Annotated in this window: 58 protein-coding genes and 1 pseudogene (2 of these 59 cut by a window edge); 30 read left to right on the top strand and 29 right to left on the bottom strand. The window is 73.5% G+C overall.

What is annotated here, in order from left to right; all coding sequences use genetic code 11:
* Positions 1–1,560, top strand: partial view of an FG-GAP-like repeat-containing protein gene (locus ACFY60_RS23085; RefSeq protein ID WP_388613086.1) — the 3' portion only. The gene continues 279 nt to the left of window position 1, outside the view; only the last 1,560 of its 1,839 coding nucleotides appear in the window; its start codon lies beyond the left edge, outside the window; the stop codon is at positions 1,558–1,560.
* Positions 1,561–2,008: 448 nt separating this feature from the next.
* Positions 2,009–2,578 (top strand): YdeI family protein, encoded by a 570-nt coding sequence (locus tag ACFY60_RS23080; protein ID WP_388613088.1) that lies wholly within the window; start codon positions 2,009–2,011, stop codon positions 2,576–2,578.
* Positions 2,579–2,794: 216 nt separating this feature from the next.
* On the opposite strand, the gene ACFY60_RS23075 is transcribed toward ACFY60_RS23080, so the two are convergent.
* From ACFY60_RS23075 to ACFY60_RS23065, 3 genes are all read right to left on the bottom strand, one after another.
* A complete protein-coding gene (locus ACFY60_RS23075; RefSeq protein WP_388613089.1) occupies positions 2,795–3,226 on the bottom strand; it encodes a cupin domain-containing protein in 432 nt (143 codons plus the stop codon).
* A gap of 238 nt (positions 3,227–3,464) precedes the next feature.
* Complete coding sequence (locus ACFY60_RS23070) at positions 3,465–3,608, bottom strand: hypothetical protein (protein WP_388613091.1); 144 nt, start codon at positions 3,606–3,608, stop codon at positions 3,465–3,467.
* A 302-nt stretch (positions 3,609–3,910) separates the two neighbouring features.
* Positions 3,911–4,207 (bottom strand): hypothetical protein, encoded by a 297-nt coding sequence (locus ACFY60_RS23065; RefSeq protein ID WP_388613093.1) that lies wholly within the window; start codon positions 4,205–4,207, stop codon positions 3,911–3,913.
* Positions 4,208–4,287: 80 nt separating this feature from the next.
* Here ACFY60_RS23065 and ACFY60_RS23060 point away from each other — a divergent pair, with 80 nt between their 5' ends.
* The 8 genes from ACFY60_RS23060 to ACFY60_RS23025 all read left to right on the top strand — a co-directional run bounded on the left by ACFY60_RS23060 (position 4,288) and on the right by ACFY60_RS23025 (position 15,079).
* Positions 4,288–5,283: a helix-turn-helix transcriptional regulator gene (locus tag ACFY60_RS23060; RefSeq protein WP_388613095.1), complete on the top strand. Its 996-nt coding sequence runs from the start codon at positions 4,288–4,290 to the stop codon at positions 5,281–5,283.
* A 671-nt stretch (positions 5,284–5,954) separates the two neighbouring features.
* Entirely contained in the window at positions 5,955–9,476 is a 3,522-nt protein-coding gene (locus ACFY60_RS23055) for an ALF repeat-containing protein (protein ID WP_388613097.1), read from the top strand.
* Positions 9,476–9,880, top strand: coding sequence for a hypothetical protein (locus ACFY60_RS23050; RefSeq protein WP_388613495.1), 405 nt, complete (start codon positions 9,476–9,478; stop codon positions 9,878–9,880). The genes ACFY60_RS23055 and ACFY60_RS23050 overlap by 1 nt, the downstream gene beginning before the upstream one ends.
* Before the next feature lie 134 nt (positions 9,881–10,014).
* Entirely contained in the window at positions 10,015–10,515 is a 501-nt protein-coding gene (locus ACFY60_RS23045; protein WP_388613099.1) for a hypothetical protein, read from the top strand.
* A 96-nt stretch (positions 10,516–10,611) separates the two neighbouring features.
* The gene (locus tag ACFY60_RS23040; protein ID WP_388613101.1) at positions 10,612–12,246 is read left to right on the top strand and encodes a trypsin-like serine protease; all 1,635 of its coding nucleotides are present in this window, start codon (positions 10,612–10,614) and stop codon (positions 12,244–12,246) included.
* Positions 12,247–12,510: 264 nt separating this feature from the next.
* The gene (locus ACFY60_RS23035; RefSeq protein WP_388613102.1) at positions 12,511–13,260 is read left to right on the top strand and encodes a DUF998 domain-containing protein; all 750 of its coding nucleotides are present in this window, start codon (positions 12,511–12,513) and stop codon (positions 13,258–13,260) included.
* Positions 13,260–14,096 (top strand): hypothetical protein, encoded by an 837-nt coding sequence (locus tag ACFY60_RS23030; protein WP_388613104.1) that lies wholly within the window; start codon positions 13,260–13,262, stop codon positions 14,094–14,096. Before ACFY60_RS23035 ends, ACFY60_RS23030 begins: the two co-directional genes overlap by 1 nt.
* A gap of 134 nt (positions 14,097–14,230) precedes the next feature.
* Positions 14,231–15,079 carry a DUF1206 domain-containing protein gene (locus ACFY60_RS23025; RefSeq protein WP_388613106.1) on the top strand — a complete coding sequence of 283 codons (849 nt, stop codon included), beginning with the start codon at positions 14,231–14,233 and terminating at the stop codon, positions 15,077–15,079.
* Positions 15,080–15,187: 108 nt separating this feature from the next.
* Here ACFY60_RS23025 and ACFY60_RS23020 read toward each other — a convergent pair whose 3' ends face one another.
* A complete protein-coding gene (locus ACFY60_RS23020; RefSeq protein WP_388613108.1) occupies positions 15,188–15,784 on the bottom strand; it encodes a DUF2165 domain-containing protein in 597 nt (198 codons plus the stop codon).
* 214 nt (positions 15,785–15,998) lie between these two features.
* Complete coding sequence (locus ACFY60_RS23015) at positions 15,999–16,931, bottom strand: NADP-dependent oxidoreductase (protein ID WP_388613497.1); 933 nt, start codon at positions 16,929–16,931, stop codon at positions 15,999–16,001.
* A gap of 89 nt (positions 16,932–17,020) precedes the next feature.
* On the opposite strand from ACFY60_RS23015, the gene ACFY60_RS23010 reads away from it, so the two are divergent.
* From ACFY60_RS23010 to ACFY60_RS23000, 3 genes are all read left to right on the top strand, one after another.
* Positions 17,021–17,974, top strand: coding sequence for a GlxA family transcriptional regulator (locus ACFY60_RS23010; RefSeq protein ID WP_388613110.1), 954 nt, complete (start codon positions 17,021–17,023; stop codon positions 17,972–17,974).
* A gap of 257 nt (positions 17,975–18,231) precedes the next feature.
* Positions 18,232–18,441 (top strand): hypothetical protein, encoded by a 210-nt coding sequence (locus tag ACFY60_RS23005; protein ID WP_388613112.1) that lies wholly within the window; start codon positions 18,232–18,234, stop codon positions 18,439–18,441.
* A 110-nt stretch (positions 18,442–18,551) separates the two neighbouring features.
* Positions 18,552–19,202 (top strand): restriction endonuclease, encoded by a 651-nt coding sequence (locus tag ACFY60_RS23000; RefSeq protein ID WP_388613114.1) that lies wholly within the window; start codon positions 18,552–18,554, stop codon positions 19,200–19,202.
* 74 nt (positions 19,203–19,276) lie between these two features.
* Here ACFY60_RS23000 and ACFY60_RS22995 read toward each other — a convergent pair whose 3' ends face one another.
* Both ACFY60_RS22995 and ACFY60_RS22990 read right to left on the bottom strand, forming a co-directional pair.
* Positions 19,277–20,332 (bottom strand): RICIN domain-containing protein, encoded by a 1,056-nt coding sequence (locus tag ACFY60_RS22995; protein ID WP_388613116.1) that lies wholly within the window; start codon positions 20,330–20,332, stop codon positions 19,277–19,279.
* Positions 20,333–20,485: 153 nt separating this feature from the next.
* Positions 20,486–21,457: a pyridoxal-phosphate dependent enzyme gene (locus ACFY60_RS22990; protein WP_388613118.1), complete on the bottom strand. Its 972-nt coding sequence runs from the start codon at positions 21,455–21,457 to the stop codon at positions 20,486–20,488.
* A gap of 206 nt (positions 21,458–21,663) precedes the next feature.
* Between ACFY60_RS22990 and ACFY60_RS22985 the strand changes: the two genes are divergently transcribed.
* Complete coding sequence (locus ACFY60_RS22985; RefSeq protein ID WP_388613119.1) at positions 21,664–22,566, top strand: DMT family transporter; 903 nt, start codon at positions 21,664–21,666, stop codon at positions 22,564–22,566.
* Positions 22,567–22,581: 15 nt separating this feature from the next.
* Here ACFY60_RS22985 and ACFY60_RS22980 read toward each other — a convergent pair whose 3' ends face one another.
* Entirely contained in the window at positions 22,582–23,967 is a 1,386-nt protein-coding gene (locus ACFY60_RS22980; RefSeq protein WP_388613499.1) for an STM4012 family radical SAM protein, read from the bottom strand.
* A 264-nt stretch (positions 23,968–24,231) separates the two neighbouring features.
* Between ACFY60_RS22980 and ACFY60_RS22975 the strand changes: the two genes are divergently transcribed.
* The 4 genes from ACFY60_RS22975 to ACFY60_RS22960 all read left to right on the top strand — a co-directional run bounded on the left by ACFY60_RS22975 (position 24,232) and on the right by ACFY60_RS22960 (position 27,450).
* Positions 24,232–25,329, top strand: coding sequence for a DUF1152 domain-containing protein (locus tag ACFY60_RS22975; protein ID WP_388613121.1), 1,098 nt, complete (start codon positions 24,232–24,234; stop codon positions 25,327–25,329).
* Between the two features lie 181 nt (positions 25,330–25,510).
* The gene (locus ACFY60_RS22970; protein ID WP_388613123.1) at positions 25,511–26,365 is read left to right on the top strand and encodes an alpha/beta fold hydrolase; all 855 of its coding nucleotides are present in this window, start codon (positions 25,511–25,513) and stop codon (positions 26,363–26,365) included.
* A complete protein-coding gene (locus ACFY60_RS22965; protein ID WP_388613125.1) occupies positions 26,362–26,856 on the top strand; it encodes a hypothetical protein in 495 nt (164 codons plus the stop codon). Before ACFY60_RS22970 ends, ACFY60_RS22965 begins: the two co-directional genes overlap by 4 nt.
* 369 nt (positions 26,857–27,225) lie before the next feature.
* Positions 27,226–27,450, top strand: coding sequence for a hypothetical protein (locus ACFY60_RS22960; protein WP_388613126.1), 225 nt, complete (start codon positions 27,226–27,228; stop codon positions 27,448–27,450).
* A 249-nt stretch (positions 27,451–27,699) separates the two neighbouring features.
* On the opposite strand, the gene ACFY60_RS22955 is transcribed toward ACFY60_RS22960, so the two are convergent.
* Complete coding sequence (locus tag ACFY60_RS22955) at positions 27,700–27,903, bottom strand: cold-shock protein (RefSeq protein ID WP_309053003.1); 204 nt, start codon at positions 27,901–27,903, stop codon at positions 27,700–27,702.
* A 145-nt stretch (positions 27,904–28,048) separates the two neighbouring features.
* Positions 28,049–28,546, bottom strand: coding sequence for a DUF5994 family protein (locus tag ACFY60_RS22950; RefSeq protein ID WP_388613128.1), 498 nt, complete (start codon positions 28,544–28,546; stop codon positions 28,049–28,051).
* Between the two features lie 249 nt (positions 28,547–28,795).
* Between ACFY60_RS22950 and ACFY60_RS22945 the strand changes: the two genes are divergently transcribed.
* Positions 28,796–29,062, top strand: a complete 267-nt coding sequence (locus ACFY60_RS22945; RefSeq protein WP_388613130.1) for a hypothetical protein — start codon at positions 28,796–28,798, stop codon at positions 29,060–29,062.
* A gap of 214 nt (positions 29,063–29,276) precedes the next feature.
* Positions 29,277–29,804, top strand: a complete 528-nt coding sequence (locus ACFY60_RS22940; protein ID WP_388613132.1) for a DUF5994 family protein — start codon at positions 29,277–29,279, stop codon at positions 29,802–29,804.
* 160 nt (positions 29,805–29,964) lie between these two features.
* Here the strand turns inward: ACFY60_RS22940 and ACFY60_RS22935 are convergent, their stop codons facing one another.
* Both ACFY60_RS22935 and ACFY60_RS22930 read right to left on the bottom strand, forming a co-directional pair.
* Positions 29,965–30,765 (bottom strand): inositol monophosphatase family protein, encoded by an 801-nt coding sequence (locus ACFY60_RS22935; RefSeq protein WP_388613134.1) that lies wholly within the window; start codon positions 30,763–30,765, stop codon positions 29,965–29,967.
* An 85-nt stretch (positions 30,766–30,850) separates the two neighbouring features.
* Positions 30,851–31,879, bottom strand: coding sequence for an NADP-dependent oxidoreductase (locus ACFY60_RS22930; RefSeq protein ID WP_388613136.1), 1,029 nt, complete (start codon positions 31,877–31,879; stop codon positions 30,851–30,853).
* 100 nt (positions 31,880–31,979) lie between these two features.
* Between ACFY60_RS22930 and ACFY60_RS22925 the strand changes: the two genes are divergently transcribed.
* Positions 31,980–32,918 carry a LysR family transcriptional regulator gene (locus ACFY60_RS22925; protein ID WP_388613138.1) on the top strand — a complete coding sequence of 313 codons (939 nt, stop codon included), beginning with the start codon at positions 31,980–31,982 and terminating at the stop codon, positions 32,916–32,918.
* Here the strand turns inward: ACFY60_RS22925 and ACFY60_RS22920 are convergent.
* The 6 genes from ACFY60_RS22920 to ACFY60_RS22895 all read right to left on the bottom strand — a co-directional run bounded on the left by ACFY60_RS22920 (position 32,915) and on the right by ACFY60_RS22895 (position 38,371).
* On the bottom strand, positions 32,915–34,666 hold the full coding sequence (locus tag ACFY60_RS22920; RefSeq protein ID WP_388613139.1) for an Imm49 family immunity protein: 1,752 nt from the start codon (positions 34,664–34,666) through the stop codon (positions 32,915–32,917). The genes ACFY60_RS22925 and ACFY60_RS22920 overlap by 4 nt on opposite strands.
* Before the next feature lie 133 nt (positions 34,667–34,799).
* Positions 34,800–35,006, bottom strand: a complete 207-nt coding sequence (locus ACFY60_RS22915) for a hypothetical protein (protein WP_388613141.1) — start codon at positions 35,004–35,006, stop codon at positions 34,800–34,802.
* A 103-nt stretch (positions 35,007–35,109) separates the two neighbouring features.
* A complete protein-coding gene (locus ACFY60_RS22910; RefSeq protein WP_388613143.1) occupies positions 35,110–35,448 on the bottom strand; it encodes an STAS domain-containing protein in 339 nt (112 codons plus the stop codon).
* Positions 35,445–36,749 (bottom strand): PP2C family protein-serine/threonine phosphatase, encoded by a 1,305-nt coding sequence (locus ACFY60_RS22905; RefSeq protein WP_388613145.1) that lies wholly within the window; start codon positions 36,747–36,749, stop codon positions 35,445–35,447. Before ACFY60_RS22905 ends, ACFY60_RS22910 begins: the two co-directional genes overlap by 4 nt.
* The gene (locus ACFY60_RS22900; protein ID WP_388613147.1) at positions 36,749–37,552 is read right to left on the bottom strand and encodes an alpha/beta fold hydrolase; all 804 of its coding nucleotides are present in this window, start codon (positions 37,550–37,552) and stop codon (positions 36,749–36,751) included. The genes ACFY60_RS22905 and ACFY60_RS22900 overlap by 1 nt, the downstream gene beginning before the upstream one ends.
* Before the next feature lie 414 nt (positions 37,553–37,966).
* On the bottom strand, positions 37,967–38,371 hold the full coding sequence (locus ACFY60_RS22895; protein WP_388613149.1) for a winged helix-turn-helix transcriptional regulator: 405 nt from the start codon (positions 38,369–38,371) through the stop codon (positions 37,967–37,969).
* A gap of 90 nt (positions 38,372–38,461) precedes the next feature.
* Here ACFY60_RS22895 and ACFY60_RS22890 point away from each other — a divergent pair, with 90 nt between their 5' ends.
* Complete coding sequence (locus tag ACFY60_RS22890; RefSeq protein WP_388613151.1) at positions 38,462–39,289, top strand: NAD(P)H-binding protein; 828 nt, start codon at positions 38,462–38,464, stop codon at positions 39,287–39,289.
* Positions 39,290–39,500: 211 nt separating this feature from the next.
* Here the strand turns inward: ACFY60_RS22890 and ACFY60_RS22885 are convergent, their stop codons facing one another.
* The 3 genes from ACFY60_RS22885 to ACFY60_RS22875 all read right to left on the bottom strand — a co-directional run bounded on the left by ACFY60_RS22885 (position 39,501) and on the right by ACFY60_RS22875 (position 41,626).
* Positions 39,501–39,797, bottom strand: a complete 297-nt coding sequence (locus ACFY60_RS22885) for a hypothetical protein (protein ID WP_388613153.1) — start codon at positions 39,795–39,797, stop codon at positions 39,501–39,503.
* Between the two features lie 327 nt (positions 39,798–40,124).
* The gene (locus ACFY60_RS22880; protein WP_388613154.1) at positions 40,125–41,060 is read right to left on the bottom strand and encodes a PaaX family transcriptional regulator C-terminal domain-containing protein; all 936 of its coding nucleotides are present in this window, start codon (positions 41,058–41,060) and stop codon (positions 40,125–40,127) included.
* Positions 41,057–41,626 (bottom strand): GNAT family N-acetyltransferase, encoded by a 570-nt coding sequence (locus tag ACFY60_RS22875; RefSeq protein ID WP_388613156.1) that lies wholly within the window; start codon positions 41,624–41,626, stop codon positions 41,057–41,059. Before ACFY60_RS22875 ends, ACFY60_RS22880 begins: the two co-directional genes overlap by 4 nt.
* 255 nt (positions 41,627–41,881) lie before the next feature.
* On the opposite strand from ACFY60_RS22875, the gene ACFY60_RS22870 reads away from it, so the two are divergent.
* Entirely contained in the window at positions 41,882–42,913 is a 1,032-nt protein-coding gene (locus ACFY60_RS22870; RefSeq protein ID WP_388613158.1) for an alpha/beta hydrolase family protein, read from the top strand.
* A gap of 58 nt (positions 42,914–42,971) precedes the next feature.
* On the opposite strand, the gene ACFY60_RS22865 is transcribed toward ACFY60_RS22870, so the two are convergent.
* The 3 genes from ACFY60_RS22865 to ACFY60_RS22855 all read right to left on the bottom strand — a co-directional run bounded on the left by ACFY60_RS22865 (position 42,972) and on the right by ACFY60_RS22855 (position 44,160).
* The gene (locus ACFY60_RS22865; RefSeq protein WP_388613159.1) at positions 42,972–43,466 is read right to left on the bottom strand and encodes a MarR family winged helix-turn-helix transcriptional regulator; all 495 of its coding nucleotides are present in this window, start codon (positions 43,464–43,466) and stop codon (positions 42,972–42,974) included.
* Between the two features lie 107 nt (positions 43,467–43,573).
* Complete coding sequence (locus ACFY60_RS22860; protein WP_388613161.1) at positions 43,574–43,981, bottom strand: DUF3662 domain-containing protein; 408 nt, start codon at positions 43,979–43,981, stop codon at positions 43,574–43,576.
* A 32-nt stretch (positions 43,982–44,013) separates the two neighbouring features.
* Positions 44,014–44,160: a hypothetical protein gene (locus ACFY60_RS22855; protein WP_388613163.1), complete on the bottom strand. Its 147-nt coding sequence runs from the start codon at positions 44,158–44,160 to the stop codon at positions 44,014–44,016.
* A gap of 239 nt (positions 44,161–44,399) precedes the next feature.
* Here ACFY60_RS22855 and ACFY60_RS22850 point away from each other — a divergent pair, with 239 nt between their 5' ends.
* Entirely contained in the window at positions 44,400–44,933 is a 534-nt protein-coding gene (locus ACFY60_RS22850; protein ID WP_388613164.1) for a hypothetical protein, read from the top strand.
* Positions 44,934–45,069: 136 nt separating this feature from the next.
* Here the strand turns inward: ACFY60_RS22850 and ACFY60_RS22845 are convergent, their stop codons facing one another.
* Complete coding sequence (locus ACFY60_RS22845) at positions 45,070–45,471, bottom strand: hypothetical protein (protein WP_388613165.1); 402 nt, start codon at positions 45,469–45,471, stop codon at positions 45,070–45,072.
* Positions 45,472–45,673: 202 nt separating this feature from the next.
* Between ACFY60_RS22845 and ACFY60_RS22840 the strand changes: the two genes are divergently transcribed.
* From ACFY60_RS22840 to ACFY60_RS22820, 5 genes are all read left to right on the top strand, one after another.
* Positions 45,674–46,678 (top strand): helix-turn-helix domain-containing protein, encoded by a 1,005-nt coding sequence (locus ACFY60_RS22840; RefSeq protein ID WP_388613167.1) that lies wholly within the window; start codon positions 45,674–45,676, stop codon positions 46,676–46,678.
* 112 nt (positions 46,679–46,790) lie between these two features.
* The gene (locus ACFY60_RS22835) at positions 46,791–47,465 is read left to right on the top strand and encodes an adenosylcobinamide amidohydrolase (RefSeq protein WP_388613169.1); all 675 of its coding nucleotides are present in this window, start codon (positions 46,791–46,793) and stop codon (positions 47,463–47,465) included.
* 285 nt (positions 47,466–47,750) lie between these two features.
* A complete protein-coding gene (locus ACFY60_RS22830; protein ID WP_388613170.1) occupies positions 47,751–47,993 on the top strand; it encodes a DUF3072 domain-containing protein in 243 nt (80 codons plus the stop codon).
* 133 nt (positions 47,994–48,126) lie between these two features.
* Positions 48,127–49,731 carry a RecQ family ATP-dependent DNA helicase gene (locus ACFY60_RS22825; protein ID WP_388613500.1) on the top strand — a complete coding sequence of 535 codons (1,605 nt, stop codon included), beginning with the start codon at positions 48,127–48,129 and terminating at the stop codon, positions 49,729–49,731.
* A gap of 95 nt (positions 49,732–49,826) precedes the next feature.
* On the top strand, positions 49,827–50,519 hold the full coding sequence (locus tag ACFY60_RS22820) for an ankyrin repeat domain-containing protein (protein ID WP_388613172.1): 693 nt from the start codon (positions 49,827–49,829) through the stop codon (positions 50,517–50,519).
* Between the two features lie 196 nt (positions 50,520–50,715).
* Here the strand turns inward: ACFY60_RS22820 and ACFY60_RS22815 are convergent, their stop codons facing one another.
* Both ACFY60_RS22815 and ACFY60_RS22810 read right to left on the bottom strand, forming a co-directional pair.
* Positions 50,716–52,173 carry a protein kinase gene (locus tag ACFY60_RS22815; RefSeq protein ID WP_388613502.1) on the bottom strand — a complete coding sequence of 486 codons (1,458 nt, stop codon included), beginning with the start codon at positions 52,171–52,173 and terminating at the stop codon, positions 50,716–50,718.
* Positions 52,174–52,209: 36 nt separating this feature from the next.
* Positions 52,210–52,529: pseudogene (locus ACFY60_RS22810) on the bottom strand (LacI family DNA-binding transcriptional regulator); the annotation flags it as partial.
* A gap of 146 nt (positions 52,530–52,675) precedes the next feature.
* On the opposite strand from ACFY60_RS22810, the gene ACFY60_RS22805 reads away from it, so the two are divergent.
* Positions 52,676–53,245 carry an SDR family NAD(P)-dependent oxidoreductase gene (locus ACFY60_RS22805; RefSeq protein ID WP_388613174.1) on the top strand — a complete coding sequence of 190 codons (570 nt, stop codon included), beginning with the start codon at positions 52,676–52,678 and terminating at the stop codon, positions 53,243–53,245.
* 321 nt (positions 53,246–53,566) lie between these two features.
* Here ACFY60_RS22805 and ACFY60_RS22800 read toward each other — a convergent pair whose 3' ends face one another.
* Positions 53,567–54,091 carry a GNAT family N-acetyltransferase gene (locus tag ACFY60_RS22800; RefSeq protein WP_388613178.1) on the bottom strand — a complete coding sequence of 175 codons (525 nt, stop codon included), beginning with the start codon at positions 54,089–54,091 and terminating at the stop codon, positions 53,567–53,569.
* Between the two features lie 154 nt (positions 54,092–54,245).
* Positions 54,246–54,294 carry the final stretch of a GNAT family N-acetyltransferase gene (locus ACFY60_RS22795; RefSeq protein WP_388613180.1) on the bottom strand. It continues 458 nt past the right edge of the window, so the window shows 49 of its 507 coding nt (coding positions 459–507); the start codon falls outside the window, past its right edge; the stop codon is at positions 54,246–54,248.

The following is a 54,294-nucleotide window of genomic DNA, read 5'->3' as shown; positions in this document are numbered from 1 at the left end:
AGCCAGCAGTGGCGCCTCGTTCCCGTCGTCGGCGAAGCCGGCCTCTACTTCGTCGAGAGCGCGGCCGACGACACCGTCCTCGACCTCGACGCCGAGGCGACCGCCGAGAGCGGCATCCCTGTCGTCCTGCGCCCGTACGACGAGGACGCGGAAAGTCAGCGGTGGCGTCTCGTCCCGGCCGAGCCCGAGCGCGTCAGCGACCCCGTACTGCGCTGGGCACGGCTGGGGCACTGGAACGGCAGGCAGTCCTGGCGGCTGGCTCCCTCGCCGGCGCTGCGCCCCGCGCCCGACGCGACACCCTCGTTCAGCGATCTGCTGCGGGTCCTCGAGAAGTTCGGAACCGACCGGGACACCGGCGGCTGGAAGAGCGAAGGAGCCGCGCCCCGCCCCGGCGGACAAGCGGGCTCCTGGGCGGGGCTCGGCGCGCGGTTCCTCGCCGAGACCGCCGGGAAGGCGCCGGCGGACATCGTCGCGCTCAAGCCGGCCAAGGGGGTGGTGACGGCGGCTGCCAGGGGTGACGGCACGTTCGAGGACGAGGAGCGCGTCCTGCTCCCGCCCGCGCCCTCCTCGAACCCCGCGGACCTGTGGACCATGGCCGACGTCACGGGTGAAGGCAAGCCCGGCATCGTGGTGCTGGCAGCCGATGGTGTGCGGGTGTCCCTCCAGGAGGAGGACGGCACGTTCCCGCCCACCGGCGGCGAGCCGGCCCTCCGGGCGTTCGGCCATGGCGATCAGGCGGGGGGATGGTCGGCCGACCGGCATCCCCGTTTCCTCGCCGACACCACCGGCAACGGCCGGCTCGACATCGTCGGCTGCCACGACGACGGCGTCTGGATCTCCCTCCAGGACGAGGAGGGGACGTTCGCGCCACTGTCCGACGAGCCCGCTCTGCGGGCGTTCGGCCACGGCGAGAAGGCCGGCGGATGGTCGGCCGACCGGCATCCCCGCTTCCTCGCCGACACCACCGGCAACGGCCGGCTCGACATCGTCGGCTGCCACGACGACGGCGTCTGGATCTCCCTCCAGGACGAGGACGGCGTCTTCGCCGAACCCCTGTACGTCGTCGACGACTTCGGGACCGACCAGGGATGGGCCTCGGCGGAGGAGCATCCGCGGTTCCTGCTGAGCACCACCGGCGACGGTGCGACGGACATCATCGGCTTCGGCCCCCACGGAGTCGTCGTCGCGCGCGGCCTCGCGGACGGCACCTGCGAGACCCCGAAGCTCGTCCTGAACGACTTCGGCACCGCCCAGGGATGGACGGCCACGAAACACCTGCGCTTCCTCGCCGACGTCACCGGTGACGGCACCCCCGACATCGTCGGTTTCGGCGACGAAGGGGTCTGGGTGGCGCACAACCGCGGCGACGGCACGTTCGAACAGGCGCAACTGGTCTGCCGGGGCTTCGGGTACAACGACGACGCCGGTGCCTGGCGTGTCGGCCACCACCCCCGCTTCCTCGCCGACATCACCGGCGACGGACGCGTCGACATCATCGGCTTCGGAGGGCCGGGCGTGTACGTGGCCCGCAGCCTCTACCGCCGCTTCCGAACCCGCTGACCCCGCGCCCCCTTGATGCCGCCCGCTGCGAGCGCGACCTGCGCCGGCTCGCGGAGTGGACCGCGCCGCCCCGGCGCCGTGTGGACGCGGCGGGAAAAGTCACGGGGCGCCGGCGTCTCACCGCCTGCGGAGGGCGCCCCGCCCTCCGCAGGCTTCCGGTCCGGCGACCGGGTCCACCTCGCGTACGGCATGCCGTCCTCCAGCCGAACAGGCGGGGAGGCCGGGCGCCGGAGCGCGTGAGGAGTCCGGACGACCAGGCGGCCGGCGGTGAAGGGCGGTGGCACAGGGCGGGGGTACGCGTCCTGGGCCGGTGCGGGGCGCCGGGCATGCTGTAGGCATCGGCGATCAGCTCGGTGGAACGCAGCCGGCCGCGTGGGAGTGGGGCGACCGTGAGAGCGGATCTCCGGGAAGAGGTCCGGGGACCACCGCCTTCTGGTTGGATCGACGTATGAGCGAACCGACCATCTCTTTCCGGGATCAGGCCGAGTGGGAACGGTGGCTGGAGGAGCATCACGAAAGTGAACCCGGGGTGTGGGTGAAGATCGCGAAGAAGGCCAGTGGCCTTCCCAGCATCTCCTACAGCGAAGCGCTCGATGTGGCCCTCTGCTTCGGCTGGATCGACAGTCGGCGCGACAGAGTCGACGACCTGTACTGGCGGCAGCGTTTCACGCCACGGACCAAGAGGAGCCCTTGGTCCCAGGTGAACCGGGGGCGGGCCGAACGACTGGCCGCGGACGGCCGGATCCGGCCGGCGGGCCAACGGGAGATCGACGCCTCCAAGGCCGACGGACGCTGGGAGGCGGCCTACGCCTCGCAGAGCAAGAGCACCGTCCCGGACGACCTCCAGGAAGCTCTGCTGGAAATTCCCGAGGCGGCGGAATTCTTCGCCACTTTGGACAGTAGGAACAGGTACGCGATCCTGTATCGCGTACAGAGCGCCAAGAAACCCGAGACACGCGCCAAGCGGATCGAGAAGTTCGTCACCATGATGGCGAATCGCGAGTTGATTTATCCGTGACGATCCGTGGGCGGCGCCCGGCACGTCAGGGCCCCGCCTGTCCCTGCCGGGCCGGTTGCGGTCGGGGGGCGCCTCAGCCCGCGTCCGTCCTGCGGGGACGGTCAGGACATGGACAGCAGCCGTCGTAGGGCCCTTCCCCGGTGGTCCGGGTGGTCGCCACGTCGTACGCGGGCCCGGGCGTCACTCCCCTCCTCCTCGACCTGGCTGCGTGTGGTGTCACAGCATCTCGAAATCCTCGTAGTCGAAGCCAGGGGCGACGACACACGAGACCAGGACCGGTTCGTCGCCTGCTGGTTGTGCGGTCTGCCAGACGCCGGCGGGGACGCGGAACTGGGGCTTCTGCCCGCCTTCGATGTCGGGGCCCACCACGACGACGCCCGCCTCGTCGGGAGCGGCCGCGCTGCCGCCGAGCCGCAGGGTCAGCGGGCTGCCCCGGTGCCACAGCCACATTTCGTCCGAACGCAGCCGGTGCCAGCGGGAGACCTCACCGGGGTGGAGGAGGAAGTAGATGCCCGTCGCGAAAGGGCGCGGCCCCGCGAGCCCGTCCGGAACGGCTGTCGAGCCGGTCTCCCAGGTGCGCCGGAACCATCCGCCCTCGGGGTGCGGCTCCAGGCCGAGGCGCGTCACCAGCTCACAGATGTCGTTCATGAGCGAGCATTCTGGCGCATCTCGCTGATGTGGAACGCCGCCTTCGGCCCATCCGCGCCGACTGCGCCGGCGCCACCGCCCACCGGCAACCCGCAGGGCGTACGGCCTGACGGGGAGAAGAAGGAGCACCTCGGGGCGGTGCGGCGCGGTGGCGGCGCCTGGACGAGGTCCCTCATGGAGGCCGTGCGGGCGGGGCGGCCGGCCGCGGCGGGGGCTGCGGCCACCGTCCGTCACGCGCCTACTGCCAGCCCATGTTGCCCTGAGCCGTGGTGGTGGGGACGGACGGGGCCGGTTCGGCAGCTGCTGTCGAGGCGGCGAACAGCGGGGCGACGAGGGCGAGCGTGAGGACCGCGGCGGCCTGGGCGATGCGCATGCGGGACATGGGGTTCTTCCGTTCCTGGGTGGTGACGACACGTCGGGCACGTGTTCGGGATCGGTGGCGCCCCGCGGTGGCGCTTCCCGGTCCGAGTGCCTCGGGCGGGTGGTGTCCGTTCGGACGAGAACTACTGTCGCCGCACGCCGGCGGAGGTGAAAGGGCCGGCGCGTGGACGGAAACGGCAGCGGCCGTTTGTGTCCACCTGCGGTGGGGGCTGCCCCTGTCGATCGTCGGGCGGCCTGCGCGACGCCGGGCGTGCGGTGTTCCGCCGGACCGGCCCGGATCGGAGCTCCGGACGGTGCCTGGCCTCACTGCCCGTCGATGACGATGAGGGGGGCTTCCGCGCGCAGGAGAGTCCAGCCCGACAACTCGGGGCGGCTCGCCAGGAGCCGGGCGCAGACGGCCGCCGCGCTCGCTTCCGCCCGGGCCAGCGACTCGGCCAGGAGGAAGAGGCCCAGCACCGGCGCCGAGGGCATGTCACCGTGCACGCTGACGTGCTCCAGGCCCTCCCCGGGGCGGGCGCACCCGTAGACGAGTGCGCGTACGTCGGGTGGCAGTTCGCCGCCCTGGGCCGGCGGTCGCAAGTGCGCGTGTACGAGGTACATAACTCGTTCCTTCTGCCATCCCGCTGCGGGCATATGATGATCTTTGTGTGTGGGGGATGAGCACTTCCGGGGGGAATGACATGCTGTCTGCGCTGGGTCTCGACACGATGGCGGAGGCCGTCTACCGCGCCATGCTGGCCGCTCCGGGAGGCGGGGTCGCGGCCCTGGCCGCCCGCATCGGCGCGACGGAACAGCAGGTGCGTGACGGTCTCGACGTCCTCAGTGAGCTCGCGCTGGTCCGGCCGTCGGCCGGGAGCGGGGGTCTGCGCGCGGTGTCGCCCGACCTCGGGATGGAAGTCCTGATGGCCCGCCAGCAGGCCCGGATCGCGGCCCAGCAGCAGCGGTTGGAGGCCTCCCGCGCGGCGGCCGCCCAGTTGATCTCCGAGTACGCCGACCTGCGTCCCGCGGGCGCCAGCCCGGGGGTCGAGCAGTTGATCGGTCTCGACCAGATCCGGGACCGCCTCGCGCGGCTGACCCGTGAAGTGCGCCACGAGGTCATGACGTTCGCTCCCGGAGGCCCCCAGACGGAGGAGAACATCGCCGCGTCCCGGCCGCTGGACGCCGAGCTGCTGGGGCGCGGGGTGCGGACCAGGGTGGTGTACCTGGACAGTGTCCGCCACCACCGGCCGACCGTGGAGTACGCGCGCTGGACGGCCTCGTCGGGCGGGCAGGTCCGCACCGCGGCTTCCCTGCCCACCCGTCTGATCATCGTGGACCGGTCGACCGCCGTGATACCCGTGAGCAGTGAGGACACCGCCGGCGGCGCCGTCGTGCTGACCGGGCAGGGAACGCTGACCGCGCTGTGCGCCCTGTACGAGAGCGTCTGGGCCGCGGCGCAGCCGCTCGGGGAGGCGCCCGTCCGTGACGTCCACGGTCTGAGTGCGCAGGAGGCGGCCCTCATCTCCCTGCTCTCCGAGGGGCACACGGACGAGACGATCGGCAAGCGGCTGGGGGTGTCCACGCGGACGGCCCGGCGGATCGCGAACGATCTCATGGACCGGCTGGGCGCGCGCAGCCGGTTCGAGGCAGGTGTCCGGGCGGTGCAGCACGGATGGCTGCCCGCGCAGCCGGACTGAGTGCGCCCGGCCCGAGGGGCCGCCGTGGTCGGCGGGCGAGAACGGCGTGCGGGCCGCTGAGGGGTGTGCAGGCATCCTGATCCCGGATCGGGGTGGTGGCGGAGGGGTACGGGCCGGTGGTGCCGTCCCGTCGGCACCGCCCGGCGACCCCAGTCTTCACACGTCCCGCCGCCCGCGGAAGCCGGTCCCGCTGTCCTGAAGGGGCCTTGACCGCAAGCGTCCAGGCCGGCGGGCGTCTCCCGGACGCGCCGCGGCCCCCGACTCCTCGGTACGGCGCGGCGGCGGGAGACGTCCTGGCGCGTCGTGCTCTCCCGCCGACCGTCGGCACCTTCCGCCCGGCGCTCCCGACCGCGCGCGTTCATCCGCCCCCGACGCGGACGCGTCAGGCCGAGCCGGCGTGGGAGTACGCCGGGAAGTCCACCCGGCCAGAACGGGCCAGGGACGCTTCCGGCCATCCGAACCCCCTTCCCCTCGTGTTCCCGGCGCGCCGAGAGTGGTGATCGCCGCCAGGGAGCGCGGCGTGACCCGGCCGGCGTGCCGCAGGACACGTCACCGCGGGACTCACGTCCGAGTCCGACGCGACGCACCGGGGCGCGGCCACCGACCACGAGGGTCCGTGGGGCCGGGAGCACGTCCTGGCAGGGATCACACCGCAGGGGAAGGGAGTCGTGATGTCTCAACGCTCACGACAGTTCAGCAGACGTCAGATACTCGCCGCTTTCACGGGGGTGGCGGCAGCCTGTGTGCTGCCGGAGTGCACCGTGCTCTCCCGCCCGGCGTACGCGGCGGGCGGGGCCGCCTCCCTGCCGGCCGGATCCGGTCTGCCGGACACCGAGCGGGGCCGGGTCGTCTGGGCGTACCGGACGGGTGGTCGCGCCGTCCGCGCCGCGGCCGCCGCGGCTCTGGTCGGGACCGCGGCGGACGTCAGGGCGTTCCTCGACGAGAGGCTGCCTTCCGCCCGGGCCGAGGACAACCGGTTCACGCTCACCAGGTCGCTGGTGACGGCGGGCAGGGCGACCCGCGAGAGCATCGGCGCGGCACTGTCCGGCGGCACGGCGGCGGTGGAGGCGTACCTCATGGGCGGGTTCCAGGCCCCGGTGCGCGAGGACCTCAGGGTGGCCGTGACCACGGTCATGGCGCACGGTGGCCGTGCCGTGAAGCGTGAGGGTGCCGCCGCCCTGAACGCCGGGTCGGACTTCACGCTCCGCGCCTTCCTGAGCGGCAGGCAGTTCACCGCGCAGGAGGAGGACGAGCGGGTGCGGGTGACGTCGATCCTCGTGACGGCGTCGCCGCAGGTGCGGGAGTACGCGAAGCGGGCGCTGGACGACGGCACGCCGCGGGCGATCCGGTGGTTCCTGGAGACGGGCCAGTACATCGCCCGCGCCCGTGACGAGGAAGCGGCGACGATCCAGCAGCTGGTCAAGGTCGTCGAGGCGGAGGGGCAGCGCGCCGGCCGCAAGACCGACGAGGCCGTCGAGCTGTCGCAGCAGGCGGTCAAGGCCGCCGAGAACGCGAAGAAGGCGGCGCTGGAGGCGAAGGCCGAGGCCGAGGCCGCGGAGAACGACGTCCAGCGCTCCGCCAGGGCCGCGAACAAGGCGGCTCAGGCCGCCCGGGGCGCTGCGGCTGCCGCGGCGACCGCGGTGTCGGCCTCGCGGACGGCGCAGGCCGCCTCGCAGCGCTGCGTGTCCGCCGCGCAGGCGGCTGCCGCGGCAGCGGCGGCGGCGGGACGCGCCGCTGCTCAGGCCTACCATGCGGCGATCGGGGCCTCGAGGGACGCTTCGATGGCGGAGGCGGCCCGGACGGCGGCGCGGGCCGCGACGGCCATGGTCCAGTACGTCCGCACGGTGGCCCAGAAGGCGGGCCTCGCGGCCGTCGCCGCCGAAGCGGCCGAGGCCGCGGGCGCGGCCGCCGCCGGATCGGCGCTCAACGCGGCCTCGGCGGCCAGGGCGTCGGCCGACGCCGCCCTGGCCTCCGGCGCCGCGCGGTCCGAGGCTGCCACCGCGCAGCGGGAGGCCGCCGTGGCGGAGGCCGCCGCCGCCAGGGCGACGCAGGCCGCTGCCAAGTCCCGCTCCCTGGCCGGGCAGGCGGCGGCAGCCGCGCACGTGGCGCGCGAAGCGGCCGAGAGTGCCGCCGATCACGCCGAGAAGGCCGCCGCGCGGGCTCTGGACGCGGCGAACCACGCCGGCCAGGCGGTCGATTACGCCAACCGGTCGACCGAGGCCGCCAACGCGGCCGTCGATGCGGCGACCAAGGCCGCCGCGGCGGTCGAGAAGGCGCGCGAGGTGGAGCAGGCGGCACGTGCGGCCGAGACCGAAAGGCTGGCCGAGGAGACCGCCGAGGCGGTCGAGCGGGCGCGGCTGGAGGCGGACGCGGAGACGGGCCGGCTCGAACGGTACAACCGGGAGCGGACGCAGGAAGCGCGCCTGTCCGCGGAGTTGCTCGCGCTCATCGCCTCCGCGGAGGCCGCGCTGAAGGACGGCAGGACCGCCGAGGCCGTGGCAGCGGGGCGCAAGGCCGCGATCCAGCTCGTCGACCGGTCGGGCACGTGGACCCGGCAGGCCGCGGAGTTCGCTCTGGCCGGCTCGGACGAGGACGTCGTCCACTGGATCGACGCCGACCGCCTCATCGCCCTGCGGCAGGACAACATCGAGAACGTCGTGGCCATGGCCGCGATCTCCACGAGGAACGTGGCGCTGGCCGCGGTGGACGTGCTCAGGACCGAGGACCACGCCAAGGTCAGGACGTTCCTGGAGAGCGGCGCGATCGAGGCGGCCAAGGAGGACAACCGGGTCGAGGTGACGACGGTCCTGGCCGACGGGACCACCGGTTCGGCGGTGCGGCGTGCGGCCGTGGCGGCGCTGGAGGCCGGCACCGCCCGGGCTCTGCACGACTTCCTGCACGTCGAGCGCGCCAAGGCCGTCCACGAGGACGACCGCGTGGCGGCCACCACGCTGCTGCGGAACGGGGGCCCCTACGTCAGGGCGGCGGCCACGATCGCCCTCGAGGGCGACACGCACATACTGCACCAGTTCGTCGGCACCACGCAGTACGAGTTCGCGCGGATCGACCACGACCACGCCACGCACATCAGCGCGGTCCGGGCGATGATCGCGGGCGCCGCCAGGACGGCCCAGGAGGCGCAGGAGAACGCGGCACGGGCTTCCGAGGCCGCCGCCCTCGCACGCGACGCCGCCGCGAAGGCGACCGAGTGGGCGGAGCTCGCCAAGGGGTACGCCGCGGCCGCGAAGCTGTCCGCCGAGGAGGCGCGCAAGAACGCCGAGGCCGCCGAGGGATCCGCGGCCGAGGCCGCCCGCTCCGCCGAGACCGCGCGTCGGGCGGCCGCCGCGGCTCGTCAGGCGAGCAGCGTGGCCCGCAGCGCGGCGACGCGCGCCGTGCGGTCCGCCACCGAGGCCGCCGCCCACGCCGCGAACGCCGCCGCTTCGGCCGCGGCGGCCCGCCAGGCGTCGCTCGCGGCGGGCGCGAGCGCCGACGCGGCCGCGCAGTCGGCGCTGCGGGCCAAGCACCTCGTCGTCGAGGCCGCGCGGCAGGAGGCGATCCAGAAGGCGCTGGACAACGCGACGACCCCCATCAAGCCGGGCACGAACGGTCTGCCCGCGGGTGCCGAGAGCTGTCTGACGCCGTTCGGCAGGCCCGTCGAGTCCGGAAACGGCAACAACCCGTGGGAGCTGGGCTGGAGCTGGCTCACCGGCAAGGGCCCCACGTCGCAGTGCTTCGGCCCGAACGACGACTTCACCCGCGTCTACCGCGAGCACGAGCACACCCAGGAGGCGCTCGCCTTCTTCGCGAACCGTACGCGCACGGGTGAGTACGAGCTCGGCCACACGCTCAAGTACGACTACTCCCTCGGCGGGTTCGACGGTGCGTGGAAGTACCTCCAGGACTACGGGACGCTCTCCACGGCCGGTCTCACGGGCAACCTCGCGTACACGTTCCTGGGTTCCCACCAGGTCCGGATGACGCCCATCCGCAAGAACGCGGACGGCTCCGTCGTGTGGCGGTACACCGCCTACAACGAATCGGACATCGAATCCGCGACCCATCCTCCGGTCATCGGCTACACGGACTGGTGGAGCGACAGCGTCGGTTCGCTCGTCGACAAGATCGTCGGCGACACCGGTCCGATGTCGCCCAAGACCCAGGTGATCGAGTTCGACGTCACGCTGGGCCCGTGATGCCCGTGGCACGCGGGAGGGCGGGTGCCGGGTGGCTCGTCGCCCTCCTGACCACTGCCGCGTCGCTCGTCTCGGGGTGCACGGGCCCCGTCGACCCCGCCGGGCTTCCCGGCGTGTACCGCGACGACGGGACGGGTGCCGAGCTGCGGCTCGCATCCGACGGGACCTTCTCCGCCGTCGGCGTGGTGACGGACGGGACCTCCGGACCCGCGGACTTCACCGGCCGGTGGGAGTGGTTCGGTGACCGGGCGGGCAGCGACTTCGTCTACCTGTCGGTCGACAGCGGCGAGCTCGGCACGGTCGCCGGCATCCAGCTCTACCCGAGCGGGGGAAGCGCTGTGGAGTTCCGTCCGGACCCGGACGGACCGCCCTCCCTGAAGCTCACCAGAGCGGCAGCGCCGTAGCGGCTGTCCACCACCCCCTCCCCCGGACTTCGACTTTCCGGCCCACTTCTTTCCGCCCTCAACTTCGACCAAGGGGGTGCGGAGAACCCTCCCCACCCCCATCGACACCTACTTCGAGGAGATCCAGGACTGTGATGAACGCACGCAAGGCATGGACGCGCACTCTGGGAACCGCGACCGCGGCCGGCGCGCTGGCGTGGGCCGTGGTGGCCGCGGGCCAGCCCTCCGCCGCTCCCGCCAGCGAGCCCGTGGCCGAGACGGGGCCCGGGTACGCCATCGAGGACTACAACTACCCCGGCGCCGACAGGATTCTGGCCGAGCAGGGGATCGACCTGAAGCGGGGCGACGGCCACATCGTGCTCGCCGACTGCCTCAGCGAGGAGAACCTCCTCAGGTTCCTCGCCCGCGGCCGGGCCGACGTCTGCTTCAAGGTCACCGCCGACGAGGGCTTCCTGACGCTGCGGATCCCGTCGGTGCACGGCGTGCGGACCGACGATTCCGTCAACACCCACCTGGCGATGACCGCCGAGGACGACCGCGTCGAGTACGACATCCCCGCGAAGACGTGGGAAGGGGTCGGCGAGTCCGTGGACGGCCGGGAGCACGTCCTGGTCGAGATCCGGGTCACCAAGTAGACCGCCGCGACCGCGGGGCCGCCGGCCGGTCCCGTACCCGTACGACCGCACTTCTGCGCATTCGCCCACCGCATCCCGTTCTTGAAGGAAACCCCCATGTCTGCACTCCGTCCGCGCACGGCCCGCATCCCGGGTCTGCTCGTCACCACGACCGCCGTCGCCGCCGGCCTCGTTCCCGCCGGCGCCGCCCAGGCGGTCACCGGCCCTGAGGCGGCGACCGACCGGCACACCTCCGTCGTCAAGCTGAACATCGGCGACGAGGCGACCGGCCGAGGGTGCACCGGCTCCCTCGTCGACGCCTCGTGGGTCCTCACCGCCTCCAGCTGCTTCGCCGCGACGCCCGGTACCACGCTGCCGGCCGGTGCCCCCGCGCTGAAGTCCACCGTGACCCTGGCAGACGGCAAGCGGATCGAGGTCGCCGAGCTGGTCCCGCGCACCGACCGGGACGTCGTCATGGCCCGCCTGAAGACCCCTGCTGCGGGCCCCGCGGGCATCACGACGGCGAGCACCGCCCCGGGGGCGGACGCCGAGCTGACCGCCGTGGGTTTCGGACGGACCAGGACCGAGTGGGCGCCGGGCAAGCCCCACACCGGCGCGTTCACCCTGAACGGCTCCGACGCCACCACCCTGGCCATCACGGGGAAGGGTACGGACGCCGTCTGCAAGGGTGACACCGGCGGGCCGCTCCTGAACGCCGCGGGCGAGCTCGTCGGCATCAACAGCCGTTCCTGGCAGGGCGGCTGTCTGGCCACCGACCCGGCGGAAACCCGTACCGGCGCCGTCGCGGCCCGCACCGACGGGCTGCGCGAGTGGATCGACGGGGTGCGGGCCACGACGCCGGGCTGGCAGACGAAGGCACTCGTGCAGGCCGGAACCGGCCTCTACCAGGCCGTCCGGCTGTCCGACGGCTCCTGGACCGGATACACCGACCTCCAGGCCAAGGTCGGCAACCTGGGCGGGGTCCGCAGCACCGCCGCCGCCGGCGTCAACGGTGACACCCACGTACTGGCGATCAGCACCAGCGGCGGGCTGTTCCACACCGTCCGCAAGCAGGACGGCACGTGGACCGCCTTCGGGGACGTGTTCGGCGCGGCCAACGCCCTCGGCAACCTCACCCAGGTCTCCGCCGTCTCCATCGGCCACGACCTCCACGTCGTCGCCGTCGCCGACGGCAAGGCCTTCCACACCGTCCGCAACGGCGCGGGCAGCTGGACGCCCTTCCGCCAGATCAACGGCTCCCTCACGGGGGTGACCGCGTCGGCGGCCGCCAGTGTCCGGGGCGAGCTCCACGTAGGCCTCGTCAGCGCCGGCAAGCCGTACCACACCATCCGCCAGACCAGCGGGACGTGGCTCGGCTGGGGCAACGTGGCCCAGGCCGTCGGCCCCACCGGACCGGTGACCTCCCTCGGCATGGCCGGCACCGGCGACGAGACCCACCTCGTCATCGCCACCGACAACGGCACCCGCCAGTACCACACCATCCGCAACTTCAACGGGACGTGGGCACCGTGGGGTGATCTCAAGGGCGTCCTGGGCGTGGTGACCGCCAAGTCCGTCTCCGCGGCCGCCGTCAACGGCGAGGTCCAGGTCGCCGTCAGCACCACCGACGGCAAGCTGCTCCACACCGTCCGCCACACCGACCGCACCTGGGACGCACCGGTGACGGCGCCCCTCGTGGGGGTTCCCGCAGCCCCCGGCAACCTCGCCATGACCGCCACCTACACCGGCTGATCCTGAAGCGGGCGGCGCGCGGCTCCGGGCCGCGCGCCGGCACCGTGAGACGGGGGCGCCCCCGGCACCGTGCGTGCCGGGGGCGCCCCGTGGGCGTACCCCCACGCCTCTCCGCCGCGGCACCGAGGCGGTCCCCGTCCACGCCGCGGTCGTGCGACGCGAGGGGAGGCACGCCGCACGACGCGCCGCCGCTCTGGCACGCCCCCGCGGCGACACCATCATCGTCACTTACTGTCATGCCATGTCACCCTCTGCCTACGGCGGGTGAAGCTGATCAAGGAGACGCAGATGGAGTCGGCGGGAGACAGCACCTCTCCTCACGTCCACGCACCACGCCCGAGGGCGGACACCGCGCTGCCGGCAGCGGGGGTGGCCGCCGCGACGGCGCTGGCCGTGGCGGGTGTGCTCTACAACAGCTGGGTGCTGGAGGCCGTCCTGCCCACGGGCCTCGACCCACGGCACGCCTACGTCAGCGAGCTCTACGCGACGGGTCAGCCGTTCCGGCGGATCTTCGGCACGGCCGAGGTCATCTGCGCCGTGCTGCTGGGCTGGGGGGCCTGGCGATCACGTGCCGCGTGGGCGAGTTCGAGGGCCGAGGCCGGCGGCTGGTGGGCGCTGGTGGGTTTCGCGGTCTGGTCGTTGGCCGACGTGGCGGTGCCGATGGAGTGCGCTCCGTCGGCAGAGGACGGCTGCCGGGCCGTTCACCCCTGGCACACGCTGACCAGTGCCCTGGTCCACCTGTGTCTGTTCGTGTCCATGGCGCTGCTCGTCACCGCCGCCAGGAGAGGGCGTCGAGGGCTGGAGCCGGTGGGGCGGTGGGGGCCGTGGCTGCTGAGGGGCGCCCTCGTGAGCGCGCTGGCGACGGTCGGGGCGCTGCTCGGTCTGGCCGGTTGGCACGGGGTGGCACAGCGCGTGCATCTCCTGCTGGTCGGCCTGTGGTTCCTGCTGCTGGCCGGGGCGGTGGCACGAGACGGACGCCGGTGGGTGTCCCGAACCGGGACGCCGTCCGGCTGATGGAGAGTGTTCTGGGCGGACTCGCCGCCGCGTCGGCGGCCACCGTCTGTTTCGGCCTGGCCTCGGCCGTCCAGGCGCGTGCGGCCCGAGCCGAACACCATGACGCGCACGGCGGTGGTCTGGGGCTGGCGGCCAGGCTGATGAGGTCGGGGCCGTTCCTCATCGGAACGGCGCTGGACATGGGCGGGTTCGCGTTCAGTGTGATCGCCCTGCGCAGTCTGCCGCTGTTCGTCGTGCAGTCGGTCACCAACGCCAGCCTCGCGGTGACGGCCGTGGCCGCCGTCCGGCTGCTCAAGGTTCCCCTGCACGCCCGGGACGGTGCCGCCGTCGCCGTCGTGGTCGCCGGCCTCGTTCTCCTCGCCCTGGGATCGGGCCCGCAGGGCGCGACCTCCGCCGGCACGGCCTTCGACCTGATGCTGCTGGGCGTTCCTGTGGCCGCGCTCGCCCTCACCTCTCTCGCCACACGTCTGCGCGGGGGGAGAGCGGCCGTCGTCCTCGGGGCCCTGTCCGGTGTCGGATTCGGTGTCACCAGCCTGGCGGTGCGGGTGATGGACACCTCCAGCACGGCTGCCGTGCTCACCGACCCGGCGGCCTACGCCGTGGTCCTGGGCGGACTGGGCGGATACCTCAGCTACGTGCTGGCCCTGCGTCACGGGACGGTGTCCACGGCCACGGCCTCCGGCACGCTGGTGGAGGTGTGCGTTCCCGGGCTGGTCGGGATCCTGCTGCTGCACGACCAGACCCGGCCGGGATACGGCTGGCTGGCCCTGGCCGGTTTCCTCGTCGCGACCGCCGGAACCATCGCCCTGTCGCGTTTCGGTGAGGGCCACGCCTGAACCGGCCGGGGCCGGGCGCGAGTGCCCGGAGTGCCGGTCGGCTCCGCCGGACACGGCGCGTACAGAACTCGCCGGCGGCTCGCCGTTCACCGCCGACCGGGTGTCGGACGCCGAGGCCGGGGCATCGGGGGTGTATGGATGCGAAGTCAGTGGCCCTGCGGGGCCGGGGTCAGGCTCGGCGTGCGGCCGACAGCACGGCGATGGCGGTCGCGGCCCGAGCGGGTTTCACCGCCCGCGGGCTGATCTACGTACTCGTCGGGTTGATCGCCCTGCAGATCGCCTTCGGGACCGGTGGCAGCAGTGGGCGTCAGGCCGACCGGGGTGGCGCCCTGAGCGAGCTGGCCGGCCGGCCTTTCGGTGCGGCGCTGCTGTGGGGCGTCGGTGTCGCGTTCGCCGGCATGGCGGTGTGGCGCCTGTCCGAGGCGCTGTTCGGCGGGGCGGGCGAGGACGGCACCAAGGCGTCCAAGCGGGCGGCGGCAGCGGCCCGCTTCGTCTTCTACGCCTTCGTGTCCGTCACCGTGCTGGCCTACGCGGTGGGGAACACCGGCAGTGGCAGCGGGTCCTCCGACCAGCGCACCGACGACGTCACCGCCCGGGTGCTGATGTGGCCGGGCGGACAGTGGATCGTCGGCGCCGCCGGTGTGGCGGTGGTGGGTGCCGGACTGTGGATCTCGGTGCGGGCCCTGATGAGGAAGTTCCGTAAGCATCTGCGGACCGAGGCCATGTCGCCCAGGGCCCGCAAGATCACCGACTTCCTCGGGATGGTGGGCGGCGCGGCCCGGGGCGTCGTCTTCGCCGCCGCGGGTGTGTTCGCGCTCGTCGCGGCCGTCCAGCATCAGCCCGGAAAGGCCAAGGGCCTGGACGACACGCTGCGCTCGTTCGCGGACACGCCGGCCGGGCCCTGGCTGCTCACCCTGATCGCGCTCGGTCTCGTCGCGTTCGGCGCCTTCTCCTGGTGCAACGCACGCTGGCGCAAGGTCTGACCCCTTCCCCGCGTGCGGAGGTGGGCGCGGTGGCGCCGGGCTGATCCGCCGATCCGGCCGCCGCCCCGCGACCCTGGGGGTACCGGCGCCTGCCATGCGCGGTCCGCGTCAGGTCTGGTCGGCACCTGCCCGGCGTACACCGGGCAGGTGCGCCACGAGGAGGGTGAAGGCGGCCAGCGCGACGTTGCGGGCCGCGGCGTCCAGACCGTTCCAGTCGGAGGACTGCCACATGGCGAACCACTCGCCGCCGATCGCGATGAATCCCGCCCCGAAGAGCAGCAGCACCATCACCAGGCCCACCGTGCTCGCCGCGCGGGCGCGGTCGTACGTGCCGCGGCGCAGGCCCTGGAGCCAGAACCAGGTGGCGGCGAGGAGGACCGCCGCGGCGAGTGTCTCCCAGACGATGACGGCGATGTAGGCGGTGTTCTGGAGGGCGGGGGAGGTGACCGCCCGCCACATCAGGTCGGGGTCCTTGAACGTGGTGTCCATGCTCAGGACGTGCTGGACGAACTGCTGGTTGGTGCCGAAGTCCGTGATGTTCCCGAAGGCGACCAGGGTCATGTAGAGCGCGACGGTCGCGGTCAGCGCGGTCGCCGCGACGGGCGGCGCGCCCAGCCGGAGGAGCCGGTTCCGCGGGGTGCTCGGGGCGGTCGCCGGGGGGCGGGTGCCGGAGTTCGTGCCGGTCGGCCGGTGATCCTGTGCCATGGGTGTGTCCTCCCTCGGTCCCGCGGGCGGTGGGGCCGCGGGTCGTACCGTCCCCTTCCCCACTCGGGCGGCCTTCCAGCCGTCGAGGGGGCCCTTGCGGCGGAGTAGCACGGGTCACCGGAACCGCCCGCGGGTCGCCGCCCGCCCCCGCCGGCCTCCGGCAGCACCCGCCGGAGGCCTTGAGCCACGCCGGGCGGGGCAGCGACGGCACGGCTCAGGAGACGGTGAGGACGATCTTGCCGGTGGTGCGGTCGGTCTCGCCGAGCGCGTGGGCCTCCGCCGCTCGCGCGAGCGGGAAGACCGCCTCCACGTGGGCGCGCAGGGCGCCGGAGGCGACCAGGTCGGCGATGGCGTTCATGCCGGTGTGGTCGGCTTCGACGAGGAGGGTGGCGACGCGGACCCCTCGGGCCGCGGCCTTCGCGGCTTCGTCGGGGTCGGTGCCCGGCAGGATCGACACGAGGATGCCGCCCGGACGCAGGACGTCGAGCGAGCGGGTGCGGGTGTCTCCGGAGAGGGGGTCGAGCACCACGTCGATGTCCTGGACGGCGTCCCGGAAGTCGGTGGTGCGGTAGTCGACGACCTCGTCCGCGCCGAGGGAGCGGACGAGGTCGTGCTTGGGGGCGCTGGCGGTGCCGATGACGTACGCGCCACGGGCCTTGGCGATCTGGACGGCGAGGTGGCCGACTCCGCCGGCGGCCGCGTGGATCAGGACGCGCTGCCCGGCTCGTACCCCCGCGGTGTCGACGAGTGCCTGGTACGCGGTCAGAGCGGCGAGCGGCAGGGCGCCGGCCTGGACGTGGTCGATGCCGGCCGGCTTGTGCGCGAAGGCGCGCGCGGGGCCCGTCACGTACTCGGCGTGGGAGCCGACACCGTGCGGGTAGGGCAGCATGCCGAAGACCTCGTCGCCCGGCTTGAACAGGGTGACGCCGAAGCCGACGGCCTCGACGACACCGGACACGTCCCAGCCGAGGACGAGCGGCAGGCGGTCGAGGAAGAGGCCGGCGGCGCGGTGCTTCCAGTCGGTCGGGTTCACCCCGGCGGCGCGGACGGCGACGAGGATCTGGCTCGGGCCGGGGGCGGGCCTCGGCACGAGGACCTCCTTCAGCACGTCGGGGGTGCCGTGGGTGTCCTGGCTGATGGCGCGCATGGTGGCGTGGTTCGTCATGCGGTACAGCCTCGCCCGGGACCCGTGGGACGTACCATGGCATGAATGCCAACTTACAACGGGATCGTGCCATGAGTGCTCACCGAGTCGTCGTCCTCGCCCTGGACGGGGTGTATCCCTTCGAACTCGGCATCCCCAGCCGGGTCTTCGGCGCGCTTCCGGACCACTACGAGGTTCTGACCTGCTCCGTCGACGGCGGGCCCGTCGTCACCAACGCCGACTTCTCGATCACGGTGGAACACGGCCCCGGAGTGCTCGCGACGGCGGACACGGTGCTGCTGCCGCCCTTCGACACGTCCCGGCTCTCACGCGAGCTGCCGCCGCGGGTGGCCGAGGCGCTCGCCGCCGTACGCCCCGGGGCGCGGATCGTCTCGATCTGCACGGGTGCCTTCGTGCTGGCGGCCGCGGGGCTGCTCGACGGCCGGCCCGCCACCACCCACTGGGCCGTCGCCGACGTCTTCCGGTCCTGGTACCCGGAGGTGGCGCTGGACCCCGAGGTGTTGTTCGTGGACGACGGAGACGTGCTGACCTCGGCCGGCGCCGCCTCCGGTGTCGACGTCTGCCTGCATCTCGTGCGGCGGGACCACGGCACCGCCGTCGCCAACCACGTCGCCAGGGCCTGCGTCGTGCCGCCGTGGCGGGACGGCGGGCAGGCCCAGTACATCGAGTACCCGGTGCCCCCGGACCCGGCCAGCAGCACGTCAGCCACCCGCCAGTGGGCGCTGGAGAACCTGCGCGAGCCCCTGACGCTCGCGGAACTCGCCGGGCACGCCCGCATGAGCCTGCGGACCTTCGCGCGCCGGTTCAACGAGGAGGTGGGTACGAGTCCCGGCCGCTGGCTGATCCAGCAGCGCGTCGCCCGGGCCCGGCATCTGCTGGAGACCACCGATCTCGCCGTGGACGACATCGCGGGACAGGTCGGCTTCGCCACCGGGACCTCGCTGCGCGAACACCTGCACGCCGCGATCGGCGTCTCGCCGATCGCGTACCGGCGTACCTTCCGTGGCGCCGCCCCGACGAGCTGAGCCCCCTGGGGGCGGCGCCTCATCCGGCTCGCGCAGCCGCCCGAAGAAGGCCGGCGGACCGGTGCTCCCGCCCTCCTGACCTCGAAGAACGGGTGTCCGATCGGTTATCGGACAGCGTCCGCCGGGGTTCTCGCCAACGTTCACCGAGCGGGGTGCGCCCCGGGCGCCCCGTCGGCTGCACTGGTCCGGGCGGCCGCCTCCCGGCGCGGCCGGGAGACGGCGAGCGGGGCACGAGGGCGGGCGGGAGTGGAGGTCGCATGATGACGATCAACGTGGGAGTGCTGCTCGCGGTCGTCGTGGTGATGCGGTTACGTCGCAGGACGCAGGCCAGGAGCCGCGTCGAGGAGCGCAACACCGCTCTCTTCGTCCTTGCCCTGGGCATCGTGATCGCGCCGACCCCGCTGGGCCAGGGCATCTTCGACGTCATCGAGCAGGTGGTGAACGGCCTCTCCCAGGCGGGCACGTGAGTCCGCGCCCGCGGCGGAGTGTGCGCCGCTCCCCTGTCCCCCGCCGGCCGCGTACGTCCCCGGCCTCCCGGCGCCGGCCCGCGCCGAGGCGTCGCACGGCTCCCCGCCGGATGCGGGCCACCGGCGGGGAGCGGGCCGGTCTCCTGCTCCTGGTGCTCGCCGTGGCGGGGAGCCTGGTCGCCGGCGCGCTGCGGTGGCTGGCCGCCCGCCCCTGGGTGCCGGTCGTGCTGCTGCTGTGCGCCGCGGCGGCCGGCGGAGTGTGGCTGCACCGGCGCCGGGAGACCGCACGCCGCAACCGGCTGCGGGAGCAGGGGCTGCGCTACGTGCTGCCGCAGATCGACGCCCTGCACCCTCGTCAGTTCGAGGAGGCCATACGGGATCTGATGCGCCGTGACGGCTGCTCCGGGGCGATCCGGGTCGGCGGGGCCGGTGACAACGGCGCCGATGTGAAGGCCACGGACCCCTTCGGCCGCCTGTGGGTGATCCAGTGCAAGCACCGCAGGGCCGGCCTGGCGGGCTCCGCGGTGGGAACCCCCGACCTGCACGTCCTCAACGGCACCGGCAGGCCCGTCCACCACGGCGATGTCGTCGTGCTGGTCACCAACGGCCGCTTCACGGACAGAGCCGTCGCCTTCGCCCGCTCCCAGCGACTCCACCTGGTCGACCGTCACCTGCTCGCCCGGTGGGCAGCCGGGTCCGCTCCGCTGTGGGAACTGCTGAGCGCGCTTCCCGCACCCCGCCGGCGTGGGTCCGGTTCCTGATGCGCGGTGCCGGGCACCGCGAGCCCGGCAAGATCGGCGAGACACCCCCTGGCGGCCCAGGCCGGACGGGACCGTCAGCGTGTGATGGTCCACCGCTGGCCTTCGGAGCCGTCGCAGGTCCACACGCCGAGCTTCTTGTAGTCCTCGTGGTAGGTCAGGCAGTCCTGGTCACTGATCCTGATCTGGTGCGCCCCGCCGCCGACGGGGATGACCTCCCACTTCTGCGTCGAGCTTCCCTTCCACGTGTTGATCTGGGCGTAGTAGGTGCTCATGTTCGCGGTGAGGACCGGGCCGTGGCCGTTCGCGATCTCGTAGCGCCCGTCGCCCGCGTCCTTGAACGTCCACGTGCCGTTGGTGGTACCCAGCTTGCCCGCGACCACGGACGAACCGGAGGAGGTGTTCGTCGCGACGGCCCCGAGGCTGTTGACGGTCCTCAACTGCACGGGGACGCCGACCGGCGGGCGTTCGGCTTCGGTGACGGGTGCCTCGGGTCCGCTGAAGGAGCGGAGGACCGGGCGGGCCGGTACGCCCGGGGTGGGGAGGGTGTCGCCCGGGCCGGGCGTCTCGCCCTTGGGGACGCCGGGGACCGCGGGCGGAATCGTGGGCTGGAACTCGATGGTGGAGCCGTTGCGGTCCCACAGGCCGTAGAAGCCCCAGTTGATCCAGCCGCCGTCCCCGTGGTTGGTGAAGCTGCCGCCGCCGGAGAAGATCCAGATGCGGTAGGTCTGGTCCTCCCGCGAGGTCTCGTCGTGGTATTCGACGTCCCCCTGGAAGGCCACGTCCTGAAGGCTCTCCGTGTAGTGGTTGACGAACCACGGGTCCCCGAAGGCGTTCTTGCCCTTGATGTCGAAGATCATGATGTTGTAGTTGCCGCCGGTGTGGTTCGTCAGCATCTCGAGCAGGCCCTTGACGAAGTTCTCCCGGGCGGTCTTCTTCGTCTCGGCGCTCTCCTTGGCGGCCAGGATGCACCACGTCAGCGTGCCGGTCCCGAACGAACCGGGAGCGACCGTGTCCGCCGCGTTGCAGTTGTCCGCGGCACCGTCCGCCTGAGCGGGCTGTGCCGGTCCCGCGACCAGCAGCGCGCTCACGCACGCGGTGGCCGCGACAACGGTGGCCTTGTACTTCTTCACTTGCGGACTCCTCGGGGCAGGACGCGAAAGTTCGTCGGTCCCCACCCTGGGCCCCGCCCCTAACGTCCCGCTGATGATCCACTCACGCCCCGGGGCAGGGGGCGCCGGAAGAGAGGCGCGTCGCTCGTCGCGGCGACGCGCGAAGGCCGGATGTCACGGGTACGTGTCCAGGGCCCGGCCGATGCGGTGTGCTGCTTCGGCGTGCCCGAACAGTCCCGGCAGGCCTCCGGTGTGGAGCAGGACCGTACGCTCGCCCGGCCGGATGTCCCCGTCGCGGACCGCCGCCAGCAGTCCGGCCGCGGCGCGCCCGGTGTAGACCGGGTCGAGGATGACGCCCTCCGTGCGTGCGACGCCGGTGAGGGCGTCGAGGACGGGTTCGTGCAGGATGCCGTACCCCTCGCCCACCTGGTCGCCGCGCACGCGCAGCCGGCCCGCCGTCAGGTGGCCGCCGGTGAGTTCCGACGCGAGGGCGGCGGCCACGGACGCGGGGTCGGGCAGCGCGCCGACGTCGACGCCGAGGACCCGGTCGACGCCCAGGGCGGCGATGAGACCGGCCATCGTGCCGCCGGAGCCCAGAGCGGTCACGACGTGCCGGACACCGGGCTGCTGGGCGAGGATCTCCTCACCCGCCTCGCGGTATCCGCGGGCCCCCAGCACGCCGGAACCGCCGAACGGCACCAGATACGGTACGGCGCCGCCTTCGCGCAGTGCGGCGCAGGTCCTCTCGGCCTGTCCGGCCAGCTCCGCGGGCGCGGCGTCCCCGGCCCACACGACACGGGCGCCGAGGGCGGCGTCCAGGAGGAGGTTGCCGCCGGGCCGGTCGGGGCGGCCGGCCCCGGGGACGACCACCACCACGTCCAGGCCGGCCCGGGCGCCCGCGGCGGCGGTGAGCCGCGCGTGGTTGCTCTGCGGGCCGCCCGTCGTGACCAGGGTGTCGGCACCGCACCGCAGAGCGTCGGCGACCAGCCACTCCAGTTTGCGGACCTTGTTGCCACCGCCGCCGAGGCCGGTCAGGTCGTCCCGCTTGATCCACAGGTCGTCCGGGGCCAGCCCGATCGCCCGGGCCAGCCGGGGCGCCGCCTCCATCGGCGTCGGCCACGCCGACAACGTCACCTTCTCCACCACGAACCCTTCCCTCCGCGTCACCACGGCGCGCCGTACGGAACCGGCGCGCCGGGCGCTCACCGTCTCACACCGGTCCGAAGGGCGGGGGTGTGGTGCAAAGGCACGGGATCGGGCGCGCGCGGGGCGCGGATCTCATGGTTTTCGCCAGGGGCTCCCGCCGGGCGGGTCCCGGTACGTTCACGCCGTCCATGCGTGGTGGGAGGGAAATGCACGTGAAAGCTGTGGCGTCCGTACTGGTGGCGGCGGTCCTGTGGGGCACCGTGGGACCGGCGCAGATCCGGGCCGACACCGGGGCCCACCCGGTGTCGCTCGGTGCCGCCCGGATGCTGCTGGGCGGGTTCGTGCTCATGGCCCTCATGGCGCGGCCGGCCGGGCTGCGCACGTTACGGCTGCCCGGGACGCGCCGGTGGCTGCTCGTCAGCGTGCTCGTCACGGCCGCCTTCCAGGTGTGCTTCCTGCAGGCGGTGGAGCGCTCCGGGGCGGCGCTGGCGACGGCGGTCACCTTCGGGACCGTACCCGTGGCCGGCGGGGTGTGCGGGCGCCTGTTCTCCGGGGAGCGGCCTTCTCCACGCTGGGCGGTGGGCACCCTCTGCGCCGTCGCGGGCATCGGCCTGCTGCTCCTTCCGGACGGCGGGGGGCGCGCGGACGTGCTGGGCGTCGTGTACGGGACGGCGGCCGGAGCGAGTTTCGGCGTCTACATCGCCGCCACCAAGGAACTGGGCGCGCGGGGGGCCGACCTGGACACGGCGGCCCCGGTCGGCGTCCTGTGCGCCGGGCTGCTCGTCTCGCCGTATCTGCTGGTCGCCCCGGAGGGCCTCGTCACGGCGCCCGGCATCGCCCTGGTGGGCTGGCTGGGCCTCGGCACGACCGCACTCGGCTATCTGCTCTTCACCCGTGGGGTCGGCGGGCTCAGCGCCGCCACGGTGGGGACGCTGAGCCTGACGGAGCCGCTGGTGGCCACGGTGCTCGCCGTGGTGCTGCTCGGCGAACGGCCGGGGCCCCTCGCCGCCGCGGGCGCCGCGCTCCTCCTCGGCGGTCTGGTCGCCGTGTCCGTACCGGGACGCCGCCGGACCGCGCAGGACGGTCCGGCGGAGCCGGTCAGGGGGTGAGCGCGGCGGGGGGTGTCACCGGTCCCGGTAGGTGCTCATGTTCTCCCGTACGGTCGTGGAGAAGAACATCGGCCCGATCCCGTCGGCGCGGGCCATCCCTTCCGGGGTCAGCAGGAGGACACCGCCGTCGTCCCGGAGCCAGTTGCGTTCCAGGAGGGTGTCGGTCTGCGGGGCGAAGTCGTCCTCGAAGCGGCTGCCGAACCGCCGCTCGTAGCGGACGGCGTCGAGTCCCGACGATTCGAGCAGGTGCTGGAGGACGTACATCCGGCGCCGTTCGTCCTCGTCCATGCGGAAGGCCCACTGCGCCCGCCGGAACCGGTCGCTCGGGGTCGCGATGTAGTCGTCGATGATGCGCCGCACCTCGGGGACGGCGACGGCGTAGTCGGTCGTGTAGTGCAGGTCGGTGGTGAAGGAGCGCGCGCCGACGCCGAGGCCCACCATGCCGGCCTGCTGGTTGTACTCGCTGATGCTGCTGCCGTCGGTGTCCTCGACGGCGGCGGTTCCGGTCCGGCGGAAGACCCGCATCGAGGTCTGCTCGTAGCCGGCCGAGAGGAGGTGGTCGCGGCCGAAGCGGTACAGGCGCAGCCGCTGGTCGTCCCACTCGGCGGGGGTGGCCGCGTGACGGGTGCTCAGCCCGGTCAGTGGGCGGACGTACAGCGGGTAGAGGTAGATCTCCTCGGGTTCCCAGGCGAGGGCGGCGTCGAGCGAGATCTTGAAGGTGCGTTCGGTCTGGCCGTCGATGCCGTAGATGAGGTCGATGTTGAGCACGGGGAACCGCGCGTCCTTGAGCCGGGCCAGGGCGGCCTCGGCCTCCTCGCGCTTCTGGGGGCGGACGGCCGCGCGCGCCTCCTCGTCGACGAAGCTCTGCACGCCGATGCTCAAGCGGGTCGCACCCCGCTCCGCGAGCACGGCGAGACGGTCGGCTGTCGCGGTGGCCGGCGAGGTCTCCACCGACCAGGACACCGCCCGGAGGTCGACGCCCATCACGTGCTCGGAGATGTCGCAGAGCCGGGTGAGTTCATCGGCCGTCAGATAGGTCGGGGTGCCGCCGCCGAAGGCGGCGAGGGTGAACTTTAACGGCTCGCCCTGGGCGTCGAGGGCCTCTCTGGTGACCTGGGCCTGTCTCTCCAGGGTGTCCAGGAACGCACGCGTCACCTCCTCGGGGGCGCCGGTGCGGGTGAAGAGGTTGCAGAAGCCGCACCGCATCTCGCAGAACGGTATGTGGGCGTAGAAGGAGAGGGCGTCGAGGCGTTCGTTCGCCCACAGGTCGCTCAGGAGCGGACCGTGCTCGAGGAGGCGGTAGGCCTTCTGGTGCGGGTAGGCGTACACGTACTGCTGGTAGGGGCTCTCCGCGTCGGTGTCGGCGGGGAGGGAGGGGCGGGATGCCGGCAGGGGCAGCATGACGGGCTTGCTCATGACGCGAGGTGACTCTCTTTCGGACGAGGGCGTCACATTCGGTGACAGGTCGCGACCCTAGGGCGACCGCCGCGTCGGCATCTGTAGTGCGATCGCGAAAGAATCGGTCGCACCGCATGGAGTTTCGTATGCACTTTTCGCAAGGACAGCGCTTATCCCCCAATTGCACTGTTCTGTACGGTGGTTGAGTCGACGGAACCGTACGGTCCGGGTGGCGGGGGAGGCAGCCCGTGGAGTTGGGTGTCCGCCATGAAGCGACTTCTCATCGCCGCGGGTGGCGGCGGGGACGCCATCACGGCGGCCATGGTGCACGCGGCGCTGCACGGGCCGGACACCCCCGCTCTGGTGCTCACCTACGCCTGGGAGAGGCTGGTCGTCGACCCCGTGCCCGGCCCGCGCGGCGCCGCGGACTTCACCGGCACCCTCACGCCCGCGCCGGATCTGACGCTGATCACCCCGCGGGCCGCGCCGAAGGCCCCGGCGGGCTCCCTGCTTCCCCGTCTGTCCGCGCAGCTGCGCCCCGCCCTGGGGCTGCTCGACCCCTACGGTGGCACGCGCGGCCTCGCCCGTCAGATCCACGCGGCGGCCCGCTGGTGCGGAGCCGACCGGATCGACCTCGTGGACGTGGGCGGGGACATCGTCGCGCGGGGGGACGAACCGACCCTGCGCAGTCCGCTCGGCGACGCGCTGGCCCTGGCGGCCTGCGCCGCGACGGGCATCCCCACGACCGTGTACGTCGCCGGGCCCGGCCTGGACAACGAAGTGCCCCTGCCCCTCCTGATGCCCCGCCTGGGCGAGCCGGCCCTCGCCCTCACCCCCGAGGACACCGAGGGCGTCCTCGCCGTCTTCGACTGGCACCCCTCCGAGGCCGGTGCCGTCCTCATCGCTGCCGCCCGCGGCGTACGCGGCGTCTGCGGCACCCGCGACGCCCCCCGCCCGCTGGTCCTCGACGACTCCGCGCGCCAGGTGCACCGGCTCACCGGCGAGGCGGCGCTCCGGCTCAACCCGCTGGCCGGGGCGCTCGCCGACTGCCGCAGCCTGAAGGCCGCCGAGGAGGTGTCGCGCGAGGTGTGCGGCTTCTCCGAGATCGCGCGGGAACGGCGACGGGCCGAGGCCGCGCCCCCCGTACCGCTCCCGCGCCCTCCGGCGGACCCCGAAACGCTCCTCGCCACGTTCAGGGAATGGGAACGGGCCCGGCGTACCGAGGGCCTCGACTACGTCACCACCCGCAGGATCACCGAAGAACTCGCCCTCACGACCGTGGAGGCCATCAGGCTCCAGGAGTCCCTGCGGGCGGAAGCGCCGCCGCGCCGCGTACCCCCTCTGTGGCGCCTGGTGGGCGCGTGAGGGGCGGGTCCCGGTACGGCGTCCCCGAAACCTGAGGCGAAGCCGGTACCCGGCCGTGACACCGGCGTCCGGCTCGGTGCCGCCGACCGTCGCCCCGGGCGCGTGCCTCGCGCACGTCGTTTCCCCGCAATTCCTTCGGGGCAGCAGCGCCCGTGTGCCGTACAGCCGAAAGGGATCCGACGTGACCGAGCAGACACCCGACACCCTCCAGCACGGCGTCCTGCGGTGGTCCGACGGGGCGGAGCGGGGGGAACAGGGGGTGCGCGCCGGTCTCTTCACCCGCTCCTTCGGCCCGCGGCCCCGGGCGGACGGGACGGCCGTGATTCTGGTGCACGGGCTCGGCCTCTCGGGCCGGTACTTCGTTCCCCTGGCCCGCCGCTTGGCCGCGAACGGGGCCACCGTGCTCGTCCCCGACCTGCCCGGCAACGCGTGGTCACGGGCCGCCGCGCGCCGGATGCCCGACGTCGAAGAGGCCGCCGACGCCCTGGCCCGCTGGCACCGGCGCCTCTCCCCCACGCCGAGCCTGCTGGTGGCGAACTCGGTCGGCTGCCAGGTGGCCGCGGCCCTCGCCGTCCGCCATCCACGGCTGGTCCGGCGGCTCGTCCTGCTCGGCCCGGCTCTCGAACCGCGCGTGTCCGGCCCCCGCCACTGCGGCCGGCTCCTCGCGGACGCGCCCCGGGAACCGCTCTCCCTGCTCGCCACCGCCGCCACGGACTACCTGCTCACCGGACCCCTCCGCTTCGCCGCGTCCCTGCGTCACGCCCTACGGGACGCGGGCGGGGCATTCGAGGGGCACCTGGCCCGGGTCGACGTGCCGACGCTCGTCGCGCGCGGCGCCGGTGACACCATCGCCTCCCACGCCTGGATCCGGCGCGTGGCCCGGCTGCTCCCCGACGGACGCGCTGCCGACATCCCCGGCGCCGCGCACGCGGCGCACTACAGCGCGCCGGAGACCGTGGCCCGGCTGATCGAGGAATTCGCGCGCGAAGAAGCGCGAGAGGCCGTAGTGGCAGAGGAGACAGGAGAGACCGCATGACCCCGTCGCACACCCCACGGACGACCGGCCGACCGCCGTCGACGCGTACGGAACACCGGTCACCGTGGCTGCGGCTCCTCCCGGGCATCTCCTCCGAGCGCCGTGGCTTCGTCCTGGCCTGGTGGGGCTTCGCCCTCACCTTCGGCGGCATGCGACTGCTCACCTGGCTGATCCACATCGACGTGGCCGGCATCGGCGACGTACAGGCCGGCGGGGTGCACATCCACCATTACGTGTGGGGGATCCTGCTGCTCGCCGGGGTGGGGGCGGCGGGCCTCGTGGAACGCTCGGCACGCGCGCGTGCCTGGATGGGGCTCGCCTACGGCGTCGGTCTGGCCCTGGTCCTCGACGAGGCGGCGCTGCTGATCAGCCTGGAGGACGTCTACTGGGACACCGAGGGCTGGGTGAGCATCGCCCTGGCCCCGGCGGTGATCGCCGTGGTGGGAGGGGTGCTCGCGGCGACCCGGGGGCGGGGCCGGGACCGCGACTGAAGCGGCCCGGCGGTGGCTCGTCCTGGGGACGCCGTCCGCCGCAGACGGGAATGTCGTGCGGCCCGCACCCTGCCCGGTACGAGCCGCACGACCGGTGCGGCGGGTTCGCGGAACGGGGGATACCGCGGACCCGCCGGTGAGAGCGGTCCCATGCGCTCCGGGTCCGTGTGCCCCCGAACGGGGCGGGTATGCACGCCTCTTGCCCCCGCTGTCCACGCGCGCACCCCCGAGCCGTCCCGGCCTGGGGCGCGCGCGTGATCCCCTGCGGCCCGGGGCACCGGCCGACGGGGCGTGAAGCGCACGACACCGGGTACCGGAACGCGTACAAAAGATGTCGTAGGACCACGAAACGTAAGGAAGAGGGAACCCATGTCGCAGCACCGCGCCACCGAGGGGAACGCCGACCACCCGAGGACCGCCACCGAGGAGGTCCTGAAGGAGTTCGAGGAGGCCGAGACGGACGTACGCGAGGACGCGCACCCCGACGAGGACGGCGAGGCCGCCGACGCCCTCACGCCGAGCCGGAGCGCCCAGGAGGACGCCCGGCGACGCGCGGGCGGGGACCGCGAGGACGCGGCGGGAGACGACGCCTAGCCCTCCCCCGGGCGGCCTGTGCCCCGGCGGCACGGCGGGCCCCTGAGGACGGGGCTGCCGTAGGCCGCCGGGGAACGTCGCGCGATTCACCCCGGAAAGCGCCCCCGCCCCGCCCTGACCGGCCGGTCACCCGGCACAACCGGGCGGCGTGCGGCGCGGGTGGGAACCCGTCGCCGCGCCGCACGCCGCCTTGGGAGAGGTCTCGACACTCATGTCAGGGAGCGTCGGCCTGCCGAACCGTGGCAGAGGTCAGGCCGGTGTGACGTTCTCGGCCTGCGGGCCCTTCGGTCCCTGGGTGATGTCGAACTGCACCTTCTGGCCCTCGTTCAGCTCCCGGTAGCCGGTGCTGGCGATGGCCGAGTAGTGCACGAACACGTCCGGGCCGCCGCCGTCCTGCTCGATGAAACCGAACCCCTTCTCCGCGTTGAACCACTTCACCGTGCCGGTCGCCATGCCGTACTCCCTCATTCCATGAACAAGCCGCGCGGCACCGCGCCACGCGACCGTAGATCCGCATCATCGCCCCCCTGCCCCGCGCGGAGAAGGCAAAACGCTCATGGACCGGCGTGTCGCTCGTCCGGCCCCGGCCCTTTCCCGGTCAGGCTCGGTCCCCCGGCGCCTCGGCGGGATCGGGGAGCGCGGCGTGGAGGATCTCGGCGGCCGGCGTGACGTTGTCGGCGTCGACGGCGCGGGCCATGGCGGCGCGGGCGGCCTCCGGCGCCGTGTCGGGCGGGACGACCATGAGGGCGAAATGATCGTTGTCGCCGCGGGTGATCAGGACGGTGTCGTCGCCGATCGCGAAGGAGTCGAGGTGCACGACCCGGCCCTCGATGACGAGACGGGGCGGGATGCCGTTCCAGGCGGAGGTGTCCAGACCGACCCGGGTGACGGGGCCGAGATACGCGGTCAGGGTGGTGACCAGCGGCGGGATCTCCCGTTCGACGTCACGCGTACGCGGCCACCACGCGCCGTCGAGGAGGGTCTGCCGGGAATGGGTCGTCTCGAGCCGGAGCAGCGCCGAACCGGGCTCGACGGCCTCGTGGACCGCGTCGGGCAGGAGTCTCGACGGCGTAGCGGGAACGCCAGGATCGGTCATGATCGGTCTCACCTGTCCACGAGGCACCTGCGCCGCCGCCCCTCCGGTGGCGCGGCGGGTGCCGGGCCGGCGGGCGGGGCACGGCCCCGTCCCTTCACGGTACTCCGGAAGGCCTCACCTGCGCGTCGCTCCGCCGCCCGGGAGCGTTCGGGACCCGGCTCGGCGGACGTACGGTGGACGTACCGGGGCGTGACCGCCCCGCGGGTCGCACCCGCCGGCGCGTCCCCGGTGCGAAAGGACGGTGCCGCCTTGGACCACAACGAGCCGGAAGCACTGCCGCCCCCTGGGTACGCCGAAGTCCGCGTCATCGCCGCCACACCGGACGCCGCGCGCCTGGTGGCCGACGTCCTCCGCCACTGCTTCGCCGGCGGGGAGCAGCGCAGCTACCCCGCCCCGGGCGGAGGCACCCGCCTCCACCTGACCGTCGACACCGCTCACGCCTCCGAACCTGCCCTGTCCTGGCTGGCCGCCAGCAGACCGCCGAGCGGCGCCGGCCCCCACGCCGAGGAGCCCTGAGCGGCCGCAGGACGCCGCGCACGCTTGGTGGAAGGGGTGCGTCCTTCGCCGGACGGCGGCAAGGGGAGGGGCGGGTGGAGCCGAACGCCCCGGCGCGGAGTACGTTGGAGATACCGGGAACACCCCGTACGCCCGCCCCGGCGCGGGCGTCCTTCCCGGCGCTCAATACGCCGGGCCGCCGCTCCACGGTGCCCCGGGGACAGGACTCGGTCTCATGACCAGCACCACCTCTCCGACGCGCCTGAGGCTGACGCCGCGCACCTCTCTGGCCGGGCTGCTGGACGGCGCCTGGTGGCCCTACTCGCGCGATCTCGGCACCGAGCTGCCGCCCCTGGTGGAGGCGCTGGAGCAACAGTGGGGGCGCATCACCCGGATCACGGCGAACCCCGGTCCCTGGCCGGTCGCCTCCTCCTCGGTCTCCGTCGGCGGATACGTCGTGGACGTCGACTGGCTCACCGACCAGGACCGCGACACGATGATCCTGATCTCGAACACCCTCGGCCGCTGCGACCTCCTGGTGGTCCCGCCCGAGGCCGAACCCGCCTCGGCCGCACGGCTGATGGCCCTCGCCTCCGCCCCCGGCAACGTCCACACCGCCGGCAGCCTCATGTCCGGCGAGAGCGCGACCGGCCCGCGCGAGGCCGGAGGCGGTGAGGACGCCGGGAGGACGGAAGCCGAAACCCCCACCCACCCCGTGGTCGGAGCCCGGATGATCTCCCTGCCGCGGAACATGCGAAGGTGACGGCTGCGCGTGCGTCAGCGGGTGCACGACGGCATCGGCACGACCGGCTTCGTGGCCACCGTCATCGTCCCGCGTGGCACGGTCGCCTCGCCGGGCGGTGACGGCCGCCTGCCCGGCTGACGGGCGTCGCGGTTTCCGTGCCGTCACAGCCGTCACGGCACTAGCTTCGGCCGGGCATCATCGACATCAGCAACCCGTGCGTCTCGGCGTCGGCGGCGGCCACGAGCCCACGGCCCGACTCGCCGAGCGGGGCACCGTCGATCCCCGTGACGGTGCAGCCCGCTGCCCGGCACAGGGCGATACCGGCCGCGAAGTGGACGCTTCCGGAGAGGTCGCCGCCGTCGGTCACGTACGCGGCGCGCCTGCCGGCGGCCACCCAGGCCAGTGCGAGGGTCGTCGACACGACGCGTGGCCGGAAACGCTCCACGAACTCGGGGCGTGCCAGCAGATCGACGGCGCGGAAGCCGGGCGCGCCGGGGAAGGGCGGGTCCAGGTTGACGTCCACCAGGCGGGTGGCGGCCGTGGGCGTCAGGAGCGCGTCCTCGGCCCCGTCGCTCCGCACCCAGGCACGCTCCCCGTCGGTGAAGAACACCTCCCCGCTGAACGGGTCGGCCACGGCCGCGGCCCCGCCTCGCAGCGCCACGTTGACGGCCACCAGCATGTTGCCGACGGCGTAGTTCAAGGTGCCGCACAGGGGGTCCACCAGCCATTGCCGCACCGCTCCGGCGGCGCCCTGCCGGCCGCCTTCCTCGCCGAGCACCGCGTCATCAGGGCGCGCGGCGCGGATGACTCCGAGGATCGCCTTCTCGGCCTCCACATCGGCGGTGGTGGCGAAGTCACCGCCCCCCTTGTCGATGCGGTCCAGTCGGCGTCCGTACATGCCCCGGACCACGTCCGCACCGGCCCGCGCGCCGGCTGTCGCGACCGCGGCGTCGTCGGAACTCGCGTATGAGTTGATCACGTCCGCAGCCTACCTATACACCGGCCACCGCCCCGGTCGAGCCGTCAAGTTCCGGGGGCCGGGGCGACGGTGGCGGGCCGTCGGGTCAGGCCCGCGAGGGCGCGGGGGTCCGCGCGTGGTCGCGCACGATGATCTTGCCGGTGTTCCGGCCGCGCAGCATTCCCAGGAAGGCGTCCACGATGTGCTCGAACCCGTCGACCACCGTCTCGTCGAGGGAGAGCCGGCCGCTCTGCAGATGCGGTACGGCGAACTCGTACAACTCCTCCTGCACGTCGCTGTAGTTGCTGACGAGGAAGCCCTCCATCCGGAGGCTTTTCTCCACGATGTCCGCGTAGTTGAAGCGCGGAGGCGGTGCGTCGGGGGTGTTGTACTGGCTGATCGTGCCGACGCGGACGACGCGTCCGAACTCGCGCAGTACGCTCATCGCCGCGGCGAGCTGCTCGCCGCCGACGTTGTCGACGAACACGTCGATGCCGTCGGGCGCGGCCTCGCGGAGCAGCGTGGCGGCGGGCCCGTCGTGGTAGTCGAAGACGGCGTCGTAGCCGACCTCCCGTACGAGATGGTCGGTCTTCGCCGCCGAGCCCGCGCTCCCCACGAGTCGTCCCGCGCCGAGCAGCCGGGCGAACCGCCCGGTGGCCGTGCCGACCCCTCCCGCCGCCGCCGACACGAACAGGTCCTCGCCCTCCTGGAGCCGTGCGATCCGGGTCAGCCCCACGTACGCGGTCAGGCCGGTGCCACCCAGAACACTCAGGTGGGCGCTGAGGGGGACCCCGTCGAAGTGGGGCAGCCGCCGGATCTCCTCCGGCGTGACGACCGCGTGGGTGCGCCAGCCCTGGCGGTGGAGAACGAGGTCGCCCTCGGTCAGCCGGGGAGTCCGCGAGGCGACGACCCGCCCGATGGTGCGGCCCTCCAGCGGCGTGCGCAGAGTGAAGCCGCCGGGCACGTCGTCCATCATCTCGCGGTGGTAGGGGTCGACGGACCAGTACAGGTTCTCCACCAGCGCGCTGCCGGCCGCCGGGGTGGGAAGGGCGGACTCGACGAAGGTGAAGTGCTCGGCGGTGGGGAAGCCGTCGGGGCGGGTGGTCTGATGCACGGTGAGCGCGGTGCTGTTCATGACGGGACCGTAGGGCGGGAATGTGCCGGGTGGGCAGCCGGTTGGGGTCATGCGACATCCCGTTCCATGAGCAGTTCTCATATGGTGAGGTGAGCGCCCTGTGGCCCGCACGACCGATTCCGATATCGCCCCGCAGGAACTGCGCGTCCTGGTGGCGGTGGCGGACACCGGCGGTTTCTCGGCCGCGGCCCGGGTGCTGGGACTGACCCAGTCCGCCGTCTCGCACTCGGTACGGGGCAGCGAGCGCAAGATCGGTGCCGTCCTCTTCGACCGGGGGCGCGGCGGGGCCCGTCCGACCGGCGCCGGGGAGAAGGCCGTGGCCCATGCCCGTCGCATCCTGCGTCTGCTGGAGGTCCTGACCGCCGAGGCGCGCGCCGGGTCCCGGTCCGCGGACGCGGAGGGGGTGCTGCGGATCGCGGCCTTCCGCAGTGCGGCTCTCCACCTGCTGCCGCCCGTCCTCGACCGGCTGCGCGCCCGGCACCCCGGGATCGAGCCGCGGGTGCGGATCGTCCGCGAGGTGGGGCGGGGCACCGCGGGTGAAGTGGCCGACGGGCGGGCCGACATCGCGCTCGCGACGCTGGGTGGCTCGGTGGCGCTTCCGCCGGGTCTGGTATCGGGCGAACTCTTCGAGGAGCCGTACGCCCTGGTCCACGCGCGGGGGCACGCCGCCCCGCGTTCGCTTCCGCTGGTCGACTGGGCCGAGAACTGCGGTTCGTACACCCGTGACTGGTGGGCCGCACAGGACTGGATCCCGGCGGCGACCGTCGAGGCCGAGGACGACGGAGCCGTGCTCTCCCTGGTGAGCGGGGGTCACGGGATGGCGATCATGCCGGCCCTCTCACTGGTCGGCGCACCGGAGTCGGTCGGCATCGCGGACCTCGGCCCCCGCCGCCCGACGCGCCGGGTGGGTTACGTCACCACCTCCGAACTGGCCGGTTCCGCTGTCGTACGCGCCGTGGTGAGGGAACTGCGGGCCTCCGTGCACCAGATGAGGAACCCGAGCGGTGAGCGGGGACCTGTGGCACGGACAGGGCCCTAGAACGGTTCGGCGGCGTCCAGGAGGCCCGGCGGGAGGTAGGGGGAGTCGACGCGGACGGCCCAGCCGCGTCGGCGGGCGTGGCAGGCCAGGGCGAGGATGTCGAGATTCACGGACGCGTCCGGGTCGTCGGCGCGGTCCGCGACCTCGTAGTAGGCGCGGTGGGTCTCGAGCGCGTCGGCCAGGGCCAGATTGAAACTCTCCTCGTCCCCGTCCACGAGCTGCGACAGCAGCACGGCCGGCGGCATGGCGTAGCCCCAGTCCTTGGCCTTCTCGCCCCGCTCCAGTGCCCGTTGCGCCGCCTGTTCGGGGTCGGTGCCCTTCAGGTAGGCGTGGAGGGCCTCGCGGTACGCGCCGAAGGCGGAGCCGTCCGGGCGGGCGAAGGCGGGGCCGGTGAGGACCAAGGGGGCGAGGTCCTCCCGTACTCCGGTGATGAGCGCGAAGGCGGTGGCCTTCTGCCAGACCCCGGCGGCGGCATGCTCCCCCCGCTCGGCCGGGTAGCGCAGGTCGCGGCCGCCGATGGACACCTCGACCTCGGTGCCCGGCTCGGCCAGCGCGATCCGGAAGAGCGCCGCCCCCGTCCGGGAGGCCAGCCGAAGGGTCGCGAGCTGGGCCTCCGTGACCGGCTCCGGGCTTCCCGCGCGCCACTTGAAGAGGCGCTCCTGGTCGTCCAGGACACCGGCGAGCCGCCGGACGGAAGGGGAATCCTCCGGCGCGAACGCCTCCCGGACGCGCTCCTTGTACCTGGCCTCGAGCTGCGGACTCACCGTCCGGTCGAGACCCGGCCGCTGCACCACCAGCGGACCCGCGGCGAGCGCGCCGACCGCGTCCGGCTTCCGGTCCCGGCCGAACCCCGCGACCCGCGGACCCCGCGTCTCGAAGCCGGTGACCAGCGCGTGCGGGAGATAGCCGGAGCTGACCGCGGGCGTCCACCCCAGCGTCCGGTACGCCAGCGCGGCGAGGGCGAGCGGAACGAGCGGCAGAAGGGTGCTCGGGGAGGCCGACGGCCCGTGGAGGGCGCTGTGCCGGGCCAGAAGTGCCGTCAGCTCCGTGTCGAAGGCCTCACGGTCCTCGGCGGCCAGGGCGCGCAGGGTGCGCAGCGCCGCGCTGTACGGCCGGTCGAGGAGTTCTTCGCCGGTCTCCTCGGCACGGACGCGGAGGCGGTCCAGGGCCGCGTCGACGGCGGAGAGCTTGGCCCGCGCGCTCGGCGGGTACTCCTCGTCGTCGCCCGTGTCGCCCAGGGCCACGGCCGTCAGGCCGGTGGCGAGTTCACCGGCCGGCGTGCCCGTGACCTGCTCGGCGAACTTCTGCCGGGCGAAGTGGAACGCCTCGCCGTGCCACGTGGCCTTGTCCCTGAGGACCGCGAGGCAGAGCGCGTCGATCCATTCCCCGGGAGCGACGCTCTCCGCCGGGGCGTCCGCGCCCCGGTCGTAGCTCATGCCGAAGTTCACGTAGTCCAGGAAGACGTGGAAGCCGCAGTGCGGGTGGTAGGCGGCGTAGGCGACGGCGCCGGCCGCGGCCTCGGAGGCGTCCTTGAGGACGGCCTCGGCCTCCGCGGTGTCGAGGTCGGGTGTCTCGACGGACAGGGCGCCCAGGTAGTCGAGGAACTCGTCGGCGATCGCCCGCCACTCGTAGGTGGCCATCCGCCCGGCCCTCGACATGGACCGCACCTGGCCCCCGATGCGGTTCGTGAAGTCCTCGCGTGCCGCGCGCACGACTGCTTCGCCCACCTGGTGACGCTCTATCCGCACTGCTCTGCTCCTTGATCGAATCGGTGCACAGCCTAGGGGGTGGGTCCGACAGGCCGACGGCTGCCGTGCACCGGGCCCGAGCCCGCGCGCGCCGCCGCCGGCACAGCTCGCGGATCCCGGGACGGCCGGAGCATCACTGCTTGCGCGTCCTCAGTCCGGCGACGACGAGCGCCGCCCCCAGGGCGACGAGGGTGAGGTAGGCGGTGGACGGGAGGTCGACGAGCTGGTGCAGCCAGCCCCACTCCGTACCGAAGAAGGTCTGCGAGGCGAAGCTGAGCAGCCCCTGGGCTCCTACGACGTAACCGATGCTTTCGAGGGTGTATCCGATGGTTGTCCGCACGGATCAAGCCTCCCCCGGGGGCGCCGCGAGATCATCCTCCGCAGGTTCGAGAGCGCCCTGGGCCGAAGGATGCAGTCGCCCTCGCCGACGCCCGGGGCACGGGTCACACCGAAGCGGCGGTGTCGCTGTCCGGGTAGAGGGCGAAGACCTGGTCGAGACCGACGATGCGCAGGACGCGCAGAGTGGCGTCGGGGACCGAGGCCAGGGCGATGTCCGCCTGGGCCGCGTGGGCGTGGGCGCGTGCCGCGATCAGGGCGGTCAGGCCGCTGGAGTCGCAGAAGGTCATGCCGGCCAGGTCGAGTATCAGCCGCTGGCCCGGGCGCAGCGTGAGGGTGGTGAGCCGCTCGCGCAGCTGGGGTGCGAGGGCGTAGTCGAGATCGCCGATGATGTCCAGGACGGGGCCGGTCGGGGCGTCTCGGGTGGTGATCTTCAGCGGGCTCATGGGGTTCTCGTCGGAGTGCGGTCGGAGGGCGGGGCGGGGGATCCGAGGGCGAGGAGGGCGGTGTCGTCGTCCAGGCCGTCGCCGAAACCGTCCAGGAGGCCGGACAGGGCCTGGATCAGGTCGTGGGGCGATTTTCCGGCGTGCCGTGCGGCGAACGCAAGGAGGGCTTCGTCCCCGAACAGGCTGGTGCGGTCCTCTCCGGTCCGTGCCTCGGTGAGGCCGTCGGTGTACAGGAGGAGGGTGTCGCCGGGGGCGAGGGTGGTCGTGGCGGTGGTGAACCGGGCGGAGGGCAGGACACCGACGAGGAGGCCGCCCGGCGTGGGCAGGTAGTGGGCGGTGCCGTCCGCGCGCAGGACGAGGACCGGCGGGTGGCCGCCCGAGGCGATCCGCACGGCGACCTCCCCGGTGTCGGGGTCGGGGTCGACGGTGCCGAAGACGGTGGTGCAGTAGCGGGGGTCGCCGCCCGCGGCGTAGCGCTCGTGGAGGACCTGGTTGAGGGTGGTCAGGGCGGAGACGGGGTCCGGGTCGTGCAGGGCGGCGGCGCGCAGGGTGTAGCGGGTCAGTGAGGTGAGGGCCGCGGCCTCGGGGCCCTTGCCGCACACGTCGCCGAGGAAGAAGGCGAAGCGTTTGCCGTCGACGGGGAAGACGTCGTAGAAGTCGCCGCCGAGGCGGTCGGGGGAGGCGGTGTGGTAGTAGGCCGCCGTCTCCATTCCCGGGACGGGCGGCAGGCTGTCGGGCACCAGTGACCGCTGGAGCACCGCGAGCGCGTCCTGGAGGCGGGCCCGGTCGGCCTCCGCCTGCCGGCGCGCTTCCTCGGCCGCCTTCCGGCCCCGCAGCAGCTCCTCCTCGTAGGCGCGGCGGTCGCGGGCGTCGAACAAGGTGGTGCGGATCAGCAGCGGGTCACCGGAGCTGCCGTACTTGAGCACCGCGGAGACGAGGACCGGTATCCGTTCCCCGTCGGCCCGCTTGATCTCCAGGGCGATTCCGTTGATCTCCCCCCGCATCCGCAGCAGCGGCGCGAAGTGGGTCTCGTGGTAGAGCTTGCCGCCGACGGTGAGCAGATCGGTGAACCGCATGCGGCCGACGACCGCCTCACGTTCCAGGCCCAGCCAGTTCAGCAGCGTGGCGTTGATCTTCGCGACGGTGCCGTCCATGAGCGTGGACAGGTAGCCGCACGGTGCGGCCTCGTACAGATCCTCGGCGCTGTCCTCCAGGAGCGCGGCGAAGGCCGCGTCCGCCGCGGTCGCGTCGTCGGAGCCGTGCGAGTCGCCGGAGTCGTGTCCCTGGCCCGCGCGGCACATCATCGCAGGCTCGCGAGGAAGTCCAGGACGGCCTCGTTGGTCGCCTCGGGCGCGGACAGCTGCGGGCAGTGGCCGGTCGCCCGCAGGGTGATCAGCGTGGAGCCGGGAATCGCGCGGTGGACGAACGCGCCGACCTCGCGGGGGGCGATCACGTCCTCGGTGCACTCGAGCACCAGCGTCGGCACCCGTACCGTACGCAGATCGTCCCGCGAATCGGACAGGAAGGTGGTCCGGGCGAAAACGCGTGCGATGTCGGGGTCGGTCGCGCAGAAACTGTTCGTGAGCTCCGCGCCCAGTTCGGGCCGCTCCGGGTTCCCCATGATGACCGGGGCCATCGTCGCCGACCACCCGAGGTAGTTCGCCTCCAGCGACGCCAGAAGCTCGTCGATGTCCTCGGCGCTGAAGCCGCCGCGATAGCCCTCGTCGTCGATGTACCGCGGCGAGGGGGCGACCATCACCAGCGCGCCGATCCGCTCGGGAGCGGCGTCGGCGGCCAGCACGCCGACCATGGCGCTGACCGAATGCCCGACGAGGACGGCGTCGCGGAGATCGAGTTCCTCGCAGACCTCCACGACGTCGCGTGCGTAGCCGTCGAGGGAGGCGTAACGATCCTCCGTGAAGGCGGACGGCTCCGAGCGGCCGCAGCCGACGTAGTCGAACAGGACGACCCGGTGATCCCGGGCCAGGGCGGGCACCGTGAGGCGCCACATGTTCTGGTCGCAGCCGAAGCCGTGAGCCAGAACCACCGTCCGACCTCGGGGGTTGCCGGTGACCGTGACGTTGTTCCTGCGAGCGATGTCCATCAGGACAGTCTCGCAGGTCGCCGGCGGAACCCTACCGGGCGGTACGCCGCGCGGGCCCGCGGCGGAGGCGAGGGCTCCGGAGGCGCCGCGCGTCGCTCGCCACGACCACGGCCGCCGGGACCGGCCGTGCGCAGGGCACCGTCCCCCGACGCGCACCGTCCGTACGTCAGGGCGTGGCGGACCCTGCGCCGCGACGCCGCGGCGTGACCACCGGCCCCTCGGCGCCCGGCCCGCTCCTCGGCCGTCGGGCTGTGCGGGCAGCCGGACGTCGGGGCCCTTACGGGCGCGGACCAGAATCTCGTGCTGTTCGTCCGGCAGCTACCGGAAGAGGATCTCCATCACGGGGGACGGTAGGCCGCTTCGAGGCCGCCGCCCATCGCATTCCGACGGCGCCGGGGCTCCGGCCCGCGCCGGTCATGCCGGGTGCTTCGCGTCCCAGGCCTCGCGGGAGCGGGCGATCGCGGAGCGGTGGTCGAGGGACCAGTCGACGAGCTGCCTGATCAGGTACGTCATGCTGTGCCCGGTCTCGGTGAGGGAGTACTGGACCTGGGGCGGAGTCGTCGGGAACACCTGCCGCGACACCAGCCCGTCCCGCTCCAGGCGGCGCAGCGTGAAGGTCAGCATGCGCTGCGAGACACCGTCGACCAGGCGCTGGAGCTCCTTGAACCGGCGCGGGCCCGCGGCCAGTTCGACGACCACGTGCACGGTCCATCTGTCGCCGAGCCGGTCCTGGACGTCCCGTACGCCGCACTCCTCGGCGCAGCTGACCACCGGTTCGCCAGGCGCGGGGGTGGTGACATCCGTGTGCCCCTCCGACATCGATGTGCCTCCTTCCAAGATCACGACCATCGCGCAAGGATGGTCCCAGGCACCTCGCCCGTACCGCCAGTCTCGACCCCAGGGGGAAACATGCTGCTCGTCACCGGCGTCTCCGGCGCCCTCGGCTCGCTCGTCGCGGAGCGCCTCGCCGGCCGCGAGGACGTCGTCCTCGGCACCCGCGCCGGCCTTCCCGGCACCCGGCTCGTGGACTTCGACGACCCGTCGACCCTCCCGGACGCCTTCGCCGGGATCGACACGCTGCTGCTGATATCGGCGGGGTACGGGGAGGACGACGTCGTGGTCGCCCGCCACGAGGCCGCCCTTTCCGCGGCCGAGCGCGCCGGAGTCGGCCACGTCGTGTACACCAGCCTCTCGGGTGACGGCGACCACCTGACGTACGCGCTCGCGCACCGCTGGACCGAGCGCCGGCTCCAGCGGTCCACGCTGAACTGGACGATCCTGCGCAACGGCCTGTACGCCGAGTTCCTGACCTGGATCGCCACCCCCGACGCCGACAACCGCATCACCGGTCCGCTCGGTGACGGCGGGCTCGCGGCCGTCGCCCGGGCCGACCTGGCCGACATCGCGGTGACGGTGGCCACCGACCCGGCGCCGCACGCGGGCCGCGTCTACGAGCTCGTCGGAGACCGCCCGCTGGGCGGCGCCGAGCTGGCGGAGGCGCTGGGTGCCACGTACGCGCCGGTGACGCTGGCGGAGGCCCGTACCGCCATCGCCGCCTCCGGCGCGCAGGCCTTCCAGGTACCGATGCTGACCGGTACGTACTCGGCGATCGCCCACGGCTTCCTGGACGGCTCGGGCGTCAGGAGCGACCTGCGGGCGCTGCTCGGCGGCCGGGAACCGCTGGACGCCCTGGAGGTGTTCGTGGCGGCGGTACGCGACGGTGCCGCGGCGGCCTGAACGAGCCTGCGGGGGGCGGTTCCTGACCGGCCGTCGCCGCGGGCGGCGCACGGGGTGACGTCACGCGTGGCCTCCACGGACGCCGGACACCTTGGCGGGTACGGGCGTCGGGGCGGGGCGGACCGGAAGGAGCGGTCGGTGCGGGCACGCACCACGGCCTTTCCGGTCCGCCCCTCCCGGCCGAGCGGAGAGCACGGCCGGGGGACGCGGGTCAGGGCGTGTCGCCGGTGTGGTGGAAGCGGCAGCTGACGCCGGGGCCCGGCCTCCGTGGCTCGCCCGGGCGCGGGTCGTAGAGGGCGCGTCCGCCCGGCCACCGGCCGAGTTCGGTGGTCAGGGCGGCTCCGTCGTCGACCTCCTCGGGGCGCCAGCCGTGGATGTCCAGCAGGAGCCCGTCCAGCGGGCCGCCGACGAGTTCGGCGTAGGTCCGGCCGGGGTCGGGGCCCGGGTCGGGGTCGTCGTGGTCGCGGCCGTAGACCCGGCCGCGCAGCAGCTGCTCGTCACCGTTCATCCGACCAGCCTTTCAGCCACCACCGACAACAGGGCCGTCACCGGCAGGGGCGGCGGGGCCGCCACCGGGATCCACGGAGGCGTGCGTGCCCGTCCGGCGACGCGTTCGTGGGCGGCCCGCTCGTCGTGCCGCGAGCCGCGTGGCCCCGGCGGCTGCCCCCCGGCCGGGTCACCGTCGGCGTGGACGGCCGCTCGTCGGTGCTCCTGTCCCCCGGGTCCGTGCGCGTGCCCGCCTTCGGCGCCTCGGCGGGCGTGACGGCCGCCCGAGCGGCGGGCAGGGGGCGGCCGCTGTTCCCGGTCTTCCCGTGCCGTCCGGGCCGGTGGCCTGTCAGGTACCGCGCTCGGCGGTCGGGGCCAGGAGGTCCTTGTACCGGACGAACAGGCGGGGGGCGGGGGTGTCGGCGGGGGCATGGGCGTCGGCCTCGGCGAGCGCGGTCCAGCAGGCGGCGGTCAGCCGGCGGGCGTGGGTGCCGGGCCATGGCTGCGGGAGGAGTTCGGGAGGCAGGAGGGGGTCCGGCTCCATGGCCTCGGTGAACACGGCGGCGAGCTGGACGGCCATGGTCAACCGCTCGGGGCCGGTCAGGCCGTCCGGCCGGGAGAGCCGTTCCAGGCAGCCGCGGGCGAAGTCGGCGAGGCGGTCGTGGCGGGCGGCGATGTCGCCCAGGGGCCACAGGGCGGCGGCCAGGGCGGAGGGGTCGTCGATGCCCCCGACGCGCAGGTCGGTGGTGGTGAAGGTGGTGAGCGCGTCAGCGACGCCGAGGTGCCGGGCCCGGGCCTCGACGAGGTCCTCGACGGGGTTGGCACTGACGTAGAGCCCGCTCTGGACGGGAGCGGCGCCGAGGTGGCGCAAGGTGTCGCGCAGAGCGTCGCGGGAGGTCCTGTTCGACTCGGGGACGGCGAAGGCGAAGAGGTGCCACACCCGGTCCCAGGCGGCGCGTCCCTGGTCCTGGCGGTAGGCGTGGCGGACGTACGCGACGTCAGGGGTGATCGAGCCGGTGACATCGGCGACCGCTCTCAGCACGGCCCTGCGTCCGCGGCCCTCGTGGGTGAAGCGGCCTTCGGCGACGAGCCGTTTGACGCAGAGGCGGACCTGCTGGTCGGTCATGCCGAGGAGACCGGCCACGGCGTAGAGCTCGCCGGCGTCGACCGTGCCGTCCTCGCGGACGAGGGCGTGGACGAGCAGCCGGGTGGGGACGGTCACGGGGACCGTGCCGTCGTGCGCGTCGGGTCGCGTGCCCGGGGCGGCTTTCCGGGGGGTGCTCATCGTGCCTCCGGGCGGTGCGTGCAATCGGCCGGTGCGACGGGCCGGTGCATGGTGGTGACGGCTCCGAAGCCCATCAGCTCGCGCAGGTAGGGGGTTTTCTCGGTGCGTACGGCGGCGAAGCCGTGGCGTTCGTACAGGGCGCGGGCGCGCGGGTTGGTGTCGATGACGTCGAGGCGGACACGCCGGCAGGAATGGTCGGCCGCCACGCCCGCCATCTCGCGCAGCAGGCGACCGCCGATGCCCCGGCCCCGGTGCTCGGGGGCGACGGCTATGCCGTCCATCACGAGTTCGCCCGCGGCGGGTCGCCGTTCCAGGAGGGCGAGAAGGGCGAGGCGGGGCAGTCCGCGCAGGATGCCGTACGAGGACAGGACGTCTCCCGCGCGGCCGCCCGTCAGGCCGTGCCCGCCGAGTCGGTAGCCGGCCACCCCTGCCACCTCCCCGTCGACGAGGGCGATCACACCGCGGTCGTGGCGGAGATGTGCCGCGAGGAAGGCGCGGGCCTTGTCCGGCGGATCGAGGGCGGCGCCGAGCTTCCGGCCGAACGCCTCCCAGTACAGCGCGGCCACACGTGACTCGCTGCCCGCGGGTACGCCTCTTCGCACCGTCACGGCGTCCGCGCCCCCCGGTCGGCACCCTTTCGCGCGGGTGTCCTCCGGCTTTCCCGGTGTCCCGGGGAGCGGCGCGTCGTAGCACTCTCCGCTTGCGCTATCTCTTTCCATGCGTTCATTCTATCCACGATCGTTTCACATTCGATAGTTTTGGGGGCAAGAGAAATGAGACGACGGTGGGCGGTCCCTTCGCGGCGTCGACGGCGCGTCCTCGTGTGGACGCTGGTCGCCGTGCTGGTGGCCGGTCTGGGGCTCGGAGGGGTCGTGATCGTGCAGCACACCTACGCCCTGCGCGAGGAATCCGTCACGGTGCGGCACGGCGGGCGGCTGCTGGACGGCGTCCTCGCACGGCCGCGGAGCGGCGAAGGGCCGTACGGCCTGGTCGTGTTCGTCCACGGCGACGGGCCCGTCGACGCCACGCACGACACCTTCTACCGCCCCCTGTGGGAGGCCTTCGCCGAGGCGGGTTACGCCTCGCTCTCCCTGAGCAAACCGGGTGTCGGCGGCTCGGAAGGTGACTGGCTGGATCAGAGCATGGACGACCGGGCGGACGAGACCCTCGCCGCGATCGCCTGGGCCCGGGCCCGCCCCGACATCGACGGACGGCGCATCGGCCTGTGGGGAGCGAGCCAGGCCGGGTGGGTGCTGCCCAAGGTCGCGGCCCGTGACCGTACCGTGCGGTTCGTCATGGCCGTCTCCCCCGCCGTGGACTGGCAGCAACAGGGCCGCTTCAACCTCCTCGCCGAACTGCGCAGGGACGGCGCGACGCAGGACGAGACCCGAGCCGCGCTGCGACGGCGGGAGACGACGCTGCGACTGCTGCGGCAGGGCGCCACCTTCGAGCGGTACCGCGACACCGTCGGCCGCACCGACGGCATGACGTCCGAGCGCTGGCGGTTCATCGCGAAGAACTTCCGCTCCGACGCGACCGGGGATCTCCGGGCCATGCGCGGCACGCCCACGCTCCTGGTGCTGGCCGGACACGACCTCAACGTCGACGTCGCCGACACCGAGGCCACGTATCGCCGCATCCTCCCGCCCACCGGCCTGACGGTGCGGCACTACCCGGAGGCCACCCACTCACTGCTCGACCACGCCGTCGAGACCTCCGAGCCGCGCCTCACCCTGACCGCAGTCCTCGCCCCACGGCAGCTGTACGCCGACGGATTCCTCGCCGACCAGCGCGCGTTCCTGCGGCGGATCACCGCCCGCGAGGGGGACGGCCTCCCCTCGGGGCACTCCTGATCAGGCGGCGGCCGTAGGACGTGCTCGTGCCGGCGTCCCACGGCCGCCCGCCTGCGGCTCAGGGATTTCCGATCCTTTCGGCGTTGGCGATCATCGCGCGCAGCACTTTGAGCGCGGCCACGTACTCCTCGTCGCTGATTCCCCGGTGGATCTCCGCCCGGAGCTGCGTGGCCAGTTCGCGCAGCCGGACCCTGGCGGCCTCTCCCGCATCGGTGAGACGCAGGACCTGTCCGGCGTCGTCGAGCCGCAGCCAGCCCCGGTGGAGCAACTGGTCGATCACCCGGGGGATTTCGTGCGGCCCGCCCGCCAGAGGGGTCAGTTGCTCGGCCACCTCGTCCCGGCCGGGGGGCGTGGGTCCCGCGGACACCCGGTTGAGGACCCAGTACTGCGGCTGGGTGACGTCGATGCGGGCCATGGCATCCCGCAGGCGCCGGGTGACGGCCTCGTGGACGGCGCCGCTCCAATAGCCGATGGGCTGACCGGCCAGCACGTCGTCCGTGGCGGCCGGATCGGCCGGCGCCTGGTCGGTGATGTTCCCGCTCGACGGTTTCATGATCAGGACGCTACCCGCGCGTGTCCCGTACGGGGAGGGGGTGCCCGGCCAAGGCGTTCCGGTCAGGCCGGGCTCCGGTCCGGGGTGGTCCTCCCGTGGGCGCCGTCTCAGCCCTCCCCCGGGAAGGCGTCGGCGCGCACGTGGGGCATGGGGCCGCTGGACACCCGGTACGGTTCACCGTCGGGCAGGTCCGTGGGGGTGATGCGGACGGTCAGCGGCCCCGCCCATTCGTAGTCCTTGCGCCGGCCGTGACGGGCCAGGGCGTCCGTCAGCTTCTCGCCCACGTCGTCGCAGCCCGCCCGTACGAGCTCGGCGTGCACGTCCGTCGCCAGCTCCACCTCGTAGGCGTTCGGGACGACCACGCGGTTCTCGCTGCACACCACGGCCTCTCGGTCGCACGCCTGTTGCAGTGCGTCGATCAACTCCACGGATCCATGGTCCTGGCCCCCCGGGAAAAGAGCGCTCTGCCACCGCTCCAAGGTCCGTTCCCAACGGGTCAGCTCCGTCCAGGTCATGTGTCCGCCCGTCCCTTCGCGGCCGCCCGCCGTTACCGGCGTCCCCGCAGCCGGCCCAGCAGCCCGCGCGCCTTGGCGCGCGTACGCGGGTCGGCGGCGGCGCGCCGGGCCGACGCGACCGCCCGCTGCCCCTGCGGCGTGCGGGTGAACTCCTTGAGACGCCTGATCAGTCCGGACACGTCGTCCTCCCTCGGGTCGTGTGTACGGACCGCGTACCCGGTCCTGCCGCAACGATGCGCGCGGGCGCACGGGGAGGGAGTTTCGCCGAGCCGCCGGGGCGAGGCCCGCCGTGCCGGATGGTGAGCGCGGTGCGACAGAGGCGGGCGCGAGACGGTGGCGCGGGGGTGCGGCCGGGCGCCCCCTCGGGAGGAGAGCGACGGCACCGGCGTTGTCGGTCCCCGGTGCTAGCTTCGCCACCATGGCAAACCGTTCGTATCTCTACTCCGCCGACTCGATTCCGACCGAGGCGGAGATCCCCCGGCGGATCCGCTGCATATCGGAGCACAACTGGGACGTTCCACTCGCGCACAAGCTCATGGCCGGGCGCGGAACGACGGTCGTCCCGTCCATGATCTGGAACCCCCCGATCGGCATCGCCGCGGACTACGCGGGCGGGGCGGCCCTGCTGCTCGACCTTCTGCGCGTGGTCGGCAAGGGTCTGGAGGACGACGCCGAGTTCGCCGAATGCGTCGCGAGGACCACGGCCCACCTGGACAAGCAGCGGGCGGCGTACTTCGTCCTCGAGACCGGGGAGATCGTCTCGATGACGGACGACGACCCGGCGGCGAGCGTACGGCGTCTGGCGTCCGAGGACATCCCCGACGCCGTCGCCAGGGCCGAGGCGGCCATCGCCGGGCGGGACGAGGACTGGCTGGCCTCGGTCCGGGCCGACTGGCAGAGGCACTTCGCGTCCTTCTACAGCGAAGCGCTCTACTTCTCCTTCCCCGCCTGACGGGTCCCGCGGACCGGTGCGGGGCGCTCCCGGTCCGGTCCTGGCCGTCCTGGACATCCGTCCGCCGTGGGCGGGACCGGGAGCCGGTCCCGCCCACGGCGGCATCGGTCGGGACCGCCGGGGCGCGGCCCGCGGTTCAGCAGGCGCGGATGTAGCGGATGCCGGTCCAGTCACCGTTCGGGTCGCCGTAGGGGGCGCCGGGGGTCGTGAACACGTGCCGCTTGTTCGCGTCGTACATCTTCGCCCGGGTGTCGGCGGACTGGTTGTTGTACCAGGAGCCGCCGGTCCTGGCCGCGATCTGCTGCAGGTAGCAGTCCTTGAACTTGAAGGCCAGGTGCGTGTAGTTCCTGCCCGCGTAGCCGCAGAAGTAGTACTTAGGGCAGTCGCCGGGCGCTGCCATGACGCGGGCTTCCGAACCCTGCCGGCCGGTGGCCGTCCCGGAGGCCTGGACGGTACCGGCCGACGCGGCCATGGCGAGCAGGGCTCCCGTCAGAACGGCGGTGCGACGGAACCGGGCACGGTGGGTGGTGCGCCTCATCGTTTCTCCCTCTGTCCACAGGTCCGTCCGGTGCGATCCCTTCGCCGCACCGGAACGTCGCCCAGGTTTCCCGAAACACCCGCGGACGTCCTTACCGCTCCGCGCCATGTTGTTGGCTCACAGCGCCCTTTCGACCGGCGGTCGCCGGGCGGAATCATCCGCGGAGGGAGTTCTGTGGATCCGACACGAGGCTGGTACGCAGATGGACACGGTCTTCGACAGCGACGCACACCCGCACGGCGAACGGACCCAGGCCTGGGTGGAGGCCACGGCGGCATCGGTGATCCCCACCCGGCTCACGTTTCCCGACGAGAGCACGTTCGGCGCCCGATTACAGACCATGGACCTGGGATCGGCCCGCCTCACCGCACTGTCGTACGCGGCTTTGGGTGCGCGCCGTACTCCCGCGCTGATCAGGCGGTCCGATCCCGAGTTCTACCAGGTGACCCTCATCCGGGCGGGGCGGCACGGCTTCGACCAGGCCGGCCGGCGCAGCCTGGTCACAGCCGGGAATCTCGTCCTGCACGACACCTCGCACCCCTTCGAGGGGATGGTGCCCGCGTCGTCGCCGCGGAGCGAGTCCCTGATGCTGCAGTTTCCCAGGAAGCTCCTGCCCCTGCCCGAGCGGCAGGCCGCACGGCTGCTCGCCGTGCCGCTTCAGGGACGGCAGGGCATGGGGCGGTTGCTCGCCCAGTTCCTGCGGACAGCGGCGGACGAGGAAGCGCCGTACAGCGCCCCCGACCTGGTCCGGCTGGCGGGCACCGCGATCGACCTGGTGGCGGCGGTGCTGGCCCACCACCTCGAACGCGACCGTGATCTGCCGCCGGACTCCCGCCGACGCGCCCTGTTCCTGCGGGTGAGCGAGGACGTCCGACAGCACCTGGGAGAGCCGGACCTCGGACCGGCCCGGCTCGCGGCAACCCACCACATCTCCACCCGGCACCTGCACCGCGTCTTTCAGCAACACGGGACCAGTGTGGCCGCGTTCATCCGGCGGCTTCGGCTGGACCGCTGCCGCCGGGACCTCGCCGATCCCGCCCTGCGGGCCGTGCCCGTCCACGGCATCGCCGCCCGATGGGGCTTTCCCCAGCCCGGCGCCTTCACCCGCCTCTTCCGCAGCGTCACCGGTCTCACCCCCACCGAATACCGTGCCGCCCATCTCCCCCGCGTCACCACCGGCGAGGCGCGGCACGACGCGAGCGGGTGAGCGACCGGCCCGAGGAGGGCCTTCACCGAGGCCGACACCCCGGGAGGCGACCCTCGCCGGCACCCTGGTGACCAGCTCGGATCGCCCGGAGGGGAACACGTACGATCAGGCGGTGAGCACCGTTCCACCGCCCCGTTCCCCCGCCGCCCTCCTGCCCGTGCGGCACCTCACCCGCGTCGAGGACGGCGAGCGGCTGCACAGCCTGCTCTGGCGGGCCGGTGACGGCTGGCGGATGATCAGCAGCGCGGTGCTCGGCGGGGGTCTCGGGGAACGCTTCTGGGTTCTCAACGCGCAGGTGGCGCACGGATATCGGCGTACCGACCCGCACCGGCATCTCGCCGATCTGGCACGGGAGTACGGCGTCGGCGGTCCCGGGGTCGGGCTGATGACGGCCGCCGACGTACGGGCGTACGGGCACGGGAGCGACGGCGGCGTGGAGGCCGTGGCCACCGCGGGACTGGGGGTGCGGGGCTGGGCCGCCGCCCCGCAGGAGGACGGCCTTCCGGCCATGGCTCCCGGGACGATCAACATCGTGGTGGCGCTGCCGGTGGCGCTGACGGACTCCGCCCTGGTCAACGCCGTGGCCACCGCCACCGAAGCGAAGGTGCAGGCGCTGCTCGACGAGGGGTACGACTGCTCCGGGACTCCGACGGACGCGGTGTGCGTCGCCACCCGCACCGCGGACGCGGGCGGCGAACTCCACGCGTTCGCCGGTCCCCGCTCGCTCTGGGGCGCACGCGTGGCCCGCGCCGTCCACCAGGCCGTGCGCGCCGCGGCCGGAGCCTGAGGCGACCGCACGGCGAGGCGGGTACGTGGGTCGTGCCGCGGTGCGCCCCCGTCACGGCCGCCCCGGGGAGCCCCGGCCGGGCGTACGGCCTGACGCGTCCGGCGGGGAGCCGCGCGGCGGTGGTACGGGGGCGGCAGGCCGCCGTACGGGTGACGGGGCCCGCCACCTGCGGCGACGGCCGGCCGCGTCGTACGGCCGCCCTGTTCGGCGTCCGGTACGGCGGCGCTCGTGCCCTCCGCGCGGGGCGGATGAATGTTCCGTCGCGAACCGGGTAGCCCGCCCCTCATGAGCGACGCGCAAGATCCGAGCAAGGACGTCGAGGACTGGGTGACGGGCGACGAGCCCGCCACCGGACCCCAGCTGAGTTATCTGCGGACGCTGGCCCGTGAGGCGGGCGAGGAGGTACCGCCCGAACTCACGAAGGCGGAGGCGTCACGGATGATCGACCGCCTGCAGGGAGCCTCACCCCGTACCGCCGGGGACGGTGACGCGCCGGAGGACGGAGCGGGCCGTGACACCGGCCCGTGAGGGCGACCCCCCGCACAGGCGACACCGAAACGGCGGGAAGGACCGGGCGCCGGCCGACACCGACACCCGGCTCCGCGACGCGGCGAGGGAGGCCTTCGGCTGGCGCGCACTGCGTCCGGAGCAGCTGGCCGCGATGCGGGAGGTCATGGCCGGGCGCGACACCCTCGTCGTGATGCCGACCGGCGCGGGGAAGTCGGCGGTCTACCAGGTGCCCGCACTGCTGCTCGACGGCCCCACCGTCGTCGTCTCCCCGCTGCTCGCACTCCAGCGGGACCAGATCGCCGGACTGCTGGAGCACCGGGCTCCGTCCGCCGTCGCCGTCAATTCGGCCCAGTCGGCACGGCAGACGGACGCGGCCTGGGAGGCGGTGCGCGCCGGGGAGGCCGAGTACCTCTTCCTCTCCCCCGAGCAGCTCGCCAAGGACGAGGTGCTGGAGCGGCTCGCGGCGGTGGCGCCGGCGTTGTTCGTCGTCGACGAGGCGCAGTGCGTCTCCGGGTGGGGGCACGATTTCCGGCCCGACTACCTCCGCCTGGCCCGGGCCGCCGAGCGGCTGGGCCGCCCGCCGGTGCTGGCGCTGACGGCCACGGCGGCTCCCCCGGTGCGGCAGGAGATCGTCGACCGGCTCGGCATGGAGGAGCCCGCCCTCGTCGTCGCCGGGTTCGACCGGCCGAACATCACCCTGCACGTCGTCCGTTTCCAGGACGAGGACGACAAGCGCCGCGCGGTGGTGGAACGCGCGGCCGGTGAGCCGAAGCCGGGGATCGTCTACGCCGGCACCCGCAAGGACACCGAGTGGTACGCCGAGCAGCTGGCGGGCCTCGGCCTGTCGACGGCCGCCTATCACGCCGGCCTGCGCAGCGGTGAGCGGTCGCGGGTGCACGACGCCTTCCTGGACGGGAAGCTCGATGTCGTCGTCGCGACCTCGGCGTTCGGGATGGGCATCGACAAGGAGGACGTGCGCTTCGTCCTGCACGCCTCCGTACCGGGCTCTTTGGACGCGTACTACCAGGAGATCGGACGCGCCGGCCGGGACGGGAAGCCCGCGGTCGCCGTGCTGCACTACCGGCCCGAGGACACCGGCATGCAGAACTTCTTCGCCGCCCGCACCCCCGGCCGTGAGGTGCTGGGCAAGGTCGCCCGGCAGCTGCACGAGCAGGAAGGGCCCCAGGACCTGGACGAGCTGCGGGAGGGAACCGGGCTGTCGCGCAACCGCCTCACCGCCGCCGCCAACCTCCTGGAGGAGTCCGGGGCCGCGCGCGGCGATGCCGAGGGCGCCTTGCTCCCGGCGCCCGGCGTGTCCGCCGACGACGCGGTGGAGCAGGCCGACGAGGCCGCGCAGGCACATCGCAGGCTGGAACGGACGAGGGTCGAGATGGTACGCGCCTACGCCGAGACCACGGGGTGCCGCCGGCGGTTCCTGCTGGGGTACTTCGGCGAGGCTCACGAAGGGGCGTGCGGCAACTGCGACGTGTGCCGGGCGGACGGCGGCGAGGACCTCGCCGTGCCGTCGCCCGTCACGGAGGAGCCGGGAACCGACGGGGCGGAGGAGGACCGGGCGCCGTCGCCGTTCCCCACCGGGGCGCGGGTCCGTCACCCGGAGTGGGGCGACGGAACGGTCCTCACGGAGGAGGGTGACCGGATCACCGTCCTGTTCGACACCATGGGCTACCGCACCCTGTCGTTGCCGGCCGTCGACGAGCACGACCTGTTGTCGGTCCTCGAGCCGCCGCCCGGGTGACGCGGTCCTCCCCCGCCCGGGCGCGCGCTTCGGGCGGGTGCCCAGAGATCCCCTCCCCTGGGATCACGAAGGGGACGGCCCGGCATGATGGGGCCATGGCGATGACGGAACGGCTGGCACAGGCCGCGGCGGACGGGGACGCGGCCTCGGTGGCGGAGTTGCTGAGGGCCGGCGCCGAGGTGGATGCCGCCGGTCATGACGGGCGTACCGCCCTGGACGTCGCCGCGCACGCGGGTCACGCCGAGGCGGTGCGCGTGCTTCTGGCGGCGGGAGCGGACCCGGGACAACGGGCGGGCGAGTACGGCGAATCGACGCCGTTGGGCCTGGCGGCGATGTACGGGCACACCGGCGTCGTGCGGGCCCTGCTCGATGCCGGCGCCCCTACCGGTGCGCAGGGCAGGCTCGGCCAGGTCCCCTTGGTGCTGGCGGTGACCGCCGTGGAGGAGGGCCGCCCGGAGACCGTACGGGTGCTCCTGGACCGCGGCGCGGACATCGACGCGAGGATGAAGGACAGGACCCCCCTGGAGTGGGCCGCCGCGTTCGGGCAGGTGGACATGGTGCGCGAACTGCTCGCCCACGGGGCGCGGGCGACACCGAAGGCGCTGAGCGAGGCCCGTGCGGGCGCCGCGCGGTCCCCGAGCACGGCGGAGAGGTACGCGCTCGTCACCGACGCCCTGCTGGCGGCGGGCGCCGACGTGGACAGCCCTCCGTCCGGCCTGGCCGAGCACGATCCCGCCCGCGCCCGCGCGGAAGCCGGAGCGGCACGGCCTTCCCCGGGCACCGCGTGACCTCGGCGGCGAGACCGCACGCCGGTGAGCGGCGTCCGCCCGGCCGGACGCGGCGCGTCAGGGGTCTCTTGTCGATGAGGCCGGATCAGGGAGCGACGCCCGGTGGTCGGGGCACCGGCCCCGCAGGGCCCATGCCGTGTCCGGAACGTAGCGGTGTCCGCCGTAGGGCAGGGCCCGCGGCGCCGCGAGGCACCCTCTAGGCGGGCAGTTCCCACACGGTGGCCTCGAGGCGGGTGGCGCCTTCCCCGAGCGGCAGGCTGACGACGCGGACGTAGGCCGTGCGGCCGTCGGTGGTCTGCAGGCAGAACCGGTCGCCGCGACGCAGGCTCGGGGACGCTTCGATGGGCGCCCGGTCGAGGGCTTCGACGCACTGCCGCTCGGTGGGTGGCCGGTCGGAGTCCCACCGGGCCAGGGCGTTCTGCCTGCCCGGGAGCAGATCGGGCGTGGCTCCCGGCGCCTTCCTCTCGGTGCGCAGGTCGTCGGTCGCGTCGCGGGTGTCGATCCATCGCTGCGCCCCGGTCGGCGGAACCGTGTCGAGTTCGAAGGAGAGGGCGCTCTGCAGCGTCACCGGGCCGCTGCGCACCTTCGCGGTGTCCTCGGCCGGTTCCTCGTCCCGGTCGCCCTCGGGCCACAGCAGCACTGCGGCCAGCACCGCCGCGCCCACTCCCGCCGCTCCGGCCGCCACCGCGACACGCCGCCGGCCGCTCGCGCGAGCGGTGCCGGTCCGCTCCGTCGCCCGGCCCTCCGCGGTCGGTCCGGGATCGTGCTCCTGAAGGGTCGGGGCATGCCAGGACCGCTCCACCAGCTCGGTGGCCCGCTCGGCGTCGGCACGGTCGTCGCCGACCAGGCGCGCCAGCAGCGCGGGGGCGGACCCGCGCCGGCCGGGATCCTTGTCCAGCGCCTGTTCCACGAGCGGGCGCAGCGTGCCGGTGAGTCCGGAGAGCCGGGGCGGCTCGGTCAGGACCCGCTGGTGGACCGTGTGGACGTCCTCGCCGGGGAACGGCAGCACGCCGGAGGCCGCGTACGCCATGACGCATCCCCAGGCGAAGAGGTCCGCGGCCGGCGTGACCGGGCCGCCGCGCAGGACCTCCGGGGCGATGTAGCCGGGGGTCCCGGAGAGGTGGGTCGGCTGTACGGAGGCGTGCGGCCCGTCGAAGGCGCGGGCGATCCCGAAGTCGATCACCCGCGGCCCCAACGGGGACAGCAGTACGTTCGACGGCTTGAGGTCCCGGTGGACGACCTGGGCGGCGTGGATCGCGGTGAGCGCCGCGGCCGTGCCGACCGCCAGCTGCTCCAGCGCGCCGCCCCGCAAGGGGCCGTTCCCGGCGACCAGATCCTGCAGGGTCGGTCCTTCGACGTACTCGGTGACGACGTACAGCGGGTGCTCGTCCAGCCGCGCGTCGAGCACCGGCGCCGTGCAGAAGGGGCGGACCCTGCGGGCGGCCGTCACCTCGCGGGCGAACGCGCGGGCGAACCGCTCGTCGTCCGCCAGATGAGCGTTGATCACCTTGACCGCGACCAGGTGTGACGCATCGTCCTCGGCCGCGAAGACCGTCCCCATGCCCCCGCTGCCGAGGCGGCCGATCAGGCGGTACGGCCCCAGGCGGGCCGGATCGTTGGGCTGCAGAGCCGCGAACGCGGCGCGGTCGACCACGGTGTCGTCCCCCCTCGACGATGAACGGGACCACTCTAGGAGATCGCCGGCCACCGTCGCGGCCGCGTTCTCCATGTGGAAACCGAGCCTTGACGCCCCGCCCGCCACGGCGAAGGGCATCGAGGAGGTGAGCGCGACAGTCTTCGCCTCTCTCCCCTCCCCCGGCGCAGCCGCCGCGCCCGCAGGTTGGGCCGGTAACCGAGCTCGGGCGCGGGCTGCTTGACGCGCTCCCGCGTCCGCGGATCGACCTTGCCGATGCCGTTGCGGGCGTGCGAGACCGTCGTGCGCGACACTCCGGCGATCCGTGCGACATCAACGATCGTCGGTGGCCGCGAGCCGGGACCGGAGGTGCGCACGGACGGGTACGGCTTGCACGCTGAGGACGGACACCCCGCCTTCGCCGACCGGCCACCGCGCCGCGCCGCCCCGCGGTACCCGAAGGCGTGGCGAGGGCATAACGTGCGGTCTCTCCGGATGGTTCGCGTACGTAGGGGGAGAGAACGTGGCGACGGCAGCACCGATTTCGCTGGTCACCGGCGCCGGTCGGGGGATCGGGCGCGAGACCGCGCGTCAGCTCGCCGTCCTCGGCCACACGGTTCTGCTGTGTGCCCGGCGCCAGGAGGACGCGGAGCGGGCCGTCGCCGACCTGGCCGTCGAGGGACCCGGCAGGACGGTCCCGTATCGGCTGGACGTGACGGACGCCGAGGGGGCCCGGTCCCCCGCCCGCCGGGTGGAGGCGGACTTCGGGCGCCTCGATGTGCTGGTCAACAACGCCGCCGTCGCCTACGACACCGGCCGGCGGGCCGTCTCCGTCGACCTCGACGAGGTCCGGCGCACTCCGGAGACGAACCTCTTCGGCGCCTGGCACACCGCACAGGCGTTCCTGCCGCTGCTGCGCCGCTCGGCCCACGCCCGCGTGGTGAACGTGTCCAGCGGATCGGGGTCACTGGAGCACATGACCGGCGGGGGTCCCGTCGAGCGGGGCGCCGCCGGTGCCGTTTGGGCCGCCACCCTGCCCGACTCCGGACCGACCGGCGGCTTCTTCCGCGACGGTGAGCCGCCGGCCTGGTAGACGGCCCTCTCCGCCCGACCCTCCGGGAGACGCCGGCCCGTGCGCCCTCCTCTGTAGGAACGACGAAACGACAGCGGCGGCCTCAAAGTGGCGGCTGATCACCGAACGGTGGATCCACCCGCGCCTGGACGACGCCGACCGGATCCCCGGCGAGGCGGATCACCTGGTCCTCACCCGTGGCCGACGGGCCTGCCGAACCCCGGCGGCCGGCGGTGACCGAACCGTACGGTCGCCGTGCTTCCTGTCGTCGCGCCGGGACGGGGTCCCCGGCCGGAGACCTGGCCGGTGAGGGCTCGACGGGCGGGCGCGGCGCGGGTCGGCCTACGCAGGCTCGATCCGTACGGCCTTTTCGAGGAGGGTGAACGACTTGGGCGTGCCACCGGGCTGCGGTTTGCCCTCCTTGTGGCCCACGATCCGGTAGCCGGCGTCGACGTAGTACGCCGTCAGCCGCGCGTTGCCCGCCAGGCAGTCGAGACGGACCGACGAGCGGCCCGCCCCGGCCACGCGGCGCTCCGCGGCACGGAGCAGCCGGCGTCCCGTCCCGGGCGGGACGCTTCCGTGGTCCACCATCAGCCGGTGCACATAGCCCGCCGTGGGCGGTTGCGGTCCCCAGGCGTCCTCGTCCTCCCACCAGAGCTCCCAGGCCCCGACCACGCGGTCGCGGGCCTCCGCCAGCCACACCTCTCCGCGCTGCGCGATCCGGCGGAAGTGGTTCTCGTCGAGTTCGCCGGGCTTCCACTGTCCCGTGATCCCGTGGGAGAGCATCCAGCGGGCCGCGTCGTCGCGCAGCCGTACGAGGGCGGCCAGGTCGGCGTCTTCGGCGGGACGGAGGCGTAGATCGTTCACGCCGGGATCTTCGCACAGGCGTCATCCGGACGCGCGGGCGAACGGTTCGGCGGCATGCGCGACTCACCGGGACGGCACCGGAGGAACGCAGCCGCGCGGTACCGAAGTTCACGGCCCGAATCCTCAGGGTGCCCCGAGGGCCGCTGCCCGCCCGTCACGGCAGCGGACGGACGAGCCAGGCCACTTCACCGGCTTCCTCCTCC

It is taken from the genome of Streptomyces sp. NPDC012827, from assembly GCF_042900905.1.
Taxonomy (GTDB): domain Bacteria; phylum Actinomycetota; class Actinomycetes; order Streptomycetales; family Streptomycetaceae; genus Streptomyces; species Streptomyces gulbargensis.
Note: the sequence above shows the minus strand (reverse complement) of the source record. Positions and strands in the feature narration are given on the sequence as shown.

Coding starts and splice junctions, on each gene's coding strand:
- ACFY60_RS23080 (WP_388613088.1), top strand. CDS start 2,009: ATGAGCGAACCGACCATCTCTTTCCGGGATCAGGCCGAGTGGGAACGG.
- ACFY60_RS23075 (WP_388613089.1), bottom strand. CDS start 3,226: ATGAACGACATCTGTGAGCTGGTGACGCGCCTCGGCCTGGAGCCGCAC.
- ACFY60_RS23070 (WP_388613091.1), bottom strand. CDS start 3,608: ATGTCCCGCATGCGCATCGCCCAGGCCGCCGCGGTCCTCACGCTCGCC.
- ACFY60_RS23065 (WP_388613093.1), bottom strand. CDS start 4,207: ATGTACCTCGTACACGCGCACTTGCGACCGCCGGCCCAGGGCGGCGAA.
- ACFY60_RS23060 (WP_388613095.1), top strand. CDS start 4,288: ATGCTGTCTGCGCTGGGTCTCGACACGATGGCGGAGGCCGTCTACCGC.
- ACFY60_RS23055 (WP_388613097.1), top strand. CDS start 5,955: ATGTCTCAACGCTCACGACAGTTCAGCAGACGTCAGATACTCGCCGCT.
- ACFY60_RS23050 (WP_388613495.1), top strand. CDS start 9,476: ATGCCCGTGGCACGCGGGAGGGCGGGTGCCGGGTGGCTCGTCGCCCTC.
- ACFY60_RS23045 (WP_388613099.1), top strand. CDS start 10,015: ATGAACGCACGCAAGGCATGGACGCGCACTCTGGGAACCGCGACCGCG.
- ACFY60_RS23040 (WP_388613101.1), top strand. CDS start 10,612: ATGTCTGCACTCCGTCCGCGCACGGCCCGCATCCCGGGTCTGCTCGTC.
- ACFY60_RS23030 (WP_388613104.1), top strand. CDS start 13,260: ATGGAGAGTGTTCTGGGCGGACTCGCCGCCGCGTCGGCGGCCACCGTC.
- ACFY60_RS23025 (WP_388613106.1), top strand. CDS start 14,231: ATGGATGCGAAGTCAGTGGCCCTGCGGGGCCGGGGTCAGGCTCGGCGT.
- ACFY60_RS23020 (WP_388613108.1), bottom strand. CDS start 15,784: ATGGCACAGGATCACCGGCCGACCGGCACGAACTCCGGCACCCGCCCC.
- ACFY60_RS23015 (WP_388613497.1), bottom strand. CDS start 16,931: ATGCGCGCCATCAGCCAGGACACCCACGGCACCCCCGACGTGCTGAAG.
- ACFY60_RS23010 (WP_388613110.1), top strand. CDS start 17,021: ATGAGTGCTCACCGAGTCGTCGTCCTCGCCCTGGACGGGGTGTATCCC.
- ACFY60_RS23005 (WP_388613112.1), top strand. CDS start 18,232: ATGATGACGATCAACGTGGGAGTGCTGCTCGCGGTCGTCGTGGTGATG.
- ACFY60_RS23000 (WP_388613114.1), top strand. CDS start 18,552: ATGCGGGCCACCGGCGGGGAGCGGGCCGGTCTCCTGCTCCTGGTGCTC.
- ACFY60_RS22985 (WP_388613119.1), top strand. CDS start 21,664: ATGCACGTGAAAGCTGTGGCGTCCGTACTGGTGGCGGCGGTCCTGTGG.
- ACFY60_RS22980 (WP_388613499.1), bottom strand. CDS start 23,967: ATGCTGCCCCTGCCGGCATCCCGCCCCTCCCTCCCCGCCGACACCGAC.
- ACFY60_RS22975 (WP_388613121.1), top strand. CDS start 24,232: ATGAAGCGACTTCTCATCGCCGCGGGTGGCGGCGGGGACGCCATCACG.
- ACFY60_RS22965 (WP_388613125.1), top strand. CDS start 26,362: ATGACCCCGTCGCACACCCCACGGACGACCGGCCGACCGCCGTCGACG.
- ACFY60_RS22960 (WP_388613126.1), top strand. CDS start 27,226: ATGTCGCAGCACCGCGCCACCGAGGGGAACGCCGACCACCCGAGGACC.
- ACFY60_RS22955 (WP_309053003.1), bottom strand. CDS start 27,903: ATGGCGACCGGCACGGTGAAGTGGTTCAACGCGGAGAAGGGGTTCGGT.
- ACFY60_RS22950 (WP_388613128.1), bottom strand. CDS start 28,546: ATGACCGATCCTGGCGTTCCCGCTACGCCGTCGAGACTCCTGCCCGAC.
- ACFY60_RS22940 (WP_388613132.1), top strand. CDS start 29,277: ATGACCAGCACCACCTCTCCGACGCGCCTGAGGCTGACGCCGCGCACC.
- ACFY60_RS22930 (WP_388613136.1), bottom strand. CDS start 31,879: ATGAACAGCACCGCGCTCACCGTGCATCAGACCACCCGCCCCGACGGC.
- ACFY60_RS22910 (WP_388613143.1), bottom strand. CDS start 35,448: ATGAGCCCGCTGAAGATCACCACCCGAGACGCCCCGACCGGCCCCGTC.
- ACFY60_RS22905 (WP_388613145.1), bottom strand. CDS start 36,749: ATGTGCCGCGCGGGCCAGGGACACGACTCCGGCGACTCGCACGGCTCC.
- ACFY60_RS22900 (WP_388613147.1), bottom strand. CDS start 37,552: ATGGACATCGCTCGCAGGAACAACGTCACGGTCACCGGCAACCCCCGA.
- ACFY60_RS22895 (WP_388613149.1), bottom strand. CDS start 38,371: ATGTCGGAGGGGCACACGGATGTCACCACCCCCGCGCCTGGCGAACCG.
- ACFY60_RS22890 (WP_388613151.1), top strand. CDS start 38,462: ATGCTGCTCGTCACCGGCGTCTCCGGCGCCCTCGGCTCGCTCGTCGCG.
- ACFY60_RS22885 (WP_388613153.1), bottom strand. CDS start 39,797: ATGAACGGTGACGAGCAGCTGCTGCGCGGCCGGGTCTACGGCCGCGAC.
- ACFY60_RS22880 (WP_388613154.1), bottom strand. CDS start 41,060: ATGAGCACCCCCCGGAAAGCCGCCCCGGGCACGCGACCCGACGCGCAC.
- ACFY60_RS22865 (WP_388613159.1), bottom strand. CDS start 43,466: ATGAAACCGTCGAGCGGGAACATCACCGACCAGGCGCCGGCCGATCCG.
- ACFY60_RS22860 (WP_388613161.1), bottom strand. CDS start 43,981: ATGACCTGGACGGAGCTGACCCGTTGGGAACGGACCTTGGAGCGGTGG.
- ACFY60_RS22850 (WP_388613164.1), top strand. CDS start 44,400: ATGGCAAACCGTTCGTATCTCTACTCCGCCGACTCGATTCCGACCGAG.
- ACFY60_RS22845 (WP_388613165.1), bottom strand. CDS start 45,471: ATGAGGCGCACCACCCACCGTGCCCGGTTCCGTCGCACCGCCGTTCTG.
- ACFY60_RS22840 (WP_388613167.1), top strand. CDS start 45,674: ATGGACACGGTCTTCGACAGCGACGCACACCCGCACGGCGAACGGACC.
- ACFY60_RS22830 (WP_388613170.1), top strand. CDS start 47,751: ATGAGCGACGCGCAAGATCCGAGCAAGGACGTCGAGGACTGGGTGACG.
- ACFY60_RS22825 (WP_388613500.1), top strand. CDS start 48,127: ATGCGGGAGGTCATGGCCGGGCGCGACACCCTCGTCGTGATGCCGACC.
- ACFY60_RS22820 (WP_388613172.1), top strand. CDS start 49,827: ATGGCGATGACGGAACGGCTGGCACAGGCCGCGGCGGACGGGGACGCG.